At 62.8% G+C, this 57,671-nt stretch carries 37 protein-coding genes and 2 pseudogenes; 15 read left to right on the forward strand and 24 right to left on the reverse strand.

The window, feature by feature from the left end:
* The 6 genes from ACF8GB_RS04225 to tssB all read right to left on the reverse strand — a co-directional run.
* On the reverse strand, positions 1 to 419 hold a 419-nt coding region (locus ACF8GB_RS04225), incomplete at its 3' end, for an FHA domain-containing protein (protein ID WP_392526605.1).
* The gene (gene tssG, locus ACF8GB_RS04230; protein WP_196186658.1) at positions 416 to 1,435 is read right to left on the reverse strand and encodes a type VI secretion system baseplate subunit TssG; all 1,020 of its coding nucleotides are present in this window, start codon (positions 1,433 to 1,435) and stop codon (positions 416 to 418) included. The genes tssG and ACF8GB_RS04225, both read right to left, overlap by 4 nt.
* Entirely contained in the window at positions 1,399 to 3,165 is a 1,767-nt protein-coding gene (tssF, locus tag ACF8GB_RS04235) for a type VI secretion system baseplate subunit TssF (RefSeq protein ID WP_196186659.1), read from the reverse strand. Before tssF ends, tssG begins: the two co-directional genes overlap by 37 nt.
* Before the next feature lie 7 nt (positions 3,166 to 3,172).
* Complete coding sequence (gene tssE / locus ACF8GB_RS04240) at positions 3,173 to 3,604, reverse strand: type VI secretion system baseplate subunit TssE (RefSeq protein WP_144965157.1); 432 nt, start codon at positions 3,602 to 3,604, stop codon at positions 3,173 to 3,175.
* Between the two features lie 17 nt (positions 3,605 to 3,621).
* Positions 3,622 to 5,106, reverse strand: coding sequence for a type VI secretion system contractile sheath large subunit (gene tssC / locus ACF8GB_RS04245; protein WP_196127945.1), 1,485 nt, complete (start codon positions 5,104 to 5,106; stop codon positions 3,622 to 3,624).
* A 73-nt stretch (positions 5,107 to 5,179) separates the two neighbouring features.
* Positions 5,180 to 5,689, reverse strand: coding sequence for a type VI secretion system contractile sheath small subunit (gene tssB, locus ACF8GB_RS04250; protein WP_144965159.1), 510 nt, complete (start codon positions 5,687 to 5,689; stop codon positions 5,180 to 5,182).
* A 284-nt stretch (positions 5,690 to 5,973) separates the two neighbouring features.
* On the opposite strand from tssB, the gene tssH reads away from it, so the two are divergent.
* From tssH to tssM, 5 genes are read left to right on the forward strand one after another with little or no spacing between them, the layout of a single operon-like run.
* Positions 5,974 to 8,544 carry a type VI secretion system ATPase TssH gene (gene tssH / locus ACF8GB_RS04255; protein ID WP_196186660.1) on the forward strand — a complete coding sequence of 857 codons (2,571 nt, stop codon included), beginning with the start codon at positions 5,974 to 5,976 and terminating at the stop codon, positions 8,542 to 8,544.
* A gap of 10 nt (positions 8,545 to 8,554) precedes the next feature.
* Entirely contained in the window at positions 8,555 to 10,147 is a 1,593-nt protein-coding gene (locus ACF8GB_RS04260; protein ID WP_196186661.1) for a sigma 54-interacting transcriptional regulator, read from the forward strand.
* The gene (gene vasI, locus ACF8GB_RS04265; protein WP_144965165.1) at positions 10,144 to 10,878 is read left to right on the forward strand and encodes a type VI secretion system-associated protein VasI; all 735 of its coding nucleotides are present in this window, start codon (positions 10,144 to 10,146) and stop codon (positions 10,876 to 10,878) included. The genes ACF8GB_RS04260 and vasI overlap by 4 nt, the downstream gene beginning before the upstream one ends.
* Positions 10,866 to 12,326, forward strand: coding sequence for a type VI secretion system protein TssA (gene tssA, locus ACF8GB_RS04270; RefSeq protein ID WP_196186663.1), 1,461 nt, complete (start codon positions 10,866 to 10,868; stop codon positions 12,324 to 12,326). The genes vasI and tssA overlap by 13 nt, the downstream gene beginning before the upstream one ends.
* A gap of 13 nt (positions 12,327 to 12,339) precedes the next feature.
* Positions 12,340 to 16,008 (forward strand): type VI secretion system membrane subunit TssM, encoded by a 3,669-nt coding sequence (gene tssM, locus ACF8GB_RS04275; protein ID WP_196186662.1) that lies wholly within the window; start codon positions 12,340 to 12,342, stop codon positions 16,006 to 16,008.
* 47 nt (positions 16,009 to 16,055) lie between these two features.
* On the opposite strand, the gene ACF8GB_RS04280 is transcribed toward tssM, so the two are convergent.
* The gene (locus tag ACF8GB_RS04280; RefSeq protein WP_196127950.1) at positions 16,056 to 16,508 is read right to left on the reverse strand and encodes a LysR substrate-binding domain-containing protein; all 453 of its coding nucleotides are present in this window, start codon (positions 16,506 to 16,508) and stop codon (positions 16,056 to 16,058) included.
* A 296-nt stretch (positions 16,509 to 16,804) separates the two neighbouring features.
* On the opposite strand from ACF8GB_RS04280, the gene ACF8GB_RS04285 reads away from it, so the two are divergent.
* Complete coding sequence (locus tag ACF8GB_RS04285; protein ID WP_196127951.1) at positions 16,805 to 17,110, forward strand: helix-turn-helix domain-containing protein; 306 nt, start codon at positions 16,805 to 16,807, stop codon at positions 17,108 to 17,110.
* 153 nt (positions 17,111 to 17,263) lie between these two features.
* On the opposite strand, the pseudogene mobH reads toward ACF8GB_RS04285, so the two are convergent.
* The 5 genes and pseudogenes from mobH to ACF8GB_RS04310 all read right to left on the reverse strand — a co-directional run bounded on the left by mobH (position 17,264) and on the right by ACF8GB_RS04310 (position 23,432).
* Positions 17,264 to 19,113, reverse strand: a pseudogene (gene mobH / locus ACF8GB_RS04290) (MobH family relaxase).
* Positions 19,114 to 19,609: 496 nt separating this feature from the next.
* Positions 19,610 to 20,527: a class I SAM-dependent methyltransferase gene (locus ACF8GB_RS04295; RefSeq protein ID WP_196186498.1), complete on the reverse strand. Its 918-nt coding sequence runs from the start codon at positions 20,525 to 20,527 to the stop codon at positions 19,610 to 19,612.
* 117 nt (positions 20,528 to 20,644) lie between these two features.
* Positions 20,645 to 21,565, reverse strand: coding sequence for a glutaminase B (gene glsB / locus ACF8GB_RS04300; RefSeq protein WP_058639778.1), 921 nt, complete (start codon positions 21,563 to 21,565; stop codon positions 20,645 to 20,647).
* Positions 21,566 to 21,662: 97 nt separating this feature from the next.
* On the reverse strand, positions 21,663 to 22,457 hold the full coding sequence (locus ACF8GB_RS04305) for a substrate-binding domain-containing protein (protein WP_145254689.1): 795 nt from the start codon (positions 22,455 to 22,457) through the stop codon (positions 21,663 to 21,665).
* Positions 22,458 to 22,538: 81 nt separating this feature from the next.
* Positions 22,539 to 23,432, reverse strand: coding sequence for a LysR family transcriptional regulator (locus tag ACF8GB_RS04310; RefSeq protein WP_078478321.1), 894 nt, complete (start codon positions 23,430 to 23,432; stop codon positions 22,539 to 22,541).
* A gap of 146 nt (positions 23,433 to 23,578) precedes the next feature.
* On the opposite strand from ACF8GB_RS04310, the gene ACF8GB_RS04315 reads away from it, so the two are divergent.
* The 4 genes from ACF8GB_RS04315 (at position 23,579) to ACF8GB_RS04330 (ending at position 28,793) form a co-directional block, all read left to right on the forward strand.
* Positions 23,579 to 24,658 carry a 4-oxalomesaconate tautomerase gene (locus ACF8GB_RS04315; RefSeq protein ID WP_078479404.1) on the forward strand — a complete coding sequence of 360 codons (1,080 nt, stop codon included), beginning with the start codon at positions 23,579 to 23,581 and terminating at the stop codon, positions 24,656 to 24,658.
* Between the two features lie 71 nt (positions 24,659 to 24,729).
* Positions 24,730 to 26,049 (forward strand): C4-dicarboxylate transporter DctA, encoded by a 1,320-nt coding sequence (gene dctA, locus ACF8GB_RS04320; protein WP_392526608.1) that lies wholly within the window; start codon positions 24,730 to 24,732, stop codon positions 26,047 to 26,049.
* Positions 26,050 to 26,168: 119 nt separating this feature from the next.
* Complete coding sequence (locus tag ACF8GB_RS04325) at positions 26,169 to 27,473, forward strand: CitMHS family transporter (RefSeq protein WP_027916232.1); 1,305 nt, start codon at positions 26,169 to 26,171, stop codon at positions 27,471 to 27,473.
* Between the two features lie 66 nt (positions 27,474 to 27,539).
* Positions 27,540 to 28,793 (forward strand): OprD family porin, encoded by a 1,254-nt coding sequence (locus ACF8GB_RS04330; protein ID WP_392526609.1) that lies wholly within the window; start codon positions 27,540 to 27,542, stop codon positions 28,791 to 28,793.
* 43 nt (positions 28,794 to 28,836) lie between these two features.
* Here ACF8GB_RS04330 and ACF8GB_RS04335 read toward each other — a convergent pair whose 3' ends face one another.
* Both ACF8GB_RS04335 and ACF8GB_RS04340 read right to left on the reverse strand, forming a co-directional pair.
* Positions 28,837 to 29,352, reverse strand: coding sequence for a DUF4880 domain-containing protein (locus tag ACF8GB_RS04335; protein ID WP_078478323.1), 516 nt, complete (start codon positions 29,350 to 29,352; stop codon positions 28,837 to 28,839).
* A 435-nt stretch (positions 29,353 to 29,787) separates the two neighbouring features.
* Positions 29,788 to 30,099, reverse strand: coding sequence for a DUF6124 family protein (locus ACF8GB_RS04340; protein WP_078478324.1), 312 nt, complete (start codon positions 30,097 to 30,099; stop codon positions 29,788 to 29,790).
* A gap of 130 nt (positions 30,100 to 30,229) precedes the next feature.
* On the opposite strand from ACF8GB_RS04340, the gene ACF8GB_RS04345 reads away from it, so the two are divergent.
* Positions 30,230 to 30,883: a LexA family transcriptional regulator gene (locus ACF8GB_RS04345; RefSeq protein ID WP_058639566.1), complete on the forward strand. Its 654-nt coding sequence runs from the start codon at positions 30,230 to 30,232 to the stop codon at positions 30,881 to 30,883.
* Between the two features lie 64 nt (positions 30,884 to 30,947).
* Here the strand turns inward: ACF8GB_RS04345 and ACF8GB_RS04350 are convergent, their stop codons facing one another.
* The 4 genes from ACF8GB_RS04350 to ACF8GB_RS04365 all read right to left on the reverse strand — a co-directional run bounded on the left by ACF8GB_RS04350 (position 30,948) and on the right by ACF8GB_RS04365 (position 36,583).
* Positions 30,948 to 32,900, reverse strand: coding sequence for an acetyl/propionyl/methylcrotonyl-CoA carboxylase subunit alpha (locus tag ACF8GB_RS04350; protein WP_196121554.1), 1,953 nt, complete (start codon positions 32,898 to 32,900; stop codon positions 30,948 to 30,950).
* Entirely contained in the window at positions 32,897 to 33,712 is an 816-nt protein-coding gene (locus ACF8GB_RS04355; RefSeq protein ID WP_058605056.1) for a gamma-carboxygeranoyl-CoA hydratase, read from the reverse strand. The genes ACF8GB_RS04350 and ACF8GB_RS04355 overlap by 4 nt, the downstream gene beginning before the upstream one ends.
* Before the next feature lie 4 nt (positions 33,713 to 33,716).
* Complete coding sequence (locus ACF8GB_RS04360) at positions 33,717 to 35,324, reverse strand: carboxyl transferase domain-containing protein (protein WP_058639569.1); 1,608 nt, start codon at positions 35,322 to 35,324, stop codon at positions 33,717 to 33,719.
* A gap of 95 nt (positions 35,325 to 35,419) precedes the next feature.
* The gene (locus ACF8GB_RS04365) at positions 35,420 to 36,583 is read right to left on the reverse strand and encodes an isovaleryl-CoA dehydrogenase (RefSeq protein ID WP_196125888.1); all 1,164 of its coding nucleotides are present in this window, start codon (positions 36,581 to 36,583) and stop codon (positions 35,420 to 35,422) included.
* A 233-nt stretch (positions 36,584 to 36,816) separates the two neighbouring features.
* Between ACF8GB_RS04365 and ACF8GB_RS04370 the strand changes: the two genes are divergently transcribed.
* The 4 genes from ACF8GB_RS04370 (at position 36,817) to glgB (ending at position 46,564) form a co-directional block, all read left to right on the forward strand.
* Positions 36,817 to 38,493: an AMP-binding protein gene (locus ACF8GB_RS04370; RefSeq protein WP_392526610.1), complete on the forward strand. Its 1,677-nt coding sequence runs from the start codon at positions 36,817 to 36,819 to the stop codon at positions 38,491 to 38,493.
* 454 nt (positions 38,494 to 38,947) lie between these two features.
* Positions 38,948 to 40,966 carry an alpha-1,4-glucan--maltose-1-phosphate maltosyltransferase gene (locus ACF8GB_RS04375; RefSeq protein ID WP_196126910.1) on the forward strand — a complete coding sequence of 673 codons (2,019 nt, stop codon included), beginning with the start codon at positions 38,948 to 38,950 and terminating at the stop codon, positions 40,964 to 40,966.
* 70 nt (positions 40,967 to 41,036) lie between these two features.
* Entirely contained in the window at positions 41,037 to 44,357 is a 3,321-nt protein-coding gene (gene treS / locus ACF8GB_RS04380; protein ID WP_392526611.1) for a maltose alpha-D-glucosyltransferase, read from the forward strand.
* Complete coding sequence (gene glgB, locus ACF8GB_RS04385; protein WP_392526613.1) at positions 44,354 to 46,564, forward strand: 1,4-alpha-glucan branching protein GlgB; 2,211 nt, start codon at positions 44,354 to 44,356, stop codon at positions 46,562 to 46,564. The genes treS and glgB overlap by 4 nt, the downstream gene beginning before the upstream one ends.
* Before the next feature lie 213 nt (positions 46,565 to 46,777).
* Here the strand turns inward: glgB and glgX are convergent, their stop codons facing one another.
* From glgX to glgA, 6 genes and pseudogenes are all read right to left on the reverse strand, one after another.
* Positions 46,778 to 48,931, reverse strand: coding sequence for a glycogen debranching protein GlgX (gene glgX / locus ACF8GB_RS04390; protein WP_196125891.1), 2,154 nt, complete (start codon positions 48,929 to 48,931; stop codon positions 46,778 to 46,780).
* 127 nt (positions 48,932 to 49,058) lie between these two features.
* A complete protein-coding gene (locus ACF8GB_RS04395) occupies positions 49,059 to 49,352 on the reverse strand; it encodes a DUF2934 domain-containing protein (RefSeq protein ID WP_058605048.1) in 294 nt (97 codons plus the stop codon).
* Positions 49,353 to 49,368: 16 nt separating this feature from the next.
* Positions 49,369 to 52,143 carry a malto-oligosyltrehalose synthase gene (locus ACF8GB_RS04400; RefSeq protein WP_392526614.1) on the reverse strand — a complete coding sequence of 925 codons (2,775 nt, stop codon included), beginning with the start codon at positions 52,141 to 52,143 and terminating at the stop codon, positions 49,369 to 49,371.
* Complete coding sequence (gene malQ, locus ACF8GB_RS04405; RefSeq protein WP_145254942.1) at positions 52,140 to 54,209, reverse strand: 4-alpha-glucanotransferase; 2,070 nt, start codon at positions 54,207 to 54,209, stop codon at positions 52,140 to 52,142. The genes ACF8GB_RS04400 and malQ overlap by 4 nt, the downstream gene beginning before the upstream one ends.
* Before the next feature lie 6 nt (positions 54,210 to 54,215).
* Positions 54,216 to 55,949 (reverse strand): annotated as a pseudogene (treZ, locus tag ACF8GB_RS04410) (malto-oligosyltrehalose trehalohydrolase); the annotation flags it as partial.
* Positions 55,950 to 55,962: 13 nt separating this feature from the next.
* Positions 55,963 to 57,522, reverse strand: a complete 1,560-nt coding sequence (gene glgA, locus ACF8GB_RS04415; protein ID WP_027916213.1) for a glycogen synthase GlgA — start codon at positions 57,520 to 57,522, stop codon at positions 55,963 to 55,965.
* Between the last annotated feature and the right edge of the window lie 149 nt (positions 57,523 to 57,671).

Below are 57,671 nucleotides of genomic sequence, written 5' to 3' on the forward strand. Positions count from 1 at the left end.
AGGCGCTCGTCCTGGAGGTTGAGCAGTTCGCCCACGTCGTACTGGATCAGGTGGCGCGACGGGTCGGGCAGCGCATGTTGCTGGTCGTGCAGGTGGACGGATACCCGGTAGGGGCCGATGTGCAGGATGTCGCCTTCGGCCAGGCGGGCGCTGACGTGCAGGCCCAGGGCGGCATCGCTGCCGTTCAGGCGCGTGTGGCCCGAGCGGTCGACGACGCAGAACAGGCCTTCGTCGAGCACGATTTCGCAGTGCACGGGGAGAATGCGCTCGCGGTTGTCGCTGAGCAGCCAGTCGGTGCCGTGGCTGCCGATAGTGCCGCCCGCCGCCTCGAAACTGTAGCTGGGCGCGCAGCCCTGACGCAGTATCTGCGGGTTGACGACCACCAGGGCAATGCGCGGTGTGTTGGCGGGCCGGTTCATGAGCGCACCCTGATGCGGACGGTGGATTGGCTGCGCAGGCTCTGGCGATCCATGAAGCTCGTCCAGCCCAGATGGGTGCCGTTGCTGCGCTTGAGGTTGAACGGCGGTACTTCTTCCTGACGCAGCCCCAGCTCCAGGTCGTAGGCGGTCGGGTCGGGCAGCAGGAAGTCGATCAGTTTGCGCAGCCGGGCGAAGTTCTCGCCGCTGGGCAGGAACTGGCGGAAGCGTTCTTGATTCAGATCGCGGATGACCAGGGTGAACTTACTGGCGCGCGTGCGCACGCGACCGCCGAGGACGAAATTGTCGCCCAGGGTGCCGTTGCGTTTGCCCAGCGCCAGGCGCTGGGGCTGCGGGATGTCCATGTAGCGTTGCTCGAATTCGCGGATGCTGACGTCGGTGAGGTCGAAGCAGTGGGCGATGATGCCCGAGACGACGGTGGGCGAGCGGCTGCGGCTGGCGATCAGGCCGGCATAGCTGAGCAGGCGGCTCCAGGCGATGGGCGTAGTGCCGCGCAGTTCTTCGTCGTTAAGTCCCATGAGGGAGAAGACGTAGCGCGAGAAGCGATCCTTGGCTTCGCGCCGGAAGCGCACGTAGTAGCGGTACTTGCGCCAGGTCTGGTGCAGCAGGGTGAGCAGGCGGTGGTTGAAGAAGTCGAGGAAGGCCGGGCGGATGCCGATGCCCTGCGCGTGTTCGTAGGCGAGCCTGTCCAGGTAGTAGCCGGGCAGCGGGGAGTCCGGCCCGTGCATGCCGAGGAAGGTGGCCTGGACGCGGTAATCGCCCTGGACATGGGGCGGCATGCGCTCGGCCAGGGCGACGTCGGAGGCAGGAAAACCCAGGCCCGGATAGCTGGCCAGACGCACGCGCAGGTTGTCCGGGTCGAAGGTGTCCGCTGCTTCGAGGTCGTCCTCGTGCAGGTGGTGCAGATGCTCCAATAGCCGGAAGAAATCGTAGTTCCTTGCCTCGGCCAGCAGGGTATCGGCTAGATCAGCGGTTGCTTGCCGGTCTGCAATGGCCATTCGTAGCGCTCGTTGTTGGTGGTGTTGAGGACTTCCAGTTGATGGAATGAGTTGATGCTGGCGTACAGGCCGAAGAAGTGGCTGAGTACGGTGCCGAACAGGTAGAGGTCGCCTTCACACAGGAAGGCGCTCTGGTCGAGCTTGAGCAGGGTCTGCAGGCCGCGGATGGGCAGGCCTTTCATCAGTACGTCGGCCGGGGTGGTGATCGCTTCGCCGATGCCGTCGAGGCGCTTGCGGGTGCTACGGGCTTGCTGGATGTCATGCAGTGCGGCGAAGTCGTAGGCGCGAATGACGGCCTTCAGCGGCTCGGCCGAGAGCAGCGACAGGTAGTTCAGCGACAGGTTGGAGATCAGTGTCCATTGCAGTGCGCCGTCCACTACCGGGCGGTACGAGGGGGTGGGGCGCGTGATGTTGGCGTAGGTGGCGAACCTCGGCGTGCTCTGGGTGGGCAGGCAGATATCGCCAGCGCCGAGGGCCAGCGGCAGGTTGCGGTTGGTGCAGGTGAGTGAGATCGAGACGGTTTCGCTATGGCCGATGTAGTCGGTTTCGTCGCCGCGCACGAAGGCGATCCGATGGACGACGCCATCCTGGATTAGCGCGGGCTCGATGCGGCTGCGGTAGTAGAGCGCGGTGCGCCCGTGGGCATGTTCGATTTCGTGCTGGAACGACTCGAACGGATGAAAGGTACGCAAGCGTTCGCCGCGCTGGCCGTCGGACTTGACCCGCCAGCCGCTGACGTTGTCGATGCTGAAAATCTCAAAGTATTCGGGGCGCTGGCCGGTGGGCATCAGCCGTTGATCGACCCTGCGCCCGTCGAGGCGAACCGGTTCGGCATCGTGGGGGAAGAGGTTGACTGACGGGGTGCAATACAGCGCGATGTCAGCGGTGCGCAGGCGAATGTCGGCGGGCATTGGCCGCGAGAAATGCAACTCGAAGCGGATGTGTTCGGTAGCCTGGGCGGGCCAGAGCGCGCGCAGACCGGTCAGGCTGAAGAAGTGGAAGCGCTGCGGGAAGACGAAGTATTCCTGCAGGATACGGTAGCCATCGAAGGCGTTCTTCGAGTAGGGCAGCAGCGCTTCGTCCGGATCGAAACCGGGAAACGCCACCTGCCTGGGGGACAGATGGCGTACCTGGCCGTCGCATTCCACGGTGATGCCGCTGAGGTATCTGGACAGCCACAGGTAGAGCGTCTGCGCGGTGGTGCCGTCGCCGCTGAGGTGGAAGTCCAGCCGGTCGCAATCGATGGCATCGAGCGGGTTGTCAGTGATGGACTGCAGGTCGATGCGGACGATGGACTTTTCCCGGGTGTGTGCGTCGCTGACCTCGCGCAGGCGCAGTGGATAGAGCACGACGTCGGTGCAGGTGCGGAACTCGCAGGATACGCCGGAGACGGGCCGGGACAGCATGCGGGTGCCCTTGGGGATCACCTGGCGTTCGCTGACGGCCCGCTCGATCGGATCGAAGCGCATGATGGTGGCGCTGGGCAGCGGGCGCAGGTAGTTCGGCCACAACAATTGCAGCAGCGAGTGGGTGAGCTCGGGAAGGTCGTCCTCGATCTTCAGCCGCAGCTTGGCGGTGAGGAAGGCGAAGCCTTCGATCAGGCGTTCTACGTCCGGATCGGCCGTCTGGTCGCCCAGAAAGCGTGCAAGCTGAGGGTTTTCGAGAGCGAACTGGCTGCCGAGCCGGCGCAGCAGGTTCAGTTCGTCGCGGAATTTGGTGCGTAACGGCATACCTGCCTCATCCCGATATCCTTATGAGCCGATCCAGTCCGTTGACGACCAGGTCGATCTCCATCTGTTCTTCCATCCCCTGCAGGGGCACCAGGCAATCGAGCCTGATATGCAGGTTCAGGGGCTGGGTGGCGTCAGGCTGCACGCGCACGCTGACAACCTTGATGCGCGGCTCATGGGCCGCGATCGAGCGGCGTATGTCTGCGCCGACCCGCTGTTGCAGGTCAGTGCTGCCTAGTGAGGCGTTGTTGAAGTCCCGCAGGCCCAGCTCAGGGCTGCTCGCGGAGCAGCCCTGGCGGGTGTTGAGAATGCGTTCAAGGTTCTGCTTGATCCCCCGGATGCGCTCCTGTACCTGTTCCTGCCGAGACAGGATGCGCAGGAGAGGAACGTCGGGGTCAAGCCGCTCGAACAGACTCCCTAGACCCGCCGATCTTGGCATGGGTACTCCTCCTTACTTCACTGATCCTTGTCGAGACGGCCCACGAGGGACAGTTCGAAGTTGGCGCCCATGTACTTGAAGTGCGGCCGCACGGCCATCGAGACCTGGTACCAGCCCGGATTGCCGGCGACGTCCTGCACCTCGATGTGGGCTGCACGCAGCGGACGGCGGCTGCGCACGTCGGCGGACGGGCTTTCCTGGTCGGCGATGTACTGCTTGAGCCACATGTTGAGCTCACGCTCCAGATCCTGGCGTTCTTTCCAACTGCCGATCTGTTCTCGCTGCAGCACTTTGATGTAGTGGGCCAGGCGGTTGATGATGAACATGTAGGGCAGTTGCGTGCCGAGTTTGTAGTTGGTCTGCGCTTGCAGGCCTTCCGGTGTCTTGGGGAAGATCTTCGGTTTCTGCACGGAGTTGGCCGAGAAGAAGGAGGCGTTATCGCTGTCCTTGCGCATGGTCAACGGGATGAAGCCTTCTTCCGACAGTTCGAATTCCTTGCGGTCGGAGACCAGCACTTCGGTCGGGATCTTGGCCTGCAGTTGCCCCAGGGACTCGTACAGGTGCACGGGCAGGTCGTCGACCGCGCCGCCGGACTGCGGGCCGATGATGTTCGGGCACCAGCGGTAGCGGGCGAAGCTCTCGGTGATGCGGCTGGCCAGCAGGTAGGCGGTGTTGCCCCACAGGTAGTTGGCGTGATCGCCGTCTATGCCTTCCCGGTAGGTGAAGCTGCGCACCGGGTTCTCCAGCGGGTCATAGGGCTGACGCAGCAGGAAGCGCGGCAAGGTCAGGCCGAGGTAGCGCGCATCTTCGGTTTCGCGCAGGCCACGCCACTTGGCGAAGCGCGGGCCTTCGAAAATGTCTTTGACTTCCTTGAGGTCGGGCAGGCCCTGGAAGTCGTCGAGGTTGAAGAACTCCGGGCCGGCCGCTGCGAGGAAGGGCGAGTGGGCCATGGCACCGACTGAGGCGACGTAGCGCAGCAGCTTGATGTCCGGCGCGGCGGGGCCGAAGGTGTAGTTGCCGACGATGGTCGCGGTCGGTTCGCCGCCGAACTGGCCGTAGCCTGCGGTGTAGACGTGCTTGTACAGGCCGCTGCGGGTGATGTCGCCGGCGCTCTCGAAGTCTTCCAGCAACTCGTCCTTGGTGACGTGGAGCACTTCGATCTTGATGTTCTCGCGGAAGTCGGTGCGATCCACCAGCAGCTTCAGGCCGCGCCAGGCGGATTCAAGCTCCTGCAACGGCGGCTGGTGCAGGATGATGTCCATCTGCTGGCTGAGCTGGTGGTCGAGCTCGGCGATCATCTGGTCGACCAGCACTTTGTTGACCGGTTGCTCGCGGTCGTCGGACTTGAGCATTTCGGTGATGAAAGCGGCCACGCCGCGTTCGGCGATGGCATAGCCTTCCTGGTCGGGCGCGATACGCGTCTGGGCCATGATCTGGTCGAGAAGGCTGGAAGAATCGGTGGCGCGCTCAGCGTCGACGAGCGCTGCGTTTTCTTGGGTCATGATGTGACTCCTTGTCAGTACGCGAAGGAAGACCCGGGACGGCTGTCCCGAGCGGCAGTGCCAGGACTGCCGATCAAGAGTTCAGGGGTTGATCCGGCTGCAGGCCGAGTTCCTGGGTCAGTTTGTTGCGGGCCTCTTCATTGGCTAGCAGTGTTTGCAACTGCTTGCGGAAGGCCGGCGCATTGCCCAGCGGCCCTTTGAGGGCAACCAGTGCTTCGCGCAGTTCCAGAAGATTGTTGAGGGCGGGAACCTGCTTGGCGATGGCGTCGGGCGAGAAGTCGCTCATCGATTTGAATTGCAGGTTGAAGGCCAGGGTGTCGCCTTTGTCGCCATCACCGAGGATGGACGGCACTTCCAGGTCGAGCTTCAGTTCGGCCTTGGACAACACGGCATCGAAGGTGTCCTTGTCGATCCTGACGGCCTGGCGCTCTTCCAGCGCCTGTTCTTCCCCGTGTCCCTTGAAGTCGCCGGTTACCAGCAGTTTCAGGGGCAGTTCTATTTCCGCTTGCTGGTCGCCGGTGGCGGGAACGTATTTGATATTGATGCGTTCCTGCGGGGCGACAGATCCTGGTTTGCTCGACATGCTAAAACTCCTTTTTCAAAAACCACTCAAACCGCGGCGAGGATGACGAGTGCTTTTCTATTGTGTCAATCAAAAAACCAGCTCAGCCTAAAAAGCTGAAGTATGTCCCTAAAATCAGAAAAGTCTGATTGTTAGGCATGTGATTATCTGGTCAGACTCTTGGGTGTTTTTATTTGCAAGCGCAGGATGTGTCGTCAGGAAACTGCACGGTGCGCATCAGGCGCAGGGATCAGGTGGCGGCCCCGGTTGGATGGCCGCAAGTATCTAAGGAGTAGTTCCCTGAGATGATCAGGATTGATCTGCCGGCGCTTTTCGAACGCCTGAATCCGGCTTGCCGGCATGGCCTGGAAGAAGCTTCCAGCCTGTGCATCACACATCGCGGCGCAGAAGTGACGGTGCCGCATCTGTTATTCAAGCTCCTGGATAACCCCTTGGGTGACGTGCGGATACTGCTCAAGCACGGCGGTATCGATGTGGATGCCGCAAGGCAGGCGCTCTCGTCTGCGTTCGCCGGGCGGGACGACGGTAATGACCAGTACCCGTCGTTCTCTCCGCTGCTGATCGAGTTGTTGCAGGAGGCTTGGCTGCTCGGCTCGCTGGAAGCGAAGCAGGACGTCATCCGTGGTGGCAGCCTGCTGCTGGCCGTGCTGATGAATCCCGGCCGCTATCTGCCCCTGCAGGCCATTCGGCTGCTTGAAGACATCAACCGCGAGACGCTGCGCAAGCAGTTCAACGCTTTGCTGGCCAACTCCTCCGAGACCCCGCAGGACTCGGAGGCGGGCGCTGCGGTATCCCCAACTGCGGCAGCCGAATCTGGCCTGGCCAAGTACGGTCAGGACATCACCGCCCAGGCCCGCGAGGGGCGCATCGATCCGGTGCTGTGCCGTGATGCGGAGATCGATCTGGCCACCGACATCCTGTCTCGGCGGCGCAAGAACAATCCCATTGTGGTCGGCGATGCCGGTGTCGGTAAGAGCGCCGTAGTGGAAGGGTTGGCGCTGCGCATCGTGCAGGGACGCGTGCCTGAGCCGCTGCGCCAGGTGGCCTTATGGAGCCTCGATCTGGGGGCATTGCAGGCCGGAGCCTCGGTGAAAGGCGAGTTCGAGAAGCGGCTGAAGATGGTGATCGAGGAGGTCAAGGCCTCCGCGAAACCGATCATCCTGTTCATCGACGAGGCACATACCCTGATCGGCGCAGGCAATGCTGCCGGTGGCAGCGACGCGGCGAACTTGCTCAAGCCGGCGCTGGCGCGCGGTGAGCTGCGTACCATCGCGGCTACGACCTGGAGCGAGTACAAGAAGTATTTCGAGAAAGACCCCGCGTTGTCGCGGCGCTTCCAGTTGGTGAAGCTGGACGAGCCGAGCCCGGAGCAGGCGGTGCATATCCTGCGGGGGTTGCGTCCGGTCTACGAGCAGGCCCACCGTGTCTATATCAGCGATGACGCACTTCAGGCTGCGGCGGCGCTATCCGCGCGCTATCTGTCCGGCCGGCAGTTGCCGGACAAGGCCATCGATGTGCTCGATACCGCCTGCGCGCGGGTGGCGACAGCACTGGCCGAATCGCCCCGGCCGCTGTCTGCGCTGAACAGTGAGCTGGTACAGATCGATGCTGAACTTGAGCATCTGTGGCAGGATCGCCAGGCTGGCCGGAACGTCGATGCGTCGCGTCTGGATGGATTGGATACGACGCGTCAGGACGTGCAAACGCGGATGGCCCAGCTGCAAGTGGCCTGGGAACAGCAGCGTGCGTTGGTGGATGAGATCCTGGCGTTACGGGCCGAGGCGAAGGACGACGTTCTGGTACGTGAACAGCTTGTCGCCAAGGTGGAAGAACTGACTGTGTTACAGCGCGAGGGCGCGCTGCTGCATGCGGACGTGGGCCGGGAGCAGGTGGCGCAGGTGATTGCGGATTGGACGGGGATTCCGGCCAACACCATCACCAGCGATCGGGTGGAGCGCCTGGGCAGCCTGCCGTCGGTGCTGCGCGAGCGGGTGCGAGGTCAGGATGCGGCTATTGAGCGGGTACACCGTTACCTGTTGACTGCGCTGGCCGATTTGCGCCGGCCCGGTACGCCGCTAGGTGCCTTCCTTCTGGTGGGGCCGAGTGGTGTCGGCAAGACCGAGACCGCGCTGGCGGTCGCCGACAACTTGTTCGGCGGCAAGCAGTTCCTGACCAGCATCAACATGTCCGAGTACCAGGAGAAGCACACTGTTGCGCGCCTGCTCGGGGCGCCACCGGGTTATGTTGGCTACGGCGAAGGTGGGGTACTGACCCAGGCGATCCGCCAGCGGCCGTATTCGGTGGTGTTGCTGGATGAGGTCGAGAAAGCCCACCCGGAAGTGCTCAACATCTTCTATCAGGCGTTCGACAAGGGCGAGCTGGCCGATGGTGAGGGGCGCCTGATCGACTGCAAGAACATTCTGTTCTTCCTGACTTCGAACCTTGGGTTCGACCAGCAGGACGACAGCCTGGGAGATCTCGACGACGAGGCGCTGCGCGGACGGTTGATGCGCTTCTTCAAGCCCGCCCTGCTTGCGCGCATGCAGGTGGTGCCGTACCGCTACCTCGATGAGGCGGTGCTGGGCGAGATCGTCGATGCGCGTCTGCAGCGCATCCGGCGGCAGTACGAAGAGCGCTACGGCGCGCAGTTGGAGGTGGATGAGAGCGCCCGCGCGGAACTGCGTCGTCGCTGCATCCGCCACGAAAACGGCGCGCGCATGCTTGATGCCAGCCTCGATGGTGAGCTGCTGCCGCCACTGGCACTGGCAACCTTGCAGCGCCAGGCCTCCGGCGAGCCTTTCTCCACTGTCCGTCTGGATTGGGATGAGCACGAGTTCCGGGCGATTCTGGATTGAGGGAGGACGCATGGAAGCGTTGCAGATAGCAAGGCTGGCGGGCGAGATGGCCGCAACGACGCAGTTGGAGCGTTTGGCGCAGATTTTTCTGACGGCTGCCGTGCAGGCGCATGGCCTGGAACAGGGTCTGTGCTTCCAGCGCGATGCCGAGGGTGGCTGGTTGCAACCGCTTGCCAGCACGTCAACATCTCTACCGGTCGATGGGTTACCGGCGATTGATCTGGGAGAGCAGGACAACCCGCTGGTTTATAACCTGCTGGCGGGCCAGCCCTGCCAGATCGACGATGTGCTGCAACTGGTCGCGGTCGGAGAGAGTTTCGATGCACTGCGCGCACGCCTGCCGAGCCGTGCGGGCCTGTTGGCAATGCCCCTGCTGGATGCCTGCCAGCAGGCTCATGGGGTATTGGTCTGGGTCGGTGGCCCGGATGGTTTGCATGCCTGGCGTGCCGATCCCGTGTGGCAGGCGCTGACAGGCATGTACGCCGGGTTGTTTGCTCGGCTGCGCGATCGAATGGCGGCGGACAGGAACGCCCGCTACGAGCATTCGGTGCGCAAGGCACGCGAAGCCGAGCAGGGGCGTACGCGAGCGGTGCGCCTGCTGGCCGCCGAGTTCGTCGGAGGCAGTGCAGCGGCCCGGCGGGTGCGCGAGGAGATGGTCAATCTTGCCGATTCGCACCTGTCGGCCCTGATCACCGGGGAAACCGGGGCGGGTAAGGATCATGCCGCCTGGCTGATCCACCAGGCGTCGTCGCGCGCCGGAAAATTCGTGCCGGTCAATTGCGCGGCGATCCCGAAAGACCTGATCGAGGCTGAATTGTTCGGCAGCACCCGGGGGGCCTTTACCGGGGCGACCCAGGCGCGCATCGGGCTGGTGGCCGAGGCCGATGGCGGCACTCTGTTCCTGGACGAGATCGGCGATATGCCGTTGGAACTGCAGAGCAGGCTGCTGCGCGTCCTCAACGAGAAGAAGTACCGGCCAGTGGGCGCGACGGACGAGCGTGCGTCGAACTTCCGCCTGATCTGCGCGACGCATCAGCCGCTGCCGCAGATGATCCGCGATGGCCGTTTTCGCGAGGATCTGTATTTCCGTATCCGCCAGTTGAACCTGCACCTGCCGGCACTGCGCGAGCGGATCGAGGACGTGGCACCGCTTGTGGCCCATGCGCTGCTCCAGCATAACCGGGAGCGGCAGGTGCATGTAGCTGGCATTGCGCCTGATGCTTTGCGTCTGCTGGAAGCCCATATCTTCCCCGGCAACGTACGCGAGCTGCGCAGCCTGGTGCTGGCTGCCGCCGAACGTACTGGGAACGGAGAAGCTATCTGTGCAGAGAGTGTGAGCGCGCTGATGATGTACTTCGAGCCGCCCCTGGCAGTACCAACAGACAACGAAGACGACGCGGATGCGTTGGTTCAGCAACTGCTGGCAACCGACAACCTGCCGGAGGCCGTCGATGCTTTCGAGCGAATGATGATCGACATCCGTCTGCGTCAGCTCGACGGTTCGCGTAGTCGCGCAGCACTGAGCCTGGGTATTCCCAAGCGGACCCTGGCACGAAAATGCCAGCAATGGAATCTGGATGAAAGGGAGGTCCGTTCCTCATGAAAGTGTTTTTCCCACTGCTGCCCGTGTGGTTGCTGCTGGGGGGCGGGTGCGATGCTTGGGATAAAGGCCAGGTGGAGCAACGCGGGGAGGTTGCAACGCTGGCCGAACCAGGTACTCAGACTGCACGTGACTGTGTTGCGATTGTCTCGGCGGTAGAGCGGCTGGCCTGCTTCGATGAACGGGACGGCACGCCACCGCTTCCCGTTGTACCGCGTGGGCAGTCTGATGACCACGACGCGGCACCGCGTATTGTGGTGCCGTCGATTGCCGACTTGGTGCGCGACAACGAAACGGCCAGATCTGCCCAGGACGAGGCGCGTTTCCTGATCATGGAAAGCAGCGATCTGGCTCTGGATCAGCCGCAGGTGGTGATCTCCGCGCCGGCGCTGGGCGTGGCCGAGCAGCGGCCCTACCTAGCGGTCAGTTGCCTCTCCAATATTACTCGCCTGCAACTGCTGGTGGAGCAGCCGATCGAGCGTAACCAGGTACTGATGCGCCTGGTTCTGGACGAGCGCCCGATCACCGCATCGAAGGTGCCCTGGCAGGTACTGGAGGTGGGCAACGTTGTGGATGCCGGGCGTGGTCTGGTTGCCATCGATCAGTTGAGACGGGTGAGCGAGGGTGCCCGTTTGCGTCTGGAGAGCGACTACATCCCGTTCGATGGGCTGGTATTCGATGCCTCCGGGCTGAAGGGCCTGGTGGATCGTCAGCGGGAGGCCTGTCACTGGTGAGCGATGACATAGCGTTGGACATGGAAGCTCTGTTGGCACCGCTGGATGAGAAACAGCCGGCGGGCTACTTCGATGAAGAGGACGAAACCTTCCAGGGCCTTGAGGAGGAGATGGCGAAGCTGGGAAGTTTGCACGAGCCCGGCATGGACTGGTCCTATATCGACGAGGCGGCGCGTGAATACCTAGCGCGGCAGTGCAAGCATTTGCGGGTGGCCGGGTATCTCATCACCGCGCGGTTGCGCACGGGGGAATGGCAGGACTGGGCCGAGTCGCTGGTGCTGCTGGCCGGGATGGTCGAGCGCTACTGGGAGTCGGCCTATCCCAAGCCGGGTGCCACCGGCTACCTGGCCAAGCGACGCACGCTGGCCTTGCTGTTCGAGCGCCTGAGCGAGGCACTGCCGCAACTCGACCCGACGAGCTTTTCCGCCAAGTACACCGAGATGGCGCGCAAGGCGCTGGGAAGCCTGCGCAGCGGTGCCGCTGCGACGCAACTCGATGACGACTTGCTCACCAGGCTGACGGCTCAACTCATCCGCCGGGTGGAAGAGGATACGTCACCACTCCCGCCACTTGCGCAGAGTTCACCGGCACCCGGGCAAAAAGGCGGCAAGGCGATAACCGAACAGTTCTTTTCCTCTGCGGGCGGCCTGCAGTTGGGTAACGAGCGCGAGAGCAGGAAAACGCTGCTGACGGTCGCCGAGTTCGTCAACCAGCAGGATGCCTACGATCCGGCTGGCTACCAGTTGCGCCGTTTCGCCCTGTGGGCACACCTGCATGCGGCGCCTTCGGCCCGGCACGAGAATAGGACGGAACTGCATGGCGTCCCTGCCGATACCGTCGCGCTCTATGAGGATGCGTTTGGTGCCAATGTCGTCGATCCCATGCTGTTGCATCGGATCGAAAAGAGTGTGGTGTCGTCGCCCTACTGGGTACGCGGCAGCTTCCTGGCTGCGAGCGTGGCTGACCGGTTGGAGATGAAAGAGGTGGCGGAGGCTATCCGCCATGCCGTGGTGCGTTTCGTACGCCGCCTGCCCACGCTGCTGGAACTGAAATTCCATGACGGCCGGCCATTCGTCGACGACGAGACCGCCCGTTGGATCAGTACGAGCGCGGAGGACGACACCCAGGGTGGTGCCTGGCAGGAGTACGGTGCTTTGCGCGAAGAGCTGATCGAGCAACTCGACAGCGCCGGCGTGGAAGTACTGCTGCACCGGCTGCAGGATCTGCAGAAGGCGGACAGTTCTCCCCGCCAGCGCTGCCACGTCACGGTGATCGCCGCCGATCTGCTTGCGGCGCGCGGCCTGTCCTGGCTGGCCGAGGATCTCTATACGCACGCCATCGGTTTGATGGAAACGACCAGCGCACAGCGATGGGAACCGGAGCTGCATGCGCAACTGGCGCAGCGGGTTTCTCCGCAGTCCGTCACTGAGTCTGGGTTGAAAGGTTAAGGAGTACCGTCACATGTCGAGAATCTGGACTTATCTCAAACGCTTCGGGCTGCCGCTGGTGCGCCAGTTCAACAGCGCGATGCCCGTTCTGCTGTTGCTGGCCTGCTGTTTTCTGATGATTGGGATCTGGTGGCTTGGCCCGCAATTGACCTGGCGCGATCAGCAGCCGCTGGCTGAGCTGTCGATGCGGGTGCTGGCTACCGTGCTGTTGGTGCTGGTGCCCACGTTGATCTGGGCCCTGGTGCTGCGCAGCCGCAACCAGCGCTTCGAGGAAGCGCAGCGGCAAGCACAACGCCGGGAGGAAGACCCGTCGCTGCGCTTTGTAGAGGCCCAGGATCGGGCGCTGGATCTCAGCCTTGCCGCCTTGCGCCAGAACCTGGGGGGACGCGACGCACTGTACCGGTTGCCCTGGTATCTGGTACTCGGGGAGGAGAACGCAGGAAAGACCAGCCTGATCAACCGCTCCAACCAGAGTTTTTCGCTGACCGCGATCACCAAGGCTGGCAGTCGGCGGCAACACGGTGATCCCGATCTTGCCTACCCGGTCGACTGGTGGATTGGCGACCAGGCTGTGCTGATCGACCCGCCTGGGGAAATCATCAGCCAGTCGGATGTGCCGCCCCTGGAAGGTGCGCCGCCGCAAGCAGCCGAGGGCGAAGATGGGGATGCCTCGTCCAGTGTTGACGGTGGCGAGAGCCGTCTGCCGCTCGGCACCCATGCCCGCTTGTGGGACGGTCTGGTGTCGTGGCTGGGCCGAAACCGCAGCCGGCGGCCGTTGAACGGTGTGGTGCTGGTGGTGGATATCGTCGCGTTGCTCGGCCGTGGTGCCAGCGATCGCAAGGCGCTGGCGATCCTGCTGCGCTCGCGTCTGGCCGAACTCAGTAGCCAGCTCGGCACCCGGCCGCCGCTGTACGTGACGCTGACCAAGTTCGACCAGCTCGAAGGCTTCGGCCCGTTCTTCGCCCGCCTGCCGCGCTCGGTGCGCGAGGACATCTTCGGTTTCACCTTCACGTTGGAGTCGATGGACGACTTCGACGCCTGGCTGAGCGAGCTGTCGACCAGTTACGACGCATTCGTCTCCCGGCTCAACGAGCAGGTCTTCGACGCGCTCGGCGAACCGACCAGCCAGGAGCAGCGCGAGGGACTGTTCTCGCTGGTGCGTCAGTTGGCTGGTATGCGTCCGGTACTGCTGGGCTTCCTGCGGGAGATCCTCGGCAGCGACCGCTTCACCACGCCGGCCCTGGTGCGCGGCGTCTATTTCTCCTCGGTGTACCAGCAGGGGCTGGTGTGCAATGCCTTCGTCAATGCGGCTGCGCGCTCGTACGGCATGCCGGAGCCGGTACCGGGGGCGCAGCCGGACGGGCGTTCAGTGGTCTACTTCGCCCAGCGCCTGTTTCAGCAGATCATCTATCCCGAAGCGGGCCTGGCTGGCGACAACGTCAAGGTGCTGGCAGACAAGAAGCGGGTACTGATAGCCGGTTGTTGTGCCGCCACGCTGGGCGGTGTGCTGGTCGCCGCTGGCTGGCACCACTACTACGTGGTTAACCGCGACAAGGCCGCCAGCGTGTTGGAGAAAAGTCGCGAGTTCAGCGCGGCGCGCATTGATGGTCGCATCGATCCGACCGGACGCAACCTGCTGGAGCCGCTCGACCAGATCCGCAGCGCGGTGGCCGTCTATGGCGATTACCGGGAGGCCTGGCCACTGGTATCCGACATGGGCTTGTATCATGGGCGCACGATCGGCCCGAAGGTGGACGAGGCATACCTGCAACTGCTGTCCAGGCGCTACCTGCCGGCGCTGGCCACGGGGGCGATGAATGCCATTGAGGCGGCCGGTGACAACAGCACCGATCAGCTCGCGGCACTGCGTGTCTACCGCATGATCGAAGACCGGGAGAACCGGCGCCCGGAGATCGTCGAGGAGTGGATGGCCCGGCAGTGGCAGACGGCATTCCCCGCTGAAGGCCGTGTGCAGGGTGCGCTGATGCGCCACCTGGAATACGCGATGAAATACGCCGATGCCAGCCTGCCGCAGTACCGGCAGCGGGTGCGGGAAGTGCAGCAGCAACTGCGGCAGATCCCGCTCCAGCAGCGGGTCTACATGGCGATGAAACAGCAGGCGCAGGATGCACTGTATGCCCCGCTGGATCTGCGCCACGAGGTCGGGCCGGCATTTGACACTCTGTTCAAACCGGTAGCGCAGCAGGACGGGCACGTCGGAACCCGTATCGACGCTTTGCTCACGGGCAAGGGGTTCCGTGGTTACTTCGAGCCGCACAGCCACGACCTGACCGAACTAGCGATGATCGACCAGTGGACGCTCGGCGAGCGTGCCCGTATCGATTACTCCGAGGCGGACAAGCAGGCGCTGGCACAGCGTATCCGGGCACTCTACAACGCCGACTACATCGATACCTGGCATCGCTCGCTGGGCCAGCTCGACGTGGTGGACTTCGACAACATCTCGCAGGCTGTCGAGGTGCTGGGCAGCGTCACCAGCCCGGCTGCGCCCTTGCGCCGCCTGGTGGAAACCGTGCGTGACAACAGCACTATCTATCCGATGGCGACTGCGACCAGCGAGGGGGCGCAGGCGCAGATCCCGTCTAGCGAGGCCGTTTCCCGCGAACAGGCTGCGGTGATCTCGCGCGCCTTTGCCACGATGAGCGGGCTTCTGACGCCCAAGGGAGAAACGCCGCCTTTCCTCGACGGCACCATGCTGGCGATTGGTGATGTCTATGATACCGTCCGCGCCGTGCAGGACAGCCCGGATCGTGGCAAGGCGGCGCTGGAGAGCGTGCTCTCCCGCTTCACCCTCAAGGGGCCGGATAGCATCGGCAACCTGCAGCGCGTGGCCGCCGGACTGCCGGAACCGCTCAACCGCCATGTGAAGAAGCTGGCTGATGAGTCTTCGCATATCCTGCTGATCGAGGCTTTGCGGGAGTTGGAGCGGCGCTGGGATGCGGACGTCTACGGCTTCTACAGCCAGCGGCTGGCCGGGCGCTATCCGTTCAATCCGGCCAGTCGCGTCGATGCGTCCCTGGAGGACTTCGAGGCGTTCTTCGGCCCGCAGGGACGGTTGCAGAAGTTCAGGGAGCAGTACCTCAAGCTGTTCCTCGAAGACAATCTGGATGCACTGTACTCCGAGCGCCGGGGTGGCTACCTGGTGCGCACCGACGTGCTGGCGCAATTGGAGGCGGCTAACCGCATCCGCGACGCTTTCTTCAACAACCGGGGTGCGCTCGGCGTGCAGTTCGCTGTCGAACCGCTTGGCCTGACCCCGAACCGGCGTAGCAGCGTACTGGGCATCGAAGGGCAACTGGTGCCCTACAGTCATGGCCCCAGCAGCACTGTCGGCCTGATCTGGCCGAACAGCCTGGGCGATGGCACGGAAAGCCGCATCACGCTGATCAACAGCACCGGCAACAGCAGCAGCCTGACCTATCGCGGGCCGTGGTCGCTGTTCCGCCTGCTGGGGCAGGCGCGCGTCAATGGTGCTACCGACAACAGCGTGGATCTGAGTTTCACCGCCAACGATGGCGGCATGCGCTATCGCATCACCGCTGAGAAGGCCAACAACCCGTTCACCCAGCGTCCGTTCAATGGCTTCGTGCTGCCGCGCACCCTGCTGCAGGATTCTGCGGGTGTACGGGTGGCCAGTGTCGGACAGGATCGCAGCGGTTGAGGATGCGGACAACCCGCGCCTTCCAGCGCTGCGTGCTGAAGGCCGGGTTAAAGGCTGTCGTTGTTCGCGACGGCTTGGGCGCGCTGAATCAGACGTTTTACAGTGGCCGGCATAGGCGAATGCGGTAGAGCCAGGTAGGTGGTCACTTGGTGAGAGCCGTTTGCCAGCGGGCGCATCACAAGGTCCAGATTGCGGGAACAGGAGATACGTGACTTGGTGGCGAGACCGATGCCATAACCAGACGCTACCAGTACCGCCATCAACTCAAAGGAGCTCACCCGATCAACTACATTGAGCTTGCTGGCAGCCGATGACAGCAGGGATTCGATCTGCTGCCCTAGCGGGCTACAGTATCCTCTTTGCCACATGATCAGGGGGGTACGGTACTGCTTCTCCAAGCGGAACTTCGGCAAAAGCCAGTAGCGGCGAACGCGAAGGCAGAGCCAGTGCCAGTTCGTCTTGCCAGAGAGAGAATGCCTTTCTTGCAAGAGGCGGCTCATTCATGGACAAGAACAGTCCCAGGCAGTAGCGGCCAGCCTTCAACCCTTGGTGCTGATCCTTCTCGGTAGTTTCTATCAGGCGTACCGGTGTCTCCGGTTCTTCCATGTGCTGCTTGGCGAGTAGTGTGCCAGTGCAGTCGGCATGATGCCGGTGGAAACAGCAATTTGCAGTGGAGCAGTGGCATGGTCGAGAGACATGGCGATGTTCCGATGGCTGCATGCTGGGGATAAAGCAATAGCAGAATGAGTTAAACTTACCGTGGTTTAAAACGCTCCCGTCCTTGACGCTTCTGTAGATGCAGAAGCGTCCCATACGATCAGGCCGACCTACAGGCACCACTACTTACGAACCCGAACCCGCCCAAGCGTTCGGGAAAGCTGTGCGCGCATTCCGTGCCAAGAATTGTCTAGCTCAAGAGAATCTTGCCCACCTGGCCGGCGTTGACCGTTCCCATATAGGCAAAATCGAACGCGGCGAGCATATGCCGACACTGGTGATGATCTTGAGGTTCGCGTCGGCGCTGAACTGCGCGGCCTCCGAACTCATCGCCGAGACAGAGCGTATTCTCAAGCGTACTGACAAGAGCTGCGGGGAAGACTGAACCGATGCAATGACGGCTGGCAAACCAAATTCAGGAACTACCCTTCTGCAACAGGATAGTGCTTTTCCTGTCGGTGCATCCAATCTCTGCTTTTGCCGCAGCGTGCAGATCTTGCGCTGTACCGAGCCAAGAAATCGGGCAAGCTCGTTGGTATCAGACTAGCGACAAATAGGGGTTGTTGGGCGGCAAGTCGTCGAAAAGTGTCTCGGGGGCGATGAGCAGGTAGCCGTGCAGCCGCCGCGTCTTGCGCGGGCCTTTGACTTCGCACGTCCAGTTATTCAAGCCGCTGTCCTGCTTACGGTGTAGTTGCAACTTTTCGAACCGTCGTTGCACCCACTGCCATTCCTGCAATTTTTCCTGCTTGGCCAGCGCGGTGATCTGCGGATGCTCTTGCGCATAACGCTGGAACACGCCGGGGCTGACCAGATAGGCCGTATCGCCAACCGTATGCACCAGTGCTTTTGCGTCGTTGATGATGAGACGGCGGGTAACGATGCCCTGCTTCAGCCATGCAATGAAATGTTCGCCAGAAGGCGGTGCTGTCGCGAGCGATGGGCTGCCGGGCACCGGTCTTGATCCCATGCCGGAGGGCGAAGGCATGGCCGCTTGTGTGCTCCCTTCAGGCTGCAAGGGACGCGCTGGCTGCGTCACTGCCATGGGCTCCGCGTGCGGCTCCAGAGCTGCGGCCTCCGGTGCTTCGATCATCGATATCAGCTCCTACATCACATCCGGCACCCCTGTCGGGGCCTGCTGTGGGCATGCCCTGGGTCAGATCCGACAGCGGCGCAGTTGGGGGCATAGGGGATTCTCCAGCTCTCGTGGCTGGTGGAGGCGCATTCGCTTCCTCGGTCGCAGGTGCCGCATCGACGGTCACAGTGCCGGCGAAGGGCGCGGGCCGATCGCCGTACTCCCAGATCAGCGCGGGTGACAGCTTGAGCAACGTAAAGCTGTGGGACCACTCGCCACTGGTCACGGTGGCGCGCCAGATGGCTTTGTCTTCCGGTTTTGTCTGCAACATTCTAAGGCCTTGCAGCACATTGAACACTGCCGTATTGCTTGCGGGTATTCCCTCGACACCTTGGGATAGAAGATGGGCGCGCAACTTGTCGGAAACAGTCTTGCTGACGAGCCACAAGGCATCTTGTGTCAGCCAGCCGTCCGATGCCTGGTGCTGGTTCAGCTTCAACTCTTCCTTCAGAAGATAGCGAAGGCCATCGATGAGCTTGCGCTGCAGAGCATGCCGGGGTGCAGCCATTGCGCGGCTAGGATCGCCGCCCAGCTCCTGGGCCACCGATGCGCGATCAGCTTGTACGACCAGTTCGCCCAGCACGCCGGCGTGCTCGTACTGGCCTGCCAGCACGTAGAGTAGCGATCCCCACAGGGCGGGATAGGCACTGAGCCAGTCGAGGATGGGCCCGTCGGGTACCTGGTGATAGAGCAAGCCGGTGGCTGCGCCATGCAGCCGATACTCGCGATCCTCTCGGTAGCGAAAGCGATACGGCCGCTGGACGGGACCGTGCCAGGGGTGCCAGATCGTGCCGTCACCATATTCCACGTACAGGTCGACGGCGAGTTTGCCGAGGTCATGGAGCAAGGCAGCGTAGGCCACGGCGGCGGTCCAGTCCTCGGACTGCGCGGCCTGATCTTCCGGCGTCGTGCCGGCAGGCAAAAGATAGGACTGGCGCAGCTTGAGGGCGTGGGCAACGATCTCCAAGCCGTGATCCAGCATGCCTCCGGGATAGGCATGGTGGTGGCTCTCAGAAGCTGGGAACTGCTGGGCCAGGCTCGCATAGCGTTCCAGTGGCGCAAGGTACAGCGACGCGAGCTGTCGGCGGGAGAGCGACGTACGCTGCCAGATGTGCTCAAGAAGCTTCTGCCGACGTGGTGTTGCCAACAGAGACGCGGCCGGTCCCGGCCGCGTCTCTGTTGGCTGGTTCGGTGGAAGGTGCTTCGGGAGCGTTGGTCGCAAGCGGCGCCCGTTTGTGCCGGAACAACGACAGCATGGCGGCATCCTGGTGATGGGCTGGGCGGGAGATCTTTTTGGCCTTTTCGGGTAGGGCCTTTCCTCTTGCCCCGTTCCATTGACCCTTACCTGCCCTTTGCCCCTTATCCAAAGCCTTTTCATATAGGTCGGATCGGATTGCGGTGCGACAAGGAATGGGGCACGCGTGTACGGATCACCCAAGGAACACAATTTGCAGATTGGCGTTCAGTGTGCGGAGCACAGTACTTGGATCCCACGTGGCAAGCTTTGATAAAGCCGAAGTGATACCGGTCAGACGAATACAACAATAGAGGCAAGTTCAAGCCCCGCACAGCTGTTAATTTTGCCAGTTGTGCAGGGCTCTCTACCCCCTGACACTGCACCCGTGTGTGAAGGAACTGAACCGAACGACAACTAAGGCCGCGCCTGCCTCTGGTCCAGTTCTTTCACACCCCTATCTTTTTTTGCAGATCAATCCATCCCCGAACACCTGGCCTGGGTACAAGCCGCCTACCTCATGGCTTGACTGACGTCGTCGAGCATAGCGACATCGTAGGTGGGTCGTCAGGCGTGAATGCCATTGCAGCATCGAGGGGGTTAGTGGTCATCATACGCATGGCGCCTTGCTGCTCAGACTCGATGTGCGGTGTATGCTCCACAGGTTGCACCACCAGGGACGTCACGCTGGCCTGCTCGCGATGGTGCTGCAGCAATTTGTCGACCATATCCTGTGTGGTCGGCGTCTGAGCCCGGTCGATCACTGACAGCACGCCGCCAGAACGAAGAATGCGGTCGGCGATCTCGTAAACCCTGTTCTGCACGAAGATCCGATGCTCATAGGCTGTGGGCATTAGCGCCAGATCGATTGCGACGTTGTGCCCTCGGGCATCATGGGTACCGAGCAACCAGCACGCGACGGCGTCGAACTTTGGCTGACGTTCGAGCCATGCTTCCAGGGCGGGGTCGTTCAGGGCATCGCCCTCGATGAGCAAACAGTCCGCTTCGGGCGCTTCTGGGATTTCGCTGTAGATCAGCCGATAAGCGTTTTCATCGAGGCTAACCGGCGTTTCCCTGGCAATGACTTCGACGCAGAAGCCCTCGTCGGCGAGCCGCTTGCGCGTCGCCGCAATGCACTGGGGGTTCTCTTCCACGCACACGACGGTATGCCCCTGTTGCAGCAGCGCCAGCGTGGAATGGCCGACGCCACAGCCAATCTCCAGGGTACGCGGGAAGCCCTTTACGCGTTCGGCCATCCAGGAGTAGTGGCCCTGGGCCAAGTGACCTTCGGAGTTGATGCCCCAGCTCTTGATGTACGCTTTGCGAAAGCTCTTCAGCTGGTAGAGGGCTCGCGGCTGCAGACCGCTACCGCCGCCGATAGCAGGCTTTCTCTTGGCTTTTTTCAGGTCACGTCGTCTTTTGCTGTTGATGCTCATGGCTGCTCTCCCTGAGGGCCTGTATGTGCATCTGGATCTTACTTAGGACGATCGTACTTGACTGTAAACAAGGGGTTTGCACGTCTGATAAGGGTTCCGACGTGTAGGAAATGGCCCTCACGGTACCGCCGAAAAAACCGACCCCGTAATGCGCTCGCTCAGCAATTCCAATGCGCGAATACCTGCCAGCGAATTGCCAGAAGCGTTAAGCGCTGGGGACCAGACGCAAATGCTGTACCTCCCGGGGACCACTGCCACGATGCCGCCGCCCACGCCACTCTTGCCCGGCAGGCCCACACGATAGGCGAAATTGCCGGCTTCGTCGTACAAGCCGCTGGTAGCCATGATCGCGTTCACCTGCTGGGCCTGACGTGCGCTGAGCACGTGTTCACCGCTGTGCGGGCAATAGCCGCTGTTGGCCAGGAACGCAAAACCCCGCGCTACGTCGACGCAGTTCATCGACAGCGCGCAGTGATGGAAGTAGCTGCTCAGCACCGCGTCCACGTCGTTATGAAAGTTGCCAAACGCGGTCATCAGCCAGGCCATGGCGGCATTGCGTGCGCGGTGCTGGTATTCGGACTCGGCCACCACCGTGTCGCTGACGATGCGCGGGTTGCCAGCCAGGCGGCGAACGAAGTCGCGCATCGACAGGGCAGGGGTGGCGAAGCGTGACTGGTTGATGTCGCAGATCACCAGTGCGCCAGCATTGATGAACGGGTTGCGCGGGCGACCCTTTTCCACCTCCAGCTGCACCAGCGAGTTGAAGGCCTGCCCCGAAGGCTCGTAACCCAGGCGTGACCAGATGTCCTCGCCGCTATGGTTGATCGCCTGGACCAGGCTGAATACCTTGGAAATGCTCTGGATGGAAAAGGGCGTATAGGCATCGCCAGCGCAGTGCAGCTGGCCGTCAAGGCTGTGCACTGCGATACCCAGCTGGTTGGGGTCGACCTGGGCCAGGGCGGGGATGTATTGCGCGACCTGACCCTGGCTGAGCAGTGGGCGCACCTGGTCGAGGATCTCTTGCAGCATGTCTTGCATCGCGACGGCCTTGGGAACGAGGAAGGATGGGTCTCAGACGCTGCGGTACGCCGGCAGGGCACGCCTTCGATCAACGTGCCTGGGCGAGGGTTGAAGTTTAGTGGGCCGAGTGCGGCAGCGGGGTCAGGCCGCTTTTCTCGATGGCGGCGTCCGCCTGGGCAGACGCCATGTAGTCAAGCAGCGCCTGGGCCGCCGCCCGGTGCTGGCTGTTGGCAACCACCGCACCCGAATACATCGTCATCTTTTGCCCCTCGGCCGGGATCAGCCCCACGATGTCGATGCCGGCCACCGGCTTGAGCTCGCTCAGTTGCTGGAACCCGATGGCTGCCTGGCCGCGTGCGACCACCTTGCCGACGGGCTCGGCAGGGATCATGTGGGCTTTGTGGGTGAACCCTTCGCCCAGGTTCATGCTCGGGAACAAGGTTTTGGACAGGTACACCCCGCTGGCGCTGTCGGAGTAGGCAACCGAGGGGCTATCGAGCAGCACCTGACGCAACTCACCCATCGTGCCGATAGCCGGCTTGGGCTCACCTTTGCGTACGGCCATGGCAATGAACGACTTGCCCAGGTCGATGCGGCTGGCCTTGTCGGCCTTGCCGTCGGTGACCAACTTGTCCAACGCCGAGCCCACCATCAGCACCACATCGGCCGGCTCGCCCCGTTGCAGCCGATTCGGGATGGCTTGCGGGGTCTGGCCCATCGATGGCGCGGCGAGCACGTTGAGCTTGACCCCGTAGGTGTGTTCATAAGCCGGTGCAACGTTGCGGATGGCGCCCATGATGCCGCCGGAGCTGAGCACGGTCAGCGTGGGGGCCTGGTCAGGGGTGGGCTCTGCGGCAGAGCAGGCAAAGGTGGCGACCAGCAGTGCCGTGCAGGACAACGTCTTGAGCATGGGAAAACTCCGAATAAAACGCATAGCTTATTGGCAGGCGGGCCCAGCGCTGAATTAACCGGCGTTAATAATGTTTCATGCTCAGCGGTTCGGCCATTTCTCCAGCAGGATCGACACGAACTTCTCCGCTGCCGGCGACAGCGAGGCGCCGCGGCGGTAGACCAGGCCCAAGGTGCGGGTGACCTCTGGCTCAATCAACGGCACGCTTACCAGGGTAGGGTGGTCTGCACTGGGCATGGCCAGGCTAGGCATGGCCGATACGCCAAGCCCGGCCTCGACCATGCCCAGGGACGTGGACAGGTGCTGCACTTCGTAGAACCATTTGGGCCGCAGATTCAGCCCGGCCAGAGCGTGGTCGAGCAACATGCGGTTGCCGCTCAATCGGCCGACACCGATCAAGCGATAGTCGGCAAGCTCGGTCCAGGTCACTGCATTGCGGTCGGCCAATGGGTGGTCGCGCCGGCAGGCCAGCACGAAGTGCTCTTGCACCAAGGACACGAACTCGATGTCCGGATGCTGGCCGCTCATCATGTTGATGCCAAAATCGGCTTCCCCGCGCAGCACGGCCTCCAGGCCGTCATTGGCGCTCAGGTCCAGCAGGCGAATGCGGATCTTGGGATACTGGTCGTTGTAATCGCGGATCACCGACGGCAAGAAATAGAACGCTGCAGTCGGGATACAGGCCAGCGTCACCTGCCCGGTCTGGCGCTCGGCCAGCTCCCGGATGCTGAGAATCGAATCCTCGAAGTCGTCCAGCAGGCGCCTGGCCTTGGGCAGAAAATCGCGGCCTACGCTGGTCAGGCTGACACGGCGGGTGGTGCGCTCCAACAGTGAGGTGCCTAACCCTTCCTCCAGCTTCTTGATACGTCGACTCAAAGCCGGCTGTGACAGATGCAGCACTTCAGCGGCCTCGTGGAAGCTGCCGAGTTCGGCGATTTTCACGAAAGATCGTATGTCTTGAAGCTCATATTCCACGATTCACCTCAGGTCGAAGTCGATTTTTATTATGTTGTAAAACGGAATAATCGCTACGATATTTGCATTGGAATGATTTATCCATCCCTGTCACTCTTTTGCTCACGGCATCAATGATGTCCATTGATCAACAAGAGTGCGAAATCATGCAACGAATTCCTTGCGTACTCATGCGCGGCGGCACCTCAAAAGGGCCGTTCTTTCATGCCTGGGACTTGCCTGCCAATGTGGTCGAACGCGATGAATTGCTCATCGACCTGATGGGGTCCGGCCACGAGCTGGAGATCGACGGTATCGGTGGCGGCAGCCCGCAGACCAGCAAGGTCGCGATCATCAGCCCGTCGCTGCATGCCGACGCCGACGTCGATTACCTGTTCGTGCAGGTGATGGTCGCCCAGCGCCGCGTGGACACTGCGCCCAACTGCGGCAACATGCTGTGCGCGGTCGGTCCTTTCGCCATCGAGCAAGGGCTGGTCAAGGGCCAGGAAGGCAAGACCCTGGTGCGCATTCGTAACCTGAACACGGGCACCTTCGTCAACTCGCTGGTGGAAACCCCGGGTGGCATCGTGCGCTATGAAGGGCGTACCGCCATCGATGGCGTGCCCGGCACTGCCGCGCCGGTGCACCTGACCTTCCTCGATGCGGTTGGCAGCAAGACCGGCAAGCTGTTCCCCACTGGGCAAGCCAAGGATGTGATCGATGGCGTGCCCATGACCTGTATCGACATGGCCATGCCCATGATGGTCATCCAGGCCAGTGACCTGGGCATGACCGGCGCCGAAACGCCGGACGAGCTCGACGCCAACGGCCCTCTGCTCAAGCGTCTGGAAGCCCTGCGCCTCAAAGCCGGCAAGGCCATGGGCCTTGGCGATGTCAGCGGCATGGTGATCCCCAAGCCGGTGCTGGTGTCCAAGCCGCGCTACGACGGCACGCTTCAGGTGCGCTACTTCATGCCGCACAATTGCCACCGTGCCCTGGCGATCACCGGTGCTGTGGGGCTGGCCACTGCCTGTGTCAGCCCCGGCAGCGTCATTGTGGATCTGCTGGGCGAACAAGCCCTGGACCTGAGCCAGGTTCGTCTTGAGCATCCAAGTGGTGGCATCGACGTCGCGTTGTCACGCAGCGGCGCTGATGGCAAGACCCTGCAAGCCTCTGTAGTACGTACTGCCCGGCGGCTCTTTTCAGGGTTCGTCTACGCGCCTACCTTGCGCAGGTTGGCTGGCTAGCCACCTCAAGGGTCGACCGCTGTACCTTGCAACAAGCGCATCCGCACAATATGAACAATGGGTGATGCCTCATGAAACTTGCCAAATCGCTGTACTTCCAGATCCTCTGCGCCGTCGTGCTGGGCGTAGTGGTCGGTCACTTCTGGGCGCAACAGGCCGTTGCGCTCAAGCCCTTGGGCGATGCCTTCATCAAGCTGGTCAAGATGATGATCGCGCCCGTGGTGTTCTGCACCATCGTCACCGGTATAGCCGGCATGACCGACAAGCGCTCGCTCGGGCGCCTGATGAGCAAGACACTATTGCTTTTCCTGGGGCTGACCATTGTCAGCCTGATCATCGGCTTGGCTGCGGTGTACCTGTTCAAGCCAGGGGTCGGCATGAACATCGACCCGGCCACCCTGAGCACCGAAGGCTTGACCCAGTTCACCGCCTCGGCCGCCAAACTGGGCGTGGTGGACTTTTTCATGCACATCATCCCGGACACCTTCATGGGGGCGTTCAACAAGGGTGAAGTGCTCCCCGTGCTGTTCATTGCCGTGCTCAGCGGTTTCGCGCTGTCGTCCATGGGCGAGAAGGGCAAACCGGTGCTGGACGTACTGGAAGCGGCCTCGGCCATGGTGTTCCGCATCTTCGGCTACCTCATGCGTTTCGCACCGGTCGGTGCGTTCGGTGCCCTGGCGTTCACGGTCGGGCAGTACGGCGTCACCTCGCTGGGGTCGCTCGCCAAGCTGATCGGTACGCTCTACATTGCCTGTGCGTTCTTCGTCCTGGTCGTGCTGGGCGGCATCTGCCGCGCCCATGATTTCAGCCTGTGGAAGCTGCTGCGCTATTTCCGCGAAGAGTTCCTGGTGGTGCTGGGCACTTCTTCCACGGAACCTGTGTTGCCGCGCATGCTGGAGAAGCTGGAAAAGCTTGGCTGCAAGAAAGGGGTCGTCGGCCTGGTACTGCCTACCGGCTACTCGTTCAACCTCGACGGTACGGCGATCTACCTGTCCTTGGCCGCCGTGTTCATTGCCCAGGCCTGCAACATCGACCTGAGCCTGGGCCAGGTGGTGACCATGCTGGCGATCATGCTGCTGTCGTCAAAAGGCGCAGCGGGCGTGACCGGTAGCGGCTTCGTGGCCTTGGCCTCGACCCTGACAGTCATCCACGACATCCCGTTGGCAGGCCTGGCCCTGCTGATCGGCATCGACCGCTTCATGTCAGAGGCTCGCGCCCTCACGAGCCTTGCCAGCAACGCCGTGGCCACCGTGGTGGTGTCGATTTCCGAAAACGCGTGTGACAAGCAGATACTGCTCAGCCGCCTCAACGGCGAGCCTGTGGTCGAGCCGGCACCCGCCGCGGTCGGCCCTGACGCCACCTGGGTCGCCAAACCAAGCCATCACGGATAAGACGTCCGCAACACCCTGACCTCAAAACGCTGCAACCCGCGCGCAGGAACGCGCGCGGGTAGGGGGCTCGTCTGCGTCATCGACGGCCCAAACCGGATAAAAACAAGAGAGAAAAAGCCATGCTCGCACTCCTGGGCCTGATCATGGTGGTGACGTTCACCTACCTGATCATGAGCAAACGCTTGTCCCCGATCGTCGCCTTGACGGTCGTGCCCATCGTCTTCGCACTGGTGGGAGGCTTTGCACCTGACCTTGGCAAGATGATGCTCGATGGGCTGAAAATGGTAGCCCCGTCGGCCGCCTTGCTGCTGTTCGCCATCCTGTTTTTCGGCTTGATGATCGATGCCGGCCTGTTCGACCCTCTGATCCGCAAGATTCTCAAGCGCGTCAACGGCGACCCCATCAAGATCGCCATTGGCACTGCATTGCTGTCGCTGCTGGTGGCGCTGGACGGCGACGGCACCACCACCTACATGATCACCTGCGCGGCCATGCTGCCCTTGTACAAGCGCATCGGCATGAACCCGATGATCCTGGCAACGGTGTCAATGCTGTCGCTGAGCATCATGAGTGGCATGAGCCCCTGGGGCGGGCCTGCCACCCGCGCCATCGCAGCACTTGGGCTCGATGCCACCGACTATTTCATTCCCATGCTGCCCACGGTGATCGGCGGGGCCGCCTGGGTGGTGTTCACCGCCTACCTGCTGGGCCGTGCCGAACGACGCCGCATTGGCAACGTGGCCCTGGAGTCCGGCGGCGGCAACTGCTACATCAAGGAAATCCTGGGTGATACGCCCCACAAGCGCCCGCGTCTGGCCTATGTGAACCTGGTGCTGGTCATCGTGGTCATGACCGCGCTGGTGCTGGGCCTGATGCACGCGGCGATCCTGTTCATGATCGGTTTCGTTGCTGCGCTGATGATCAACTACCCGCAGCTGGAACTGCAGAAAGAACGTATTCTGGCCCATTCGGGCAACGCCATGACCGTGGTGCTGCTGGTGTTCGCCGCCGGTATCTTCGCCGGTATCTTCTCGGGCACCAAGATGGTCGATGCCCTGGCGCAAACCCTCGTGGACTGGATCCCGGAAGCCTGGAGCCACTGGTTCCCGCTGGTGGTGGCGCTGACCAGCATGCCGCTTACCTTCGTGCTGTCCAACGATGCCTATTATTTCGGCGTGGTGCCGATCCTGGCCAATGCAGCCGCCGCCTATGGCATCGACCCGGTGGAGATCGCCCGCGCCTCGGTGCTGGGCCAGCCGGTGCACTTGATGAGCCCGTTGGTCGCCTCGACCCTGCTGCTGGTGGGCATGGTCGACAAGGACATCGGCGACTTCCAGAAAGCCACGGTGAAGTGGGCAGTGCTCACTTCGCTGGTCATCACTGCATTGGCGGTGTTGACCGGCGCGCTGTCGTTCTTCGTCTGAACGGTGCGGGCGCCCCCAGGCGCCCGCCATCGCTTACACCCTAAAAACAACAATAGAGTACCGATCATGTCCTTGACCCTCGCGCGAGGGGCCGCCTGTGGCCTGCTCTGCGGCTGCCTGCCTGTGGCCGGCGCTACCGATTTCATTGAAGACAGCAAGCTCAAGCTGCAACTGCGCAACGTCTATTTCAACGAGAACTTTCGCGACGAACAGGGTATGAGCCCCCGCGCCGCAGCCACTGCCAAGAGCGAGCGTACCGAGTGGGCGCAGGGCTTCTTGCTCGATTACCAGTCGGGTTACACCCCCGGTACCCTGGGTCTGGGGCTCGATGCACTGGGCCTGTTGGGCGTGCGCCTGGATTCGGGGCGTGGCCGCAGTGGCACGGGCCTTTTGCCTGTGCATGACGATGGCCGGGCCGCCGACACGTTCGCCAGTGCCGGCGTTACGGTCAAGGCGCGTGTTGGGCAGAGCCTCGTCAGGCATGGCACCCTGTTGCCGAAGTTACCAGTGCTGGTGCATAACGATGCTCGCTTGATGCCGCAAACCTACCAAGGCACGCAGCTCACCAGTACCGCACTCGATAACCTGACCCTCACGGCCGGGCATTTGACCCGTTTCAAGCAGCGCGATTCATCCAACAGCACCGGCCTGTACCTGGACGGCTACCGTGGCGGCGAAGCCGGAGACTTCAGCTTTGCCGGCGCCGACTACACCTTCAGCAAACAGCTGCGCCTGAGCTACTACCACGGCCAGCTCGAGCACTTCTACCGTCAGGACTTCGCCGGCTTGGTTCACGACCATGCGCTGGCTGGCGGTGTACTGACCACGGACCTGCGTTACTTCAAGAGCAAAAGCACCGGCGCGGCCTACGGTGGCCCGATCGACAATGACATGCTCAGCGGGCAAATCGCCTACACGCATTCCGGCCACACGTTCGGCGCAGGCTATCAGCAGCTCAATGGCAAAGCGGGACTGCCATACATCAGCGGCGCGACGGTGTATTCATTCAGTAACGTGGGCATCGGCAAGTTCATCGAAGAAGATGAAAAGACCTGGATGGCGAGCCATGTCTACAATTTCGCCGCTGCCGGGGTGCCGGGGTTGACCTTCATGACCCGTTACCTGAGCGGCGATAACGGCCGTTCTGGCGCGGCGGGCCTGAGCGAATGGGAGCGCGATGCAGAGCTTGCGTATGTCGTGCAATCAGGCCCCGCCAAAGGGCTTGGCGTCAAGCTGCGCAACTATGTGTACCGCTCGGACTTTGCCCGGGGCCGCGACAGCAATCGGTGGTACCTGACGTACGACATCGCGCTGTGGTAAGGCGCTCAAAGCGCAGGCGTCAGCTACGGGCAATGGCTCCTTTTCACGTCCACAGCCCCAGCAAGACCAGTACGGCCATGCCCAGCGCGGCGGCAATCGAGCATCCACCCAACGACAGGGCAGCGCGACCCTTGCGATACCAGCCATCGCGGCCCAAGGCCAGGGCAGGCGCGTAAAGGCTGCGCCAGCGCAGTTCAGTAGCGTGGAACGCCTGCAGGTGGTTGGGCGAGGCGTCCAGCCAGCGACGAAAGTCGATACGCTCGCAGGCGGTGACGTCCGGGCTCTGCAAACGCACATACCACCGAGCTGCCTGGCTCGTCGGGCCATCGGGGCGGGGCTGACCGGCGAGCAACGCCTGGACCATGAGACGCTCGACACTGCGTAGGGGCAAGCCTAGACGTGTGGCGACCCTGGCCTGGGCCAGCTGATCGAGACGGCTTAGCAGAAACACTTGTTGCGCAGCGCGTGGCAGGCGCTTGAGTGCGAGCAACAGGGCAGCATCGCTATCGGCAGCGTGCTCGGGCAGAGGCGTATGGAGGCGCAAGAGCATGCGGGTCATGAGCAGTTCCTTGCTAGAGAGCAGATGGGGACATCCGTAGAAGCCGAGCTTAGGCTTAACGAGATTGATTCTCAAGTGCTGAATCGGCAAACTTTTGTAATGGCCGTTCACCCCCGGAAACACTTTTGCTACCATCGCCGCCATCACGATCTTCATTAGCCTGAAGAGCCAAAAAAAAGACCCAGCAAAAAGCTGGGTCAAAAACCGTGATTAGCCTGATGAGGAGATAATCCGAGAGCGACCTAAGCTCCGGTTTATCCAGCTGATCTCGCGATCAGCTGAGTGCAATAATAATCGTTATCATTTGCCAGTCAAATGATTTTTTATTCACGACGGTAGAAAATCTACCGCTGCGCTTCCTTGTCCCCCAAAGCGGGGCCTTGGCTTTACACGCCAAGCGCCTACTGCGTTCCCTCTCATTCACGGCAACCTGCCTCAAGCGGCGGGGTCTGCCGTGCGCTGGTGTTCCAGCAGCGCGCGAGCCATGTCCATCATGTGCATCAAGGCAAACAGCAGCTCTCGCTGGCCACCGTGCTGGTGGGTGGCGGTTTCCTGGGCGGTTGCTGCCGCACAGCGCAGCAGGGCAATGGCATGCTCCTGTGCTTGATCACGTGTGACGCCTTCGTGAAGCGTCCAAATCCTGTTCTCAGGCGTAGGGCGGGGCGGGTTGGGGTTTAGGTAATAATCCAGCGCGCGGCGGGCGGCTTCGCTGTCGAGATCTGTTTCGTCGTTTTTCGGATGTTTCATTGCGATACCTTCCAGGTTCTCGTCAAACACAATAAACTCAGAGCATAGGTCAATTTGTATTTTCTAGCGCCAAATAAATAATTCAGATTGTGTATTGCTGCTTCCAATACAGTCCGTATTGTTGCCGCTCATGGAAAATTGGAATGCATTTCTCAAGCGCTACAAGCGCGAACACAACCTCAGCCAGTTGAAACTGGCCGAGCGCCTGGGCATGACGCAAGGTGGGGTAGGGCACTGGCTTCGCGGCACCCGTCGTCCCACGTTGGAGACCATCAACGAAAAACTGGAAAAGCTCGGCCTGGTCTTTCTGGAGGCGCAGGTCATGGTGGTCGAGCGCGACCTGATGCGCGAAACACCTGGCCGCTACGGTGCTCAGCCGCCTGTTTCCGCACAGGCCCTGCTCTATGCGAGCTTTCGCTTTCCGGTGCTCAAGTGGGCGGACTTGCAGGGCCCGTTGCCTGAAACCAGTGAAGTGCACGAGCAGACCGACTACATGCCTGCCGGCAATGCGTTCTGGCTTGCCGTGGAAAACGACTCGATGAACGCTGCCAGCGGCAAGAGCGTGCCCGAAGGCATGCGCGTGCTGGTCGATACCGGGTTGCCCGTGGAGCCCGGCAGGTTGGTGATCGCACGCCAGCCTGGCAAAGCCCCCGTGCTCCGCCAATTGGTCGAAGAAGGCGGCGACAAGATGCTCAAGCCGTTGAACACCCGTTACCCCACGGTGCTCTGCGAAACCGGCTGTGAGTTCCTGGGCGTGGTAGTGCGGGTACACGGGGCGTTCTGAGGCCACGTGGCCCGTGCGGTGAGGCAAGGGCCGCAGGCCGTCAGGCACCGCGACCCCGCGGCCTTCACGGTTCCAGTTCGACCAGCGCTGCCCCCTCGCTGACCATGTCGCCTTCCTGGCACAGCAAGGCTTTGACCGTGGTGGCCTTGGGGGCCCGAATGCTGTGCTCCATCTTCATGGCCTCCAGCACCACCAGCGGCGCACCTGCCTCTACCGCCTGACCCACCTCGACCAGTACCCGTACGATGCTGCCGTTCATGGGGGCGGTCAGGCCGCCTTGATGGGCAAGGTCGATGGCTGCCTGAGCGAGCGGGTCGAATGCTTCGAGGCTGTGGAGTTCTCCATCCCAGTGCAGATACAGGCTGGCACCTTTGCGAATGGCCAGGTGGCGGGTGCGCAGGCCTGCCTGCTCTCGCATCAGCCAATCCCCTTGCAGGCTCCAGATGCCTTGGGTCTTCTGGTTGAGCGTAACGGCCTGGTCATGCCCATTGTGGGTCAGATGCACATTCAGCGAAGTTCCAGCCCCCAAGCGCAGCCCGTCTTGTCGGGCCCATGGGGAGTGTGGGTCGTCCACGCGTGCGCGGGCAGGTTCGCTCAGCAACCACGCCTGGGCTGCAGCCTCCCAGCCCTCGGCCGACAATGCCTGCGCGGCGGGCAAAAGCGTTTCCTGATGACGCGGGATGAAGCCGGTATCCAGCTCGGCTGCTGCAAACCCAGGGTGGGCCAGGATACGTCGCAGGAAGGCGATGTTGGTCTTGACGCCGCCTACCGCGAACTCATCCAGCATGGCCAGCAAGCGCAGGCGGGCCTGCTCCCGGTCTTCGCCCCAGGCGATCAGTTTGCCCAGCATCGGGTCGTAGAAGGGCGACACCGCATCGCCTTCGCTCACACCGCTGTCCACGCGCCGGCCTGGGCCGCAAGCCGGTTCCCGGTAAAGCGTCAGGGTGCCGGTGGCCGGCAAGAAGTCATTGGCCGGATCTTCGGCGTACAGCCGCACTTCGATGGCATGGCCGTTGAGCGGTACCTGGTCCTGGGTGATGGGCAGGGGTTCACCGCAGGCCACGCGAATCTGCCAGGCCACCAGGTCCAGGCCGGTGATGGCCTCGGTGACGGGGTGCTCCACCTGCAGGCGCGTGTTCATTTCCATGAAGAAGAACTGGCCACGGGCGTCCAGCAGAAATTCCACGGTGCCAGCGCCGACATAGCCGATGGCCTGCGCCGCGCGTACTGCCGCCTCGCCCATGGCGCGGCGCAGGTCTGCCGAAAGGCCCGGGGCAGGGGCTTCCTCGACCACCTTCTGGTGACGCCGCTGGATCGAGCAATCCCGTTCGTTGAGGTACAGGCAGTGGCCATGGCGATCGGCAAAAATCTGGATCTCCACATGGCGCGGCTTCAATACGTACTTTTCCACCAGCATCCGCGCATCGCCAAAGGATGACAGGGCTTCACGTTGCGCCGACGCCAGGGCATCGGCCAACTGGCTTTCGTCCTCGACCACCTTCATGCCCTTGCCGCCACCACCGGCGCTGGCCTTGAGCAGGACCGGGTAGCCGACGTGCCGGGCGGCTTGCTTGAAGGTGTCCAGGTCCTGGGCCTGGCCGTGATAGCCCGGCACCAGCGGCACGCCTGCGGACTCCATCAAGGCCTTGGCGGCCGACTTGCTGCCCATGGCGTCGATGGCCGACGCAGGTGGGCCCAGGAACATCAAGCCAGCGGCTTCGACTGCGCGGGCAAAATCTGCGTTTTCCGAAAGAAAGCCATAGCCCGGGTGAATGGCCTGGGCACCGCTTGCCTTGGCCGCTGCCACCAGCTTGTCGATCTGCAGGTAACTGTCTGCCGCCTTGTTGCCGCCCAGGTCCACGCACACATCGGCTTCCCGGCTGTGGCGGGCATTACGGTCGATGGCGCTGTGCACCGCCACCGTGGTCAGGCCCATGGCCTTGGCGGTGCGCATCACCCGGCAGGCGATTTCACCACGGTTGGCCACCAGCAACGTTGTCAATGGCGGGCGGTTCATGGGCGTGGCTCCTTGTTTGCATCGGCCTGCCAGGCAGGTTGGCGTTTTTCCAGAAACGCACGAAGGCCTTCCTGGCCCTCGGCGCTTACGCGGATTCGCGCGATGGCGTTCTCGCAATAACGACGCAGGCCAGGGCTGAGGGTGCCGCCGTCGACCTCGCGCAGCAGCTCCTTGGTTGCGCGCATTGCCTGGGGGCTATTGGCCAGAAGGGTTTCAACCCACTGGTTCACGCTGGCCTCCAACTGGCTGGCCGGGTACACCTCGGCCAACAACCCAAGGGCCTGGGCCTGCAACCCGCTGAAGCGCTCTGCCGTGAGTGCATAACGGCGGGCGGCGCGCTCGCCGATGGCCTTGACCACGAAGGGACTGATCACCGCCGGTGCCAGGCCGATGCGCACTTCCGACAGGCACAGCTGGGCGTCTTCGGCACCGATGGCCATGTCACAGCAACTGATCAGGCCCAGGGCGCCGCCGAATGCGGCGCCCTGGACCACTGCCAGGGTCGGCACCTTGATGCGGTGCAGTGCATACATCAACTCGCCCAGCTCGCGTGCGTCATCCAGGTTGGTGTTGAAGTCCAGCTGCGCCGACTGCTGCATCCACGCAAGGTCGGCGCCGGCACTGAAATGCCGTCCCCGCCCGCGCAGCAACACGAAGCGTACGCCCGCGTCGTCGGCAAGCTGCCCCAGGGCAATGTTCAGCTCGCGGATCATCAAGGCATTGAAGGCGTTGTGCTTGTCCTCGCGGCTGAGCCACAAGGTGGCGAAGCCACGTGGATCGTGGCTCACCTCTACCGTAGTGAAATCGCTCATGGGGTCACATCCTGAATATGCCGAAGCGGCTCGGTTCGATCGGTGCGTTCAGCGCCGCAGACAAGGCCAGGGCCAGCACATCGCGGGTCTGCGCTGGGTCGATGACGCCGTCGTCCCATAGGCGGGCGCTGGAGTAGTAGGGGTGGCCCTGATGCTCGTACTGATCGAGGATCGGCTGCCTGAGCCTGGCCTCATCCTCGGCGCCAAACGGCTCGCCGCTGCGCTCGCTCTGCTCGCGCTTGACCTGCACCAGCACGCCGGCAGCCTGTTCGGCGCCCATCACCCCGATGCGCGCATTGGGCCACATCCAGAGAAAGCGCGGGTCGTAGGCGCGTCCGCACATGCCGTAGTTGCCGGCACCGAAACTGCCGCCAATGATGACCGTGAACTTGGGTACCTGCGCGCAGGCCACGGCCGTGACCAACTTGGCGCCATGCTTGGCGATGCCGCCTTCTTCGTACTTCTTGCCCACCATGAACCCCGTGATGTTCTGCAGGAACAGCAGCGGGATACCGCGCTGGCAAGCCAGCTCGATGAAGTGCGCGCCTTTTTGCGCAGCCTCGGCAAACAGGATGCCGTTGTTGGCCAGGATGGCGATCGGGTAGCCGTGCAGGTGGGCGAAGCCGCACACCAGCGTGGTCCCGAACAAGGCTTTGAACTCATCGAACACCGAGCCATCGACCAGCCGTGCGATGACTTCACGCACATCGAAAGGCTGTTTGGCGTCAGCCGGAATCACGCCATATAGCTCCTGCGCCGCATACAAGGGCGCAACCGGCGGCTTGCATTGCAGGGCACCGAGCTTGCGCCAGTTGAGATTGGCTACGCAGCGCCTGGCCAGCGCCAGGGCATGCTCGTCGTTCTCGGCGTAATGGTCGGCTACACCGCTGGTGCGGCAATGCACATCGGCGCCGCCTAGCGCCTCGGCGCTCACCACCTCGCCTGTGGCCGCCTTCACCAGCGGTGGGCCGGCCAGGAAGATGGTGGCCTGTTGACGCACCATGATCGCCTCGTCCGCCATTGCCGGCACGTAGGCGCCGCCTGCGGTGCATGACCCCATCACCACGGCGATCTGGGCGATGCCCAGTGCGCTCATGTTGGCCTGGTTGAAGAAAATCCGCCCGAAGTGCTCACGGTCGGGAAACACCTCGTCCTGGCGCGGCAAGTTGGCGCCGCCAGAATCGACCAGGTAGATGCACGGCAGACGGTTCTGCAAGGCAATGGTCTGCGCCCGCAGGTGCTTTTTCACCGTCAGCGGGTAATAGGAGCCACCTTTGACCGTCGCGTCGTTGGCCACGATCATGCATTCCACGCCTTCCACGCGCCCGATCCCGGCGATCAGGCCGGCTGCCGGAACGTCTTCGCCGTAGACCTGGTGTGCAGCCAACTGGCCGATTTCAAGAAAGGCGGAACCGGCATCGAGCAGACGTTCGATTCGCTCGCGCGGCAGCAGTTTGCCTCGCGAGGTGTGCCGCTCCTGAGCCTTGGCGCCGCCACCCTGGGCTACCTGGGCAAGCAGCACACGCAGGTTGTCGACCTGCGCCAGCATGGCCGCCTGGGACTGGGCGAATTCGGGTGACCGGGGGTTCACTTGGGTTTTCAGAATCATCATGACTCCTGGTGCAGCGGCGCGCCCTTGGCGTGGCCGTGCAAGGTTGTCCGGTGTGGCCACGGCGGGCGTATGAGCCGGCCGCAGCGCCAGCGTGTTCAGCGGGTCTCGTTGAACAACTCGCGGCCGATCAGCATCCGGCGGATTTCGCTGGTGCCGGCGCCGATTTCGTACAGCTTGGCATCGCGCAGCAAGCGACCTGCGGGAAATTCGTTGATATACCCGTTGCCGCCAAGAATCTGGATCGCCTCCAGGGCCATCTGCGTGGCGCGCTCGGCGGTGTAGAGGATCACCCCGGCTGCGTCCTTGCGGGTGGTTTCGCCGCGATCGCACGCCTGGGCCACGGCATACAGGTAAGCGCGGCTGGCGTTGAGCTGGGTGTACATATCGGCGACCTTGCCCTGGATCAACTGGAACTCGCCGATGCTCTGCCCGAATTGCTTGCGGTCATGGATGTACGGCACCACCAGGTCCATGCAGCTCTGCATGATGCCGGTAGGGCCGCCGGCGAGCACCACGCGCTCGTAGTCCAGGCCGCTCATCAACACCCGTACGCCGCCATTGAGTTGGCCGAGGATGTTGTCCTCTGGCACGTGCACGTCATCGAAGAACAGCTCGCAGGTGTTCGAGCCACGCATGCCCAGCTTGTCGAACTTGTTGCTGCGGCTAAAGCCTGCCCAATCGCGCTCGACGATGAACGCAGTGATGCCATGGGGGCCTTTTTCCAGATCGGTCTTGGCGTAGATGACGTAGGTGTTGGCGTCGGGCCCGTTGGTGATCCACGTCTTGCTGCCGTTGAGCACGTAGTGGTCGCCGCGTTTGTCGGCGCGCAGTTTCATCGACACCACGTCCGACCCTGCATTGGGTTCGCTCATCGCCAGGGCGCCGACGTGCTCGCCGCTGACCAGCTTGGGCAGGTACTTGGCCTTTTGCGCGGGCGTGCCGTTACGGTTGATCTGGTTGACGCACAAATTGGAGTGGGCGCCGTAGGACAGCGCGACCGAGGCCGAGGCGCGGCTGATTTCTTCCATCGCCACCACGTGCGCCAGATAACCCAAGCCTGCGCCACCGTATTCTTCCGGCACGGTGATGCCGAGCAGGCCCATGTCGCCGAACTTGCGCCACATGTCGGCAGGGAACAGGTTGTCGTGGTCGATCTGCGCGGCGCGAGGGGCGAGCTCGGCGGCGGCGAAGGTGCGCACCTGGTCGCGAAGCATGTCGATGGTCTCGCCCAGGGCGAAGTTCAGGCTGGGGTAATGCATGCGAGGGCACCTTGTTGTTCTTGAAATGGGATCACGCTGCGAGCGGCAAGCTTGCCTGGGCAGGCAGCTGACGCCGAAAGCGTGCTCAACTGCCTATCACCTTTACGTAAACGTAAACCTGCACCTGCTTTTTTGTCAATTTATCCGTCACCTTTACGTAAACGTAAATCTGAGCCAAAGTGATTGGCGCGCGTTTGGCCCCCTACCCAGAACAATCAAAAGAAGGGACGCACATGACCCAACCCAGCTATACCCGCGGTCGCCAGGACCGCCCCTTGCTTACTCAAACCATTGGCCAGGCCTTCGACGCGACCGTGGCGCGCCTGGGCGAGCAGGAAGCCTTGGTGGCTCGGCACCAGCGCCTGCGCTACAGCTGGCGGCAACTGGCGGAGCAGGTCGAGTCGTGTGCCCGGGCGCTGATGGCCCTTGGGATCGAAACCGGTGACCGCGTGGGCATCTGGGCACCCAACTGCGCGCAGTGGTGCATCCTGCAGGTGGCAACTGCCAAGGTGGGCGCCATCCTGGTCAACGTCAATCCGGCTTACCGGGTGGGTGAGCTTGAGTACGTGCTGCGCCAGTCAGGGTGCAGCTGGCTGGTCTGTGCCGACGCGTTCAAGCATTCCGATTACCACGCCATGGTCCATGCCTTGGTGCCGGAGTTGGCGACCGCAACACCCGGTCAGATCAGCAGTGCCGCGCTGCCTGCCTTGCGCGGGGTCGTAAGCCTGGCCAACGACCCGCCTGCTGGCTTCCTGCCGTGGGAGACACTGGCCACTTGGGGCATGTCCGTAAGCCGCGAAGCGTGCACGGCTCGGCAAAACAGCCTGCATTTCGACCAGCCGGTGAACATCCAGTACACCTCTGGCACCACCGGCGCGCCCAAGGGCGCTACCCTCAGCCACTACAACATTCTGAACAACGGCTTCATGGTTGGCGCAAGCCTGGGCTTGACTGCGCATGACCGCATGGTGATCCCGGTGCCCTTGTATCACTGTTTCGGCATGGTCATGGGCAACCTGGGCTGCATCACCCATGGCACCACCATGATCTACCCAGGCGACGGCTTCGACGCCGAGTTGGCCTTGCGCGCCGTGGCCGAGGAACGCGGCACCATCCTGTACGGCGTGCCCACCATGTTCATCGCCATGCTCGATCATCCGGCCCGCCAGCGTATGGACCTGTCGTCCTTGCGCAGCGGCATCATGGCCGGCGCCACCTGCCCGATCGAGGTCATGCGCAGGGTCATCGACCAGATGCACATGGCCCAGGTGCAGATCGCTTACGGCATGACTGAAACAAGCCCGGTGTCGTTGCAAACCGGCCCGGATGATGACCTGGAGCTGCGCGTCACCACTGTGGGCCGTACCCAGCCGCAACTGGAAAGCAAGATCATCGACCCGCAAGGCGCAACGGTTGCGCGCGGTGAAACCGGGGAGCTTTGCACGCGCGGCTACAGCGTGATGCTGGGTTACTGGGATAACCCCGAGGCCACGGCCAGTGCCATCGACGCGGCCGGATGGATGCACAGCGGTGACCTGGCGGTGATGGACGAGGCGGGCTATGTGCGCATCGTCGGGCGCAACAAGGACATGATCATCCGCGGTGGCGAAAACATCTACCCGCGTGAAATAGAAGAGTTCTTCTATACCCACCCGGCGGTCGCCGATGCCCAGGTCATTGGTATCCCGTGCAGCCGCTACGGCGAGGACATCGTCGCCTGGGTCAAGCTGCATCCAGGTCACCAGGCCACTGCCGAGGAGCTGCAGGCCTGGTGCAAATCCCGTATCGCCCACTACAAGGTGCCCCGCCATATCCGCTTCGTCGATGAATTTCCCATGACGGTGACGGGCAAGGTGCAGAAGTTCAGGATGCGGGAGATCAGCGTGGCTGAACTGGGCAGGGTCGAGTAGAAAGGTCAGCGACACAGGGTGACTTTTGATCGAAACAACGCAGCCGACGCGCCACGGGCAAAATTGACAGTCGTCGACTTCAATCGCCCGCCGTTAGCGTAGTGCCGTTCACCTGGAGCCGCTCAGCGGCCCCAGCGATCTTGAATGAACAGTCTTACGCCTTTATCGGGGGTTCTTGACTGGGTGGGTCACCCACGGTTGGTGGCACGGTCGGCTGAATCGGCAGGTCATCCGGGTCACGCTCAGGCTCTGGGGGCGGGAGGTTGGGATCGTCAATGTTCGGATCGGGCGTTTCCGGGGGCGTTGGGAGCGTCATGGCCATGCCTCTTGCGGTTGAGTGAACCTGTCCTGCAGCGTTCGACCGCTGGTGCTTCGAATCAATTCATTTTTGAACCCAGGCTTGGTCGCCGCGCTCTCAATCCTTACCGCCACCAGTCCCAGGGAGCAAGGCCTGATGTCTTTGAACGAGCCCTTCGAAAGCGTGCCCACGGCAAATGATCATCCGGACCAGGTCATCAGCCTGTCCCAGGCCTTGATGGCACCGCGTATCGCCATAGAGGATACCCAGCCGGTGCTCGACGGCGGCGCCTTTGCCGCCAAGGCCATCAGCAACCAGCCGGTTTCGGTCAGCACCAAGGTATTCACCGACGGCCACGACCGGATGGCTGTGGTGTTGAACTGGTGCCAGGCCGGTAGCCGTCGCATTCATTGCGTGCCCATGACTTCGCCCGGCAATGACCTGTGGCTGGCAGAATTCACCCCCACTGAAATCGGGCCGCATGTGTTCAGCATCGAAGCCTGGATCGACCCCTACGCCACCTACTGCTACGACCTGGAGAAAAAGTTCAATGCCGGCGTCGGCGTAAAGCTTGAACTCGAGGAAGGGCGGTTGCTGCTGGGCAAGGGCATCGAATTGAGCAGCGGCGCCTTGCGCGAGCAATTACAGGCGCTGCAAGCCACCTTGCAGACGCTGCCCGAGGATGAACAAGTGGCCCTGCTGCTGGGCGCCGAGGCATCGCAGATGATGGCCGCCGCCGAACACCGCAGCTACCTGACCCGCAGTTGCAACTACCCGCTGGATGTGGACCGCCCGGCCGCGCAATTCGCCAGCTGGTATGAGCTGTTCCCCCGTTCGATCACCGATGATCCCCAGCGCCATGGCACCTTCAACGATGTGCACCAGCGCCTGCCGATGATTCGCGACATGGGCTTCGACGTGTTGTATTTCCCGCCCATTCACCCCATTGGCATGCAGCACAGAAAGGGCCGGAACAATTCGTTGCAGGCCCAGCCGGGGGATCCTGGCAGCCCCTACGCCATTGGCAGTGCCGACGGTGGGCACGATGCGATCCACCCCGAACTCGGCACGCGTGAAGATTTCCGTCGCCTGGTATCGGCGGCAGCCCAGCACGGTCTGGAAATCGCCCTGGACTTCGCCATCCAGTGCTCCCAGGACCATCCGTGGCTCCAGGAGCATCCCGGCTGGTTCAGCTGGCGCCCGGACGGCACCATCCGCTATGCCGAGAACCCGCCGAAGAAGTACCAGGACATCGTCAACGTCGACTTCTACGCGCCCGATGCCGTGCCTGGGCTGTGGATCGCCCTGCGTGATGTGATCATCGGTTGGGTGGAGGAGGGCGTGAAAACGTTCCGGGTGGACAACCCGCATACCAAACCCCTGCCGTTCTGGCAGTGGCTGATCGCCAATGTGCGCAGTCGATACCCGGACGTGTTGTTCCTGGCTGAGGCGTTCACCAAGCCCGCCATGATGGCCCGCCTGGGCAAGGTCGGCTATGCGCAGAGCTACACCTATTTCACCTGGCGCAACACCAAGCAGGAGCTGAGCGAGTATTTCGAAACGCTCAACCAGCCGCCGTGGAGCCAATGCTACCGGCCGAACTTCTTCGTCAACACGCCAGACATCAACCCGTTCTTCCTCCAGCAAAATGGCCGGGCCGGCTTCCTCATCCGGGCCGCACTGGCGACCATGGGGTCGGGCTTGTGGGGCATGTACTCGGGCTTCGAACTGTGCGAAGCGGCAGGGCTGCCGGGCAAGGAAGAATACCTGGACTCGGAGAAGTACGAGATCCGCCCGCGTGACTTTACCCAACCGGGCAACATCATCGCCGAGATCGCCCAGCTCAACCGTATCCGCCGGCAGAACCCGGCCCTGCAGAGCCACCTGGGCCTGACGCTGCTCAACTGCTGGAATGACAACATCCTGTATTTCGCAAAGCGCACCCCCGCCCGTGACAATTACATTCTCATCGCCGTGAGCCTGGACCCGCACAACGCCCAGGAAGCCCATTTCGAACTGCCGTTGTGGGAGCTTGGCCTTGATGACGGTGCCGAAACCCACGGGGAGGACCTGATGAATGGTCATCGCTGGTCGTGGTACGGCAAGACCCAGTTCATGCGCATCGAGCCTTGGCATCAGCCATTCGGTATCTGGCGAATCAGCAAAGTCAGCTGAGCGTGTCAGGGAGCGGGCGCGCCCGCTCTCTGACGGGTTTTTACCGATCAAGCATTCAGAGGAATGGTACATGGCCAAGCGTACCCGCCCGGCAGCCTTCATCGACGACCCGCTGTGGTACAAGGATGCGGTGATCTACCAGTTGCACATCAAGTCCTTCTTCGATGCCAACAACGACGGTATCGGTGACTTCGCCGGGTTGATCAGCAAGCTCGACTACATCGCTGAGCTGGGCGTAAATACCTTATGGCTGCTTCCGTTCTACCCCTCGCCCCGGCGCGACGACGGCTACGACATCGCCGAATACAAGGCGGTGCATCCGGACTATGGCACCTTGGCCGACGCCCGCCGCTTCATTGCCGAGGCGCACAAGCGCGGGCTGCGGGTAATCACCGAGCTGGTCATCAACCACACCAGCGACCAGCACCCGTGGTTTCAACGTGCCCGCCACGCCAAACGTGGCAGCAAAGCCCGTGACTTCTATGTGTGGTCCGATGACGACCACAAATACGACGGCACCCGCATCATCTTCCTCGATACCGAGAAATCCAACTGGACCTGGGACCCGGTGGCAGGCCAGTACTTCTGGCACCGGTTCTATTCCCATCAGCCGGACTTGAACTTCGACAATCCGCAGGTGCTCAAGGCTGTGATCGGCGTGATGCGTTTCTGGCTGGACCTGGGCGTCGATGGCTTGCGGCTCGACGCCATCCCGTACCTGATCGAGCGCGACGGCACCAACAACGAAAACCTGCCCGAAACCCATGGTGTGCTCAAGGCGATCCGGGCCGAGATCGATGCCAATTACCCTGACCGCATGCTGCTCGCCGAGGCCAACCAATGGCCGGAGGACACCCGCCCTTACTTCGGCGAAGGCGACGGGGACGAATGCCACATGGCGTTCCATTTTCCTCTGATGCCGCGCATGTACATGGCGCTTGCGATGGAAGATCGCTTCCCCATCACCGACATCCTGCGCCAGACCCCGGAGATTCCGGCCAACTGCCAGTGGGCCATCTTCCTGCGTAACCACGATGAGCTGACCCTGGAGATGGTCACCGACCGTGAGCGCGACTACCTCTGGAACTACTACGCCGAAGACCGCCGCGCCCGGATCAATCTCGGCATCCGCCGCCGCCTGGCGCCGCTGCTGCAGCGCGACCGGCGCAGGATCGAGCTGCTCACCAGTCTGCTGCTGTCCATGCCAGGTACACCGACGCTGTACTACGGCGATGAGCTGGGCATGGGTGACAACATCTACCTGGGTGATCGCGACGGTGTGCGTACGCCCATGCAGTGGTCGCCTGACCGCAACGGCGGCTTCTCCCGCGCCGACCCACAGCGGCTGGTGCTGCCACCGATCATGGACCCGCTCTACGGCTATCAGACGGTCAACGTCGAAGCGCAGAGCCACGATCCCCATTCACTGCTCAACTGGACCCGTCGCCTGCTCGCCGTGCGCAAGCAGCAGAAAGCCTTCGGCCGCGGCACGCTGCGCACCCTGACACCCAGCAACCGACGCATCCTTGCCTACATCCGGGAGTTCACCGATGCCGATGGCCACACCGAGGTCATTCTCTGTGTCGCCAACGTGTCCCGCGCAGCCCAGGCTGCGGAACTGGACTTGTCCCAATACGCCGACAAGGTCCCCGTGGAAATGATCGGGGGCAGCGCCTTCCCGCCCATCGGGCAGCTGCCGTTCCTGCTGACCTTGCCGCCTTATGGCTTTTACTGGTTCGTGCTGGCTGCCCACGATCGCATGCCCAGCTGGCACAACCAGCCTACCGAGGGGTTACCGGAATTGACTACATTAGTGCTACGCAAACGTCTGGAAGAGCTGCTCGAGTCGCCTTCACGCGACGCCCTGCAGTCCACCATCCTGCCCCAGTACCTGCCCAAGCGGCGTTGGTTCGCGGGCAAGGAAGGGCCTATTGATCAGGTCGACCTGAGCTATGGCGTGCGCATGACCACGGCCGGCACGCCCGTGCTGCTCAGTGAAATCGAGGTGATCAGCGACGGGGTGACAAGCCGCTACCAGCTGCCGTTCGGCCTGCTGCCCGAGGAGCAGATCAGTACGGCATTGCCGCAGCAGTTGGCCTTGTCGCGCGTGCGACGGGCCAATGAAGTGGGCCTGATCACCGATGCCTTTGTGCTTGAGCCGTTCGTTCGCGCGGTGCTCAAGGCCTGTCAGGAAGGCCTGCGCTTGTCCTGTGGGAATGATCAGGGCGAGCTGCATTTCAACCACACCGAACAGTTGGCTGGCCTGGCACTGGGTGATGACAGCCCGGTGCGCTACTTGAGCGCCGAGCAGTCAAACAGTTCGGTAGTGGTGGGCGATTCGGTGGTGCTCAAGTTGATCCGGCGGGTCAATGCAGGCATTCATCCAGAGCTTGAAATGAGTGCTTATCTCACCGCAGCCGGCTTTGCCAACATCTCGCCATTGCTGGCTTGGGTCAGTCGCGAGGATGCCCATGGCGCACCGCACCTGTTGATGATCGCCCAAGGCTATCTGAGTAATCAGGGCGATGCCTGGGCCTGGTCCCAGAACACCCTGGAGCGCGCCATTCGCGACCAGATGCAGCCCTCCAGCAACGAAGGTGAACCGCATACCGACGCGGTCAACGAGCTGCGCGACTTCGCTTCCCTGCTCGGCCAGCGCCTGGGCGAGATGCACCTGATGCTCGCGGCACCTACCGATGACGAGGCTTTCGCGCCTTATCCGAGCACTGCCGAAGACAGCGAGCGGTGGAGTGCACAGATCAGCACAGAGCTGACCCATGCGCTGGATGTGTTGACGCAGCACCGTGACAAGCTCGACGCGGAAAGCCAGGCATTGGTCGATGACTTGCAGCAGCAGCGCGACGGGCTCGCCCAGCGCGTGGCCGAACTGGCACAGCAGGCGCAGGGCGGCCTGTTGATGCGTGTGCATGGCGACCTTCACCTGGGCCAGGTGCTGGTGGTGCAAGGCGATGCCTACCTGATCGACTTCGAGGGGGAACCGTCCAGGCCACTGGAAGAGCGCCGGGCCAAGCACAGCCCGTACAAAGATGTCAGCGGTGTGTTGCGCTCTTTCGACTATGCTGCTGCGATGATCCTGCGCAGCGCCTCTACCGTGGACCTTTCCGAGCCGGCGCGACAAGCTCGGCAGCGGGTGGCCCGACAGTACCTTCACCAGTCCCGGCATGCATTCATCGAGGCTTATGGCCTGGCCACCGCGGCCATGCCCCACGCCTGGGAACACGCCGAAGGCGAGCGTGCGGCACTTGAGCTGTTCTGCCTGGAAAAAGCGGCATACGAAATAACTTATGAAGCCGAAAACCGTCCAAGCTGGCTGGCCGTGCCTTTGCATGGCCTGCATGGACTGATCAGTACCTGGGGAGAGTCAGAATGAACGTTTCAACGCGTGAAAACGGCGGTCTTGGCCAACGGGACCTGGATGCCCTGGCGCGCGCCGAGCACGCCGATCCTTTTGCGGTACTGGGGCCTCACACCGATCCTGCAGGCGGCGTGACCATCCGCGCCTACCTGCCCAATGCCCTGGGCGCCCGCGTGCTGGCGCGCGACGACCAGCGCGTGCTGGCGGACATGCAGCCCGGCGCGATACCTGGCCTGTTCACCGCGCACCTGGACCAGGCGCAACCCTATCAGTTGCACATCAACTGGGCTGGCGGCGAGCAAGTCACGGAAGACCCCTATAGCTTCGGCCCGCAGCTTGGCGACATCGACCTGCACCTGTTCGCCGAGGGCAATCACCGGGACCTGGCAGGGCGTTTCGGTGCCCAGCCGGCACAGGTCGACGGGGTGGACGGGGTGTGCTTCTCGGTATGGGCACCCAATGCGCGCCGGGTATCGGTCGTGGGCGAGTTCAACAACTGGGACGGTCGTCGGCACCCGATGCGCCTGCGCCACGGTGCCGGGGTCTGGGAGCTGTTCATTCCACGCCTGGGCGTGGGTGAGACCTACAAGTTCGAGGTGCTGGGCAAGGATGGGATCCTGCCGCTCAAAGCCGACCCCTTGGCCCGTGCCACCGAATTGCCGCCCAGCACCGCTTCCAAGGTGGCCGGTGCGCTAGCCCATGAATGGCGCGACCAGCAGTGGATGGACGAGCGCGCCCAGCGCCACGCCTACGGCGCGCCCTTGTCGATCTACGAACTGCACCCCGGGTCCTGGCGCTGCGAGCTGGACGAAGCTGGGGAGGTGGGGCGTTTCTACAATTGGCGTGAGTTGGCCGAGCGCTTGGTGCCCTACGTGCAGGAGCTGGGTTTCACCCATATCGAGCTGCTGCCGATCATGGAGCACCCCTTTGGCGGCTCGTGGGGCTACCAGCCCCTGTCGATGTTCGCCCCGACGTCGCGCTATGGCACGGCAGAGGACTTCGCCGCCTTCATCGACGCCTGCCACCAGGCACGCATCGGCGTGATCCTGGACTGGGTGCCGGCGCATTTTCCCACGGACGAACATGGTCTGGCGCGCTTCGACGGCACGGCCCTCTACGAATACGACAACCCGTTCGAAGGCTATCACCAGGACTGGAACACGCTGATCTACAACCTCGGCCGTAACGAGGTGCGGGGCTTCATGATGGCCTCGGCGCTTCACTGGCTCAAACACTTCCACATCGACGGGCTGCGGGTAGATGCCGTGGCGTCGATGCTGTACCGCGACTACTCGCGCAAGGCCGGTGAATGGGTGCCCAACCGCCATGGCGGGCGTGAGAACCTCGAGGCCATCGACTTCATCCGCCACCTCAACGGCGTGGCGGCGCATGAAGCGCCGGGTGCCTTGATCATTGCCGAGGAATCGACGGCCTGGCCTGGCGTGAGCAAGCCAACCGAAGAAGGTGGCCTGGGTTTCCACTACAAGTGGAACATGGGCTGGATGCATGACTCGCTCAGCTACATCCAGAACGACCCTGTGCACCGTGCTCATCACCATAACGAGATGAGCTTCAGCCTGGTATACGCCTACTCCGAGCACTTCATCCTGCCGATCTCCCACGACGAGGTGGTACACGGCAAGCGCTCGCTGATCGACAAGATGCCGGGCGATCGCTGGCAGAAGTTCGCCAACCTGCGTGCCTACCTGGCCTTCATGTGGATGCACCCGGGCAAGAAATTGCTGTTCATGGGCTGCGAGTTCGGCCAGTGGCGCGAATGGAACCACGACCACCAGCTGGACTGGTACCTGCTGCAGTATCCGGAGCACCAGGGTGTACAGCGCCTGGTGGGCGACCTGAACCGCCTGTACCGCGATGTGCCTGCCCTGCATGAACAGGACTGCAAGCCCGAGGGCTTCCAGTGGTTGATCGGGGATGATGCGCAGAACAGCGTATTCGCCTGGCTGCGTTGGAGCAGCGCGGGCGAGCCAGTGCTGGTGGTTGCCAACTTCACGCCCGTGGTGCGTGAGGGCTACCGCATCGGTGTGCCGTTCGGGACGCAATGGCAGGAGCTGCTCAACAGCGATGCCGAAGCCTATGCGGGCTCCAATGTGGGTAACATGGGCACGGTCGCCTCGCAGCAGACCCCCTGCCATGGTCAGCCGTTGTCGCTGGCGCTGAACCTGCCTCCGCTGGCGATACTGGTGCTCAAGCCGGTCTGATCGTCAGCTACCCGCGGGCGTTCTGCCCGCGGTGGCTTTACCGCACTGGCCGGCCGTCATAGTCCGGTTGAAGGTGTAGAGCGTGCCTGCCGCAGGCTCAAGCGGTAACAGTCGAACCACCAGAAAAAACCCGCCGGGCAATCCCTGTCTGAGATGGCCCGGCGGGTCTGTAACGACTCCGTCACGCATTGCGCGTGACGTATGCGTTTGCCATCACTCTTCGCTGTGCTGGAGCACCATCAGCGCCACCGAGCGCCCTGTCAGGTCAAATGAGCTGTCGAATGGCAGGTCTTCGGGTTTGCGCAGTTGTGGCCGGTCTGTATCCATCACGCAGCTCCAGTGTTCGCCCTCTGGAACGCTGGGCAGTTTGAACGGCACGGTATCGTGGTGGGCGTTGACGATCAGCAACACGGTGGACTCCGAACCTGGACGGGCAATGCCACTGACCTGCGCACGACCATCGATCAGCATGCCCAGGCAGCGACCGTTAGGGTCTTCCCACTGTTCAACGCTCATCTCGTTGCCATCGGGCGCCAGCCATGTCACGTCCTTGACGCCGATTGCCTCGTTGTAATCGCCCACCAGGAAGCTTGAACGCCGCAGCACCGGATACTTCTGGCGCAGACGGGTCAGGCGCTTGACGAACGCCAGCAGTGCCTGGCCTTCTTCATCCAGATCCCAGTTCACCCAACCGATTTCGCTGTCCTGGCAATAGGCATTGTTGTTGCCGTGCTGGGTGCGGCTGAATTCATCGCCGGCAACGATCATCGGCGTGCCCTGGGCAAACAGCAGGGTCGCGAAGAAGTTACGCATCTGGCGCATGCGCAAGGCGTTGATTTCCGCATCTTCGGTCGGGCCTTCGGCGCCGCAGTTCCAGGACAGGTTATTGCTGGTGCCATCCTGGTTGTTCTCGTCGTTGTCCTCGTTGTGCTTCTCGTTGTACGACACCAGGTCGCGCAAGGTGAAGCCGTCGTGGGCAGTGATGAAGTTGACCGACGAATACGGCCTGCGGCCGCGGTTGTTGAACATGTCGCCAGAGCCGGTCATGCGGGCGGCAAAATCGGCCAGTTGGCCCTCGTCGCCCTTCCAGAAAGCGCGCACGGTGTCACGGAAACGGTCGTTCCACTCAGCCCAGCCCGGTGCGAAATTGCCCACCTGGTAGCCACCTGGACCACAGTCCCATGGCTCGGCAATCAGTTTGACCTGCCGCAGCAGCGGGTCCTGGCGGCAGGCTACGAGGAAGCTGTGACGCTCACTGTAGCCGTCGTGGTAGCGACCCAGAATGGTCGCCAGGTCGAAGCGGAAGCCGTCGACATGCATCTCGCCTGCCCAGTAACGCAGCGAATCGGTCACCAGTTGCAGGACGCACGGATGGCTCAGGTCCAAGGTGTTGCCGGTGCCCGAGTCGTTGATGTAGTAACGCTTCTGGTCGGGCATCAGGCGGTAGTACGACGCGTTGTCGATGCCGCGCATGGAGAGCGTGGGGCCCATCTCGTTGCCTTCGGCGGTGTGGTTGTAGACCACATCGAGGATCAGCTCCAGGCCCGCGTCGTGCAGGTGCGCCACCATCTCCTTGAATTCGGCGATCTTGCCGCTGGCCAGGTAGCTTGGGTGCGGTGCAAAGAACGCGATGGTGTTGTAGCCCCAATAGTTGTTCAGGCCCTTGTCGAGCAGGTGCTGGTCATTGACGAATGCATGGATGGGCAGCAGCTCGATGCTGGAGACGCCCAGGTCCTTGATGTGCTTGAGCAGCTCGTCGTTGGCCAGGCCCGCGAAGGTGCCTTGCAGGTTCTCAGGCACGGCCGGGTGGCGCTTGCTGATGCCCTTGGTGTGGGCCTCGTACACGACGGTCTTATCCCAAGGGGTTTGGACACGGTTGTCCCGGCCCCAGGTGAACGCCGGGTCGATGACCTTGCACTTGGGCACGAAGGGGGCGCTGTCGCGCTCGTCGAACGACAGGTCACCGTCTGGGTGGCCAATGGTGTAGCCAAACAGCGCCTCGGACCATTTCAGCTCACCGACCAACTGCTTGGCGTAGGGATCGATCAGCAGTTTGTTGGGGTTGAAGCGGTGGCCGTTTTCAGGCTCGTAAGGGCCATGCACGCGATAGCCGTAGATCAGGCCCGGGTGCGCGTCAGGCAGATAACCGTGATAGATCTCGTCGGTGTATTCAGGCAGCTCGATACGCTCGAGCTCTTTCTCGCCGGTGGCGTCGAATACGCACAGCTCGACCTTGGTGGCGTTCGCCGAGAAGATGGCGAAGTTCACGCCCAGGCCGTCCCAGGTGGCGCCGAGGGGGTAGGGTAAGCCTTCGCGAATGCGCGACGGTGCAACGGAGCGGGTTTTCTTTGCGGTGCGCGGGCTCATGGCAATCCTCGAATGGCCTTGTCTGGAAAATAAGGTTGGGTACTGCAACGGCCTTGTCGTCATCAGGCCTGGCAACCGAGGTGCTCGGTGCCAGTGCGGTGCTGAAGACGGCAGGGCCGTGGACGGTTCAGCTAGCGGTCGGCTTTTTCGGTGCGCGTGGCTTCTTCGAAGCCGCAGGCTTCACCCCTGGCAATGCAGCGACTTTAGGGTCAGCTGGAGGCTTGGGTGCAGCAGCGGCCTTGGGCTTGGCAGGCGCCTTTGGCTTGGCCGGGGCCTTGGCTTTGGCCCCAGGGGCTTTGGCTTCGGCTTCCGCCAATTTGCGGGCCATGTCCCAGTGACGTTCTTCCTCGCCGTGTGGCTTACCTTCCGACTCCCAGATCTGGTAGGCAAACTCGCGTATGCGTTTATCATCGACACTCATATGACGCTCCTGAATGCTAGTTATCTTCGATCAACAGATTGACTGGAAAGTCCGACAGCACAGCACACACCATCAACTCTCTTACAGGGCTGACAACGGCCCCACCGAAAAGTCCAGTCGAATTGGCAGGTGAGAAGTCGAACGGCAATACGACCCGGGTATCTTCCCAGTTCTGTGGGGGTACTTGAGGGCTCTGTGCCGCGCCCAGCAGACCGCTGGCCAAGCGCGGCGCGACGATCACGGCGCGTTGTGCGTCGCCCAAGCGGGCGAAGGCGACGACCTTGTCGGCATGGCGCCCCTTGACGGTCAACGGCAGGTAACTGCCCCGGCGGAACAGCTCCGGGTTGGCCATGCGGCAGTCGAGCACGCGGGCCACCAGCGCCTGCTTTACCCGGCCGTCATGCCAGTGGCTTAACAACGCGTCGAGCGGCGCAGCCTCTGCCAAGGTGCTGCGTCGAGCGGGATAGTCGACGGGCCGGCGGTTGTCTGGGTCCACCAGGCTGAAGTCCCAGTATTCGTTACCCTGATACAGATCAGGCACCCCTGGCACGGTCATGCGCATGAACGCCTGCACCAGGCTGTTGAGCGCACCCGGGCAACTGATCAGCTGCGCCGCCTCGGCGATGGAGGTGCGCAGGGGCAGGGCATCGGCCTCCAGCAGTAGGCCTTCGAGATAGCGAGCACAGCCCTTTTCGTAGGCTTCGTTGGGGGCGTTCCAACTGCTGCGCAGCTTGGCCTCGCGCAGCGCTTTCTGTTGCCACTGACCGACACGCTCGGCGTATTGCTTAAGGCCTTGGCCGTCATCGACGGCAAGGCCCAACGGCCAGGTGCCCAACAGGGTCTGGAGCAGCAGCATTTCATCACCAGGGCTCGGCGCCAGCCCATCCTCGAGCGGTGTGCGCAATGGCGCTGCCAGCTCGCGCCAGTGCGCCATGCGGCTGGCCAGCCAAGGCCCGCGCTCGCTCAGCACAGCCAGGCGGGCGCGCGTGTCTTCACCGCGCTTGTGGTCATGGGTGGCGGTGGCCAGCAGGTTGTCCGGGAAGTCCCGCAGGCGTCGCTGAGCCTCGTTGTGGAAGTGCTCCAGCGGAGCGCTGAAGCGTTCGGCCTCAAAGCCCACATCGTTGCGCGAGAGCAACCTTGCGCTGCGGTAGAACGCGGTGTCTTCGACGGCCTTGGCCGCGCTGGGGGCCGTCAGCTGCTGGAAGCGTACGCAGGCGTGGCGCAGTTGCTTGCGGGTACGGCCAGGTGGCAGCTGGCGCCAACCTTCGCCGCCCAACCATTTTTCCAGTTGCTCGAGCAAGGGCCAGTCGGCCTCGCTCAGGTCCTGGCGGGCATCGGCCAGGGCCTGCTGGAAGAATGCCTCATCCTCGGCCGGGCGGCCGCACGCGTTGAAGTAGGTGCGGTAAACCGGGTAGTGCGCGACCAGTGCCTGCAGGGCGCGACGAATGGCACCCAAGGATAAATCGCGGGTCATCAGGTCGTTGCGCGCAACCTGCAGCAGGGCTTGCGCCACCGATTCGCAGTCACCTGCCAAGCTTGCGTTGAGCACCAGATGGCGCGCCAGGCGCACTTCTTCGGTAAACGCGGGGCGCTCGCTGACCGTCGACCACAGTTCGGTCAGCGGGGCCTCACCGGCCGGGTCGTGCTGCAACAGCGAGACCTGGTTCATGAACTCGTAGCCGGTGGTGCCATCGGTGAGCCAGTCGCGGTGCAGATGCTCATCGACGCCCAGGATTTTCTCGACGTAGATGGGGAAGTGCTCCACGCCAGCGTCCAGTGGGCGGCTGGCCATCAGGCTGTCCACGCGTCGGCGCAGCTTGCGGCAATAACCGCGTGGGTCTGCCAGGCCGTCGATGTGGTCAATGCGCAGGCCATCGACCAGGCCGCGTTCAATCAACTCGAACAGCTTGGCGTGGGTGGCTTCGAACACCACCGGGCGCTCGACCCGCAAACCGCCCAGCTCATTGATGTCGAAAAAGCGCCGCCAGTTGATGTCGTCGGCAGCGGTGCGCCAGCTGGCCAGGCGATAGGTCTGACGCTCGAGCAGCAGGTGCAGGCGCTTGAAGCCGGCCTCGCTGCGGCTGTCGAATGCCACCAGGGCCGAGGCCAGGTCGGCGCCTTCGCGCACCCGACGGGCCAGTTCGGCTTGCAACGGCGCGGCATCGTCAAGCGGGGTGGCGGACTCGCCAAGGGCGGTGAACTGTTCGGCCAGGCTGGTCAGGGTCGGGTCAGCGCTGAGCGCCAGCACCCAGCCGTAATCGACCGGGCAGATCGGGAAGCGGTGCTCATAGTGAGCGATTTGCAGTACCCCCTGGTCGGCGTCGAATTCCAAGGGGATCTGGCCTTCCTTCAGCGCTACACCGTAATCGCTGCCCAGGAACGGCAGCAGCAATTGGCCAGCCAGCAGCGGGTCGGTGGAGTGCCACTGGATATCGAAGAACTCCGCATACGGGCTGCGGCGCCCCCAGGCCAGCAGGCTCTGCCACCAGGGGTTGTCAGCGCCGCCAACGGCCATGTGGTTGGACACGGTGTCCACGATCAGGCCCATGCCATGCTGGCGCAGCGCTTTGACCAGGCGCTCGAGCGCCGCTTCGCCGCCCAGTTCCGGGTTGACCTGGGTGGGATCGACGACGTCGTAGCCGTGGCGCGAACCTGCGCGGGCCTTGAGGATCGGCGAGGCGTACAGGTGGCTGATGCCCAGTTGGGCAAAGTACGGCACCAGCGGCAGGGCATGGTCCAGGGTAAAGTCGCTGTGAAACTGCAGGCGCAGGGTCGCGGTAAGCGGTTTCATCGGTCGCGCTCCCATGCCTGCTCGCGCGCTTGCGCCAGCACTTCCAGGCGCCGTGCGGCATCCTTGTCGTCAAGCATGTGGCTTGCCGCCTCGGTAAAGCGGCGGCGCCAGTTGGGATGCCCTTCGGTGGTGCCGGGCATGTTCGGCTGTTCTTCCAGACCCAGCAGGTCTTCAAGCGGGACCAGCACCAGCGGAGCTTTGGTGTGGCCTACATAACCAATCGCGGCATCGATCACGGCAGTGTCGTCCTTCAGCGGGCCATAGTGGGTTTCAAGCGTGCGGCGCAAGCCGTCGTGTTCTTTGCGGCGGTCATCGCGCCATTGCTGCTCGGTGGATTCATCAATCAAACCCAGGCGCCGGCTCCATTCGACGTCGCGGTTTGTCAGCCAACCTGCCACGGTCGCCAGGTCATGGGTGCCGGTGGTCGCCAAGGCGTCGTCGGGCCACTGTAGCTGGGGGGTGAATTGGCCTGGGGAGGTCTGCTCGAAGGGCAGCACGCGCATGCCCAGGATGTTTTTCTGCGCCAAGGCCTCGCGTAGACCGTCCGGTACCGTGCCCAGGTCTTCACCCAGGATGATTGCACCGTGGCGGCTGGCTTCGAGCGCCAGCAAGCGCAGCATGTCTTCGAGCGGGTAGTACAGGTAGGCGCCTTCATTGGGTTTGCAGCCGCGCGGGATCAGCCAGAGCCGTTGCAAACCCATCACATGGTCGATGCGCAGGCCACCGGCGTGGGCAAGGTTCGCACGCAGCATCTCGATGAACGCGCGGTAGCCGTTGCGCTTGAGCCCTTCGGGCGAGAACCCGCAGATGCCCCAGTCCTGGCCCGAGCGATTGAGGATGTCAGGTGGCGCGCCAACGGTAAGGTTGGCCAGCAGTTCGTCCTGGCGGCTCCAGGCCTGGCTGCCAGCGCCATCGGCGCCAACGGCAAGGTCGGCAATCAGGCCCACTACCATGCCGCTGCCTTTGGCAGCCTCCTGGGCGCGCTGCAGGCTGCGCTCGGTCAGCCATTGGCAGAACGCGTGAAACTCCACCCTGGCCGGATAACTTTCGGCCAAGGCGCGAACTTCGGTCCCAAATGGGTCGCGCCACGCCTCTGGCCAGTTGCGCCAATCAGCGCCATGGCCTTTGTCGACCGCCTCGGCTTGCAGTACTTCAAAACGGCAATGGTGCTCCAGCGCCTCGCCTGCGGCCTGGCGATAGCTTTCGAAATCGGCGCGTTGCGGGTGATCGCCTTGGCTGAAGTGCTGGTAAAGCGCGTCCAGCAGCTTGTACCGGGCATCGGCTGCGCGCGGCCAGTCCACCAAAGGCTCTTGCTCGAGCGAGGTCAGTGTCTGCTCCAGGTGGCAGGCCTCGATAGCCAGGCGCACGGTGCGCTCACCCAGGATGGCCGCCGGGCTTGCGTAAAGCGTATTGAGCAGCAGCCTGCTCGATGGCGAGTAGGGGCTATAGTGCTGCTGATCGAAGGCCGACAAGGCATGGATAGGGCTGATCGCCACTGCATCGGCGCCCCGTTCAGCGGCACTGCGTACCAGTTGCTCGAGGGCCATGCAGTCGCCGTAGCCCCCATCGCCTGGGCGGCGCAGACTGTAGAGCTGCGCCGACAAGCCCCAGCAGCGCGCGGGGGCCGCCTGAACCAAGTCATGCAGCGATGGGCAAGCGGACGGGGCGACAGCGAGCGTAAAGCGGTGCTGGGCCACCTCCAGTTGGTGATAGCCGACCGGCAAATCACCTGGCAGGTGGGCCTGGGCATCAAGCTGCAAGTCGATGCTGCTGCTATCTTCCAACTGTCCGCGCACGCCGGCCTGCGCTGGGAAATACCGCGAGAGGTCGAGCGGCTTGCCCTGGTCGGCAGTGAGCAGCGGCGGAACGTGTTGTGCGTCGTCGCTACGTTCGAGCCTGGACAGGCTGTCCTGCAATTGCGCCTCGTCGCTAGCCCTATGGCCAAGGGCTTCAAGCAGTTTGCGCAGTACCTCATCGGTCACTTGCTGCGGTTTGTTGTTGGCATCCACCCAGTCGCGGGCAAGGCCCGCGCGCTGAGCGAGCCGGTGAAGCAGGGAATCGCTCATTGCATCTTCTGGTCTGGGGGGTAGCAGGGTGACCACGCAGCTGTAGGGCGAAAGCGTCGAGCCGGCGTGCGCCTTGTCGCCGCTGTCGAAAAGGCAGCTGCCGGCAGGCGCAGCCTCCAGGTGCAGAGACTGGTCGCCCAGGTTTAGGTCGATGCGCAATGTGCTGCCATCGCCCAGCTGCCAGCGTGCAGTCAGTGCCTTGTCAGCCAACACCTCGGCGCCCAGGGGGCGGGTACCGGGCAGGCGTGGGACCAGGTGCTGACGGCGCGTCGTGAGCAGCTGTTGGTACAGCCCATGCCAGCCGGCAATCACGTCCTGCGGGTCAGGCCTGGAGGCGTGGAAGGTCTGCTCGGCGTTGGGGTCGGGTATACGCGCGCGCTTTTCGGGGTCGGCAAAGGCGGCAAAATGTTCGAACTCACCGCGCCGGCCTTCGCGCACCGCATCAGCGAGCTCATCATGAAAATCGGTGAAGAACAGGAAGGGTGCACGGCTACCGTCGTCATCGCCCATGAACAGCAAGGGAATCATGGGGCTTAGCAGCAACAGCCCGGTCGCTGCGCGCAGGGCCGCAGGCGAAGTCAGCCGGGTCAGGCGCTCGCCCATGGCGCGGTTGCCGATTTGATCGTGGTTCTGCAAAAACAGCACGAAGGCGCTGGGCGGCAGGTGGCCGCTGGGTTCGCCGCGTGGTTCGCCGTGGCGGTTGGGCTGGCCCTGGAACACGAAGCCCTCGCCAAGGCAGCGCGCCAGCTTGCCGATCGGGTCGTCCTTGTAGTCTTCGTAGTAACCCTCGGTTTCATTGGTCAGCAACACGTGCAGCGCGTTGTGGCCATCATCGTTCCACTGCGCGTCGAAGCCTTGTTCAAGCAAGAAAGCCTGGTTGTGTTCGTTTTCCAGCACTAACCAGACGTGTCGACCCGGCTCGACGGCCTCGCGCACACGCTGGGCCAGCTCCTCGAGGAAGTCCGGCTGGTCGATGGCATGTACCGCATCGAGTCGCAGGCCATCGATGCGGTAGTCGCATATCCACATCAGCGCGTTCTGGATGAAAAATTCGCGCACTTCCGGCCGCCGGAAGTCGATGGCGGCCCCCCAGGGAGTGTGGCGGTCCTCTCGGAAGAACGAGCTGGCGTACTCATGCAGGAAGTTGCCATCCGGGCCGAAGTGGTTGTAGACCACATCGAGCATCACCATCAGCCCGTGGCCGTGTGCCTGGTCCACCAGGCTGCACAGTTGCTCAGGAGTGCCGTAGTTGTGCTGCGCTGCATAAGGCAGCACGCCGTCGTAGCCCCAGTTGCGGGTACCTGGGAATTGGCTGATTGGCATCAGTTCGATGGCGGTAATGCCGGTCGAGGCGATACGTTGCAGATGGCTTGCCACGCCTTCATAGCCACCAAGTACGCCCACATGCAGCTCCTGGATCACCGCTTCGTACCAGGGGCGGCCTTGCCAGCAATGCTGCCAGGCGTAACCGCCCAGGTTCACGACCTGGCTGGGGCCATGAACGCCTTCGGGTTGGAAGCGCGATGCAGGGTCAGCAACGCGAAGCTCGCCATTGATGCAGTAGCGGTACAAGTCCCCTGGCTTGGCAGGGGCGGTGCCGGTGAACCAGCCATCGGCCTCGGGGGCGAGGGCGACGGCTTCCTGGTGTTGCAATTCCACACTCACGCTGCGCGCGTCGGGTGCCCAGAGGGCGAAGCGCGCCGACGTGGCGTCCTCTAAGTGTGCGCCATGCCTTTGCATCTTCGACCTCTCTTCAGTAATGAGCCAGCTGGGCTTGCTTGACCAGGTCTTCGTACAGGCGTGCGTAGGGTTCCACTGCCTGGCACCAGTTGAATGGCTGGGTCATGGACAGGCAGCGCATGGCATTGAGCAGGTCTTTTTTCTGGTAGATGTAGAACGCCCGGCTGAGCGCCTCGCGGTAGCTTTCCACCGTCGATTCATCGAACAGGAAACCTGTAACGCCGTTCTCGATGGTGTCGGCCAGCCCGCCGGTCTTGCGCGCAACGGGCAGCGAGCCGAAACGCTGGGCGTACATCTGGCTCAGGCCACAGGGCTCGTAGCGCGAGGGCATCAACAGGAAGTCGCTGCCGGCGAACATGCGGCGTGCATCGGTTTCGTTGAAGCCGATGCGCACACCAACGCGGCCGGGATGACGCAGGGCCAGTTCGCGCATGGCCTGCTCTTCCTCGGGTTCGCCGCGGCCGATGATTGCAATTTGGCCGCCTTGCTCGACGATGTACTCGGCAACGCCCAGGGTCAGGTCCAGGCCTTTCTGGTAGACCAGGCGCGAGACCACGGCAAACAGCGGCCCCTCGGAAGGGTCCAGCTGGAACAGCTCGCGCACCGCCTGGGCATTACGCGCCTTGCCCTCCCAGTCGTTGATGCTGAAATTATGCTGCAGGTGCTTGTCGGTCGCCGCATCCCAGCTTTCGTCGATACCGTTGGGAATGCCGCCCAACAGCCCTTGTTGCGCCTTGCTGGCCAGGAAACCGTCCAGGCCGCAGCCGAATTCGGGCGTGGTGATTTCCTGGGCGTAGGTGGCACTGACCGTGGTGATGTGGCTGGAGTAGGCCAGGCCAGCTTTCAGGAAGGAGAGCTTGCCGTAGAACTCCATGCCCTCCTGCTGCATGGCATGGTCGGGAATGGCCAGCTCCGGGCTGCAGCCACGGCTGTAGACACCTTGATACGCCAGGTTGTGAATGGTGAACAGGGTCGGCGTACTCAAGCCGCGCCAGTGCATGTACGCAGGGGCCAGCCCCGCTGGCCAGTCATGGGCATGCACCATCTCCGGTTTCCAGTGGATCATGCCTTCACCGGCTGCGATTTCTGCAGCCGCCAGGCCCAGGCGGGCGAAACGGATATGGTTGTCCGGCCAGTCGCGACCGTTTTCTGCTGCGTAGGGCGTGCCAGGGCGCTGGTAGAGCTCCGGGCAGATCAACACGTAGATCACCAGGCCGTCGGGCAAGTCCATCCGGCCAATCTTGCAAGGTGGCAAGGCCGCGTGGCCGCCCAGCTCGCCGACGATGTGGATGGGGTTGTCGCTTTCGACGACCTGCGGGTAGCCCGGGATCAGCACGCGCACGTCGTGCAGGTGCGCCAGTGCCCGTGGCAGCGCAGCGGAGACGTCGCCCAAGCCACCGGTCTTCACCAGGTCAGCGATTTCCGAGGTGACGAAAAGGATCTTGCGTTTGTTCGGGTTGTTCTGGCGCTGGGCGCCAGGTGCCTTGCCTGTCTTGGCGAGCTCCGGGATGAGCGGTTCGCGATGTTCCGAGGTAAAGGTAGCTACTTGAGTCGCGACAGCGGCACTGATCATTGTTTCTCTCCGTCCCTAAGCTTGGCCGGGCACTGATAAACCGCGGCGGTCTTTCGTGTTGATTCTCTCTTTGCGAATTCTGCGTAATGCAATCCTTGCCCCCGAGTCGTGCGCACAGGCACAGCGCATTCGGCATTCTGGCCAAAAGG

It is taken from the genome of Pseudomonas sp. xss_4 (genome assembly GCF_043104125.1).
Taxonomy (GTDB): domain Bacteria; phylum Pseudomonadota; class Gammaproteobacteria; order Pseudomonadales; family Pseudomonadaceae; genus Aquipseudomonas; species Aquipseudomonas parafulva_B.

What these genes read in the sequence shown, in the direction of transcription:
- tssG (WP_196186658.1), bottom strand. Translation starts at nt 1,435, where the DNA reads ATGGCCATTGCAGACCGGCAAGCAACCGCTGATCTAGCCGATACCCTG.
- tssF (WP_196186659.1), bottom strand. Translation starts at nt 3,165, where the DNA reads ATGCCGTTACGCACCAAATTCCGCGACGAACTGAACCTGCTGCGCCGG.
- tssE (WP_144965157.1), bottom strand. Translation starts at nt 3,604, where the DNA reads ATGCCAAGATCGGCGGGTCTAGGGAGTCTGTTCGAGCGGCTTGACCCC.
- tssC (WP_196127945.1), bottom strand. Translation starts at nt 5,106, where the DNA reads ATGACCCAAGAAAACGCAGCGCTCGTCGACGCTGAGCGCGCCACCGAT.
- tssB (WP_144965159.1), bottom strand. Translation starts at nt 5,689, where the DNA reads ATGTCGAGCAAACCAGGATCTGTCGCCCCGCAGGAACGCATCAATATC.
- tssH (WP_196186660.1), top strand. Translation starts at nt 5,974, where the DNA reads ATGATCAGGATTGATCTGCCGGCGCTTTTCGAACGCCTGAATCCGGCT.
- ACF8GB_RS04260 (WP_196186661.1), top strand. Translation starts at nt 8,555, where the DNA reads ATGGAAGCGTTGCAGATAGCAAGGCTGGCGGGCGAGATGGCCGCAACG.
- vasI (WP_144965165.1), top strand. Translation starts at nt 10,144, where the DNA reads ATGAAAGTGTTTTTCCCACTGCTGCCCGTGTGGTTGCTGCTGGGGGGC.
- tssM (WP_196186662.1), top strand. Translation starts at nt 12,340, where the DNA reads ATGTCGAGAATCTGGACTTATCTCAAACGCTTCGGGCTGCCGCTGGTG.
- ACF8GB_RS04280 (WP_196127950.1), bottom strand. Translation starts at nt 16,508, where the DNA reads ATGAGCCGCCTCTTGCAAGAAAGGCATTCTCTCTCTGGCAAGACGAAC.
- ACF8GB_RS04285 (WP_196127951.1), top strand. Translation starts at nt 16,805, where the DNA reads ATGCAGAAGCGTCCCATACGATCAGGCCGACCTACAGGCACCACTACT.
- ACF8GB_RS04295 (WP_196186498.1), bottom strand. Translation starts at nt 20,527, where the DNA reads ATGAGCATCAACAGCAAAAGACGACGTGACCTGAAAAAAGCCAAGAGA.
- glsB (WP_058639778.1), bottom strand. Translation starts at nt 21,565, where the DNA reads ATGCAAGACATGCTGCAAGAGATCCTCGACCAGGTGCGCCCACTGCTC.
- ACF8GB_RS04305 (WP_145254689.1), bottom strand. Translation starts at nt 22,457, where the DNA reads ATGCTCAAGACGTTGTCCTGCACGGCACTGCTGGTCGCCACCTTTGCC.
- ACF8GB_RS04315 (WP_078479404.1), top strand. Translation starts at nt 23,579, where the DNA reads ATGCAACGAATTCCTTGCGTACTCATGCGCGGCGGCACCTCAAAAGGG.
- dctA (WP_392526608.1), top strand. Translation starts at nt 24,730, where the DNA reads ATGAAACTTGCCAAATCGCTGTACTTCCAGATCCTCTGCGCCGTCGTG.
- ACF8GB_RS04325 (WP_027916232.1), top strand. Translation starts at nt 26,169, where the DNA reads ATGCTCGCACTCCTGGGCCTGATCATGGTGGTGACGTTCACCTACCTG.
- ACF8GB_RS04330 (WP_392526609.1), top strand. Translation starts at nt 27,540, where the DNA reads ATGTCCTTGACCCTCGCGCGAGGGGCCGCCTGTGGCCTGCTCTGCGGC.
- ACF8GB_RS04335 (WP_078478323.1), bottom strand. Translation starts at nt 29,352, where the DNA reads ATGACCCGCATGCTCTTGCGCCTCCATACGCCTCTGCCCGAGCACGCT.
- ACF8GB_RS04340 (WP_078478324.1), bottom strand. Translation starts at nt 30,099, where the DNA reads ATGAAACATCCGAAAAACGACGAAACAGATCTCGACAGCGAAGCCGCC.
- ACF8GB_RS04345 (WP_058639566.1), top strand. Translation starts at nt 30,230, where the DNA reads ATGGAAAATTGGAATGCATTTCTCAAGCGCTACAAGCGCGAACACAAC.
- ACF8GB_RS04350 (WP_196121554.1), bottom strand. Translation starts at nt 32,900, where the DNA reads ATGAACCGCCCGCCATTGACAACGTTGCTGGTGGCCAACCGTGGTGAA.
- ACF8GB_RS04355 (WP_058605056.1), bottom strand. Translation starts at nt 33,712, where the DNA reads ATGAGCGATTTCACTACGGTAGAGGTGAGCCACGATCCACGTGGCTTC.
- ACF8GB_RS04360 (WP_058639569.1), bottom strand. Translation starts at nt 35,324, where the DNA reads ATGATGATTCTGAAAACCCAAGTGAACCCCCGGTCACCCGAATTCGCC.
- ACF8GB_RS04365 (WP_196125888.1), bottom strand. Translation starts at nt 36,583, where the DNA reads ATGCATTACCCCAGCCTGAACTTCGCCCTGGGCGAGACCATCGACATG.
- ACF8GB_RS04370 (WP_392526610.1), top strand. Translation starts at nt 36,817, where the DNA reads ATGACCCAACCCAGCTATACCCGCGGTCGCCAGGACCGCCCCTTGCTT.
- ACF8GB_RS04375 (WP_196126910.1), top strand. Translation starts at nt 38,948, where the DNA reads ATGTCTTTGAACGAGCCCTTCGAAAGCGTGCCCACGGCAAATGATCAT.
- treS (WP_392526611.1), top strand. Translation starts at nt 41,037, where the DNA reads ATGGCCAAGCGTACCCGCCCGGCAGCCTTCATCGACGACCCGCTGTGG.
- glgB (WP_392526613.1), top strand. Translation starts at nt 44,354, where the DNA reads ATGAACGTTTCAACGCGTGAAAACGGCGGTCTTGGCCAACGGGACCTG.
- glgX (WP_196125891.1), bottom strand. Translation starts at nt 48,931, where the DNA reads ATGAGCCCGCGCACCGCAAAGAAAACCCGCTCCGTTGCACCGTCGCGC.
- ACF8GB_RS04395 (WP_058605048.1), bottom strand. Translation starts at nt 49,352, where the DNA reads ATGAGTGTCGATGATAAACGCATACGCGAGTTTGCCTACCAGATCTGG.
- ACF8GB_RS04400 (WP_392526614.1), bottom strand. Translation starts at nt 52,143, where the DNA reads ATGAAACCGCTTACCGCGACCCTGCGCCTGCAGTTTCACAGCGACTTT.
- malQ (WP_145254942.1), bottom strand. Translation starts at nt 54,209, where the DNA reads ATGAGCGATTCCCTGCTTCACCGGCTCGCTCAGCGCGCGGGCCTTGCC.
- glgA (WP_027916213.1), bottom strand. Translation starts at nt 57,522, where the DNA reads ATGATCAGTGCCGCTGTCGCGACTCAAGTAGCTACCTTTACCTCGGAA.